The sequence below is a fragment of the Azonexus sp. genome, assembly GCF_030824335.1.
Classification (GTDB): domain Bacteria; phylum Pseudomonadota; class Gammaproteobacteria; order Burkholderiales; family Rhodocyclaceae; genus Azonexus.
On the sequence record NZ_JAVBXX010000020.1, the window covers coordinates 1 to 54680 of the forward strand.

47 protein-coding genes and 2 pseudogenes are annotated in these 54680 nt (G+C 59.4%); 28 read left to right on the top strand and 21 right to left on the bottom strand.

All coding sequences use genetic code 11. The annotated features are described in order from the left end of the window. From dmpG to RCI20_RS13345, 11 genes and pseudogenes are all read left to right on the top strand, one after another. On the top strand, positions 1-576 hold a 576-nt coding region (gene dmpG / locus RCI20_RS13295; RefSeq protein WP_306606308.1), incomplete at its 5' end, for a 4-hydroxy-2-oxovalerate aldolase. A 136-nt stretch (positions 577-712) separates the two neighbouring features. Then, positions 713-1741, top strand: a pseudogene (locus RCI20_RS13300) (branched-chain amino acid ABC transporter permease); the annotation flags it as partial. Positions 1742-1750: 9 nt separating this feature from the next. Then, complete coding sequence (locus RCI20_RS13305) at positions 1751-3568, top strand: branched-chain amino acid ABC transporter ATP-binding protein/permease (RefSeq protein ID WP_306606391.1); 1818 nt, start codon at positions 1751-1753, stop codon at positions 3566-3568. 1 nt (position 3569) lies between these two features. Further along, the gene (locus RCI20_RS13310; RefSeq protein WP_306606310.1) at positions 3570-4319 is read left to right on the top strand and encodes an ABC transporter ATP-binding protein; all 750 of its coding nucleotides are present in this window, start codon (positions 3570-3572) and stop codon (positions 4317-4319) included. A gap of 94 nt (positions 4320-4413) precedes the next feature. Then, positions 4414-4998, top strand: a complete 585-nt coding sequence (locus tag RCI20_RS13315) for a hemerythrin domain-containing protein (protein ID WP_306606312.1) — start codon at positions 4414-4416, stop codon at positions 4996-4998. A gap of 18 nt (positions 4999-5016) precedes the next feature. Beyond that, positions 5017-6207 (top strand): Bcr/CflA family multidrug efflux MFS transporter, encoded by a 1191-nt coding sequence (locus tag RCI20_RS13320; protein ID WP_306606392.1) that lies wholly within the window; start codon positions 5017-5019, stop codon positions 6205-6207. A 41-nt stretch (positions 6208-6248) separates the two neighbouring features. Further along, entirely contained in the window at positions 6249-7118 is an 870-nt protein-coding gene (locus RCI20_RS13325; RefSeq protein ID WP_306606314.1) for an alpha/beta fold hydrolase, read from the top strand. 273 nt (positions 7119-7391) lie between these two features. Continuing rightward, positions 7392-8456 carry a porin gene (locus RCI20_RS13330; protein ID WP_306606316.1) on the top strand — a complete coding sequence of 355 codons (1065 nt, stop codon included), beginning with the start codon at positions 7392-7394 and terminating at the stop codon, positions 8454-8456. A 215-nt stretch (positions 8457-8671) separates the two neighbouring features. After that, a complete protein-coding gene (gene gloA / locus RCI20_RS13335) occupies positions 8672-9055 on the top strand; it encodes a lactoylglutathione lyase (RefSeq protein WP_306606318.1) in 384 nt (127 codons plus the stop codon). 54 nt (positions 9056-9109) lie between these two features. Continuing rightward, on the top strand, positions 9110-9907 hold the full coding sequence (locus RCI20_RS13340) for an ABC transporter substrate-binding protein (RefSeq protein ID WP_306606320.1): 798 nt from the start codon (positions 9110-9112) through the stop codon (positions 9905-9907). Continuing rightward, positions 9891-12947, top strand: coding sequence for an ATP-binding protein (locus RCI20_RS13345; protein WP_306606322.1), 3057 nt, complete (start codon positions 9891-9893; stop codon positions 12945-12947). Before RCI20_RS13340 ends, RCI20_RS13345 begins: the two co-directional genes overlap by 17 nt. On the opposite strand, the gene RCI20_RS13350 is transcribed toward RCI20_RS13345, so the two are convergent. The 10 genes from RCI20_RS13350 to RCI20_RS13395 form a co-directional block, all read right to left on the bottom strand. Then, a complete protein-coding gene (locus RCI20_RS13350; protein ID WP_306606324.1) occupies positions 12895-14154 on the bottom strand; it encodes a glycosyltransferase in 1260 nt (419 codons plus the stop codon). The two genes, RCI20_RS13345 and RCI20_RS13350, sit on opposite strands and share 53 nt — an antisense overlap. A gap of 1 nt (position 14155) precedes the next feature. Next, positions 14156-14965, bottom strand: coding sequence for a UDP-2,3-diacylglucosamine diphosphatase (locus RCI20_RS13355; protein ID WP_306606326.1), 810 nt, complete (start codon positions 14963-14965; stop codon positions 14156-14158). 190 nt (positions 14966-15155) lie between these two features. Beyond that, positions 15156-16709, bottom strand: coding sequence for a TerC family protein (locus RCI20_RS13360; protein ID WP_306606328.1), 1554 nt, complete (start codon positions 16707-16709; stop codon positions 15156-15158). A 298-nt stretch (positions 16710-17007) separates the two neighbouring features. After that, positions 17008-18288, bottom strand: coding sequence for a phosphate regulon sensor histidine kinase PhoR (gene phoR / locus RCI20_RS13365; protein WP_306606330.1), 1281 nt, complete (start codon positions 18286-18288; stop codon positions 17008-17010). A 5-nt stretch (positions 18289-18293) separates the two neighbouring features. Next, entirely contained in the window at positions 18294-18980 is a 687-nt protein-coding gene (gene phoB, locus RCI20_RS13370; RefSeq protein WP_306606332.1) for a phosphate regulon transcriptional regulator PhoB, read from the bottom strand. Next, positions 18977-19666, bottom strand: a complete 690-nt coding sequence (phoU, locus tag RCI20_RS13375; RefSeq protein ID WP_306606334.1) for a phosphate signaling complex protein PhoU — start codon at positions 19664-19666, stop codon at positions 18977-18979. Before phoU ends, phoB begins: the two co-directional genes overlap by 4 nt. Before the next feature lie 10 nt (positions 19667-19676). Further along, on the bottom strand, positions 19677-20456 hold the full coding sequence (gene pstB / locus RCI20_RS13380) for a phosphate ABC transporter ATP-binding protein PstB (protein WP_306606337.1): 780 nt from the start codon (positions 20454-20456) through the stop codon (positions 19677-19679). 98 nt (positions 20457-20554) lie between these two features. Further along, positions 20555-21481 carry a phosphate ABC transporter permease PstA gene (gene pstA / locus RCI20_RS13385; protein WP_306606339.1) on the bottom strand — a complete coding sequence of 309 codons (927 nt, stop codon included), beginning with the start codon at positions 21479-21481 and terminating at the stop codon, positions 20555-20557. A 13-nt stretch (positions 21482-21494) separates the two neighbouring features. Further along, positions 21495-22430, bottom strand: coding sequence for a phosphate ABC transporter permease subunit PstC (gene pstC / locus RCI20_RS13390; protein WP_306606341.1), 936 nt, complete (start codon positions 22428-22430; stop codon positions 21495-21497). Between the two features lie 96 nt (positions 22431-22526). Further along, positions 22527-23528 carry a PstS family phosphate ABC transporter substrate-binding protein gene (locus RCI20_RS13395; protein ID WP_306606343.1) on the bottom strand — a complete coding sequence of 334 codons (1002 nt, stop codon included), beginning with the start codon at positions 23526-23528 and terminating at the stop codon, positions 22527-22529. A 195-nt stretch (positions 23529-23723) separates the two neighbouring features. Here RCI20_RS13395 and RCI20_RS13400 point away from each other — a divergent pair, with 195 nt between their 5' ends. From RCI20_RS13400 to RCI20_RS13470, 15 genes are all read left to right on the top strand, one after another. Then, entirely contained in the window at positions 23724-25388 is a 1665-nt protein-coding gene (locus RCI20_RS13400) for a methyl-accepting chemotaxis protein (protein WP_306606345.1), read from the top strand. A gap of 183 nt (positions 25389-25571) precedes the next feature. Then, the gene (locus tag RCI20_RS13405; RefSeq protein ID WP_306606347.1) at positions 25572-27047 is read left to right on the top strand and encodes an ATP-binding protein; all 1476 of its coding nucleotides are present in this window, start codon (positions 25572-25574) and stop codon (positions 27045-27047) included. 157 nt (positions 27048-27204) lie between these two features. Next, a complete protein-coding gene (locus RCI20_RS13410) occupies positions 27205-29574 on the top strand; it encodes a bifunctional diguanylate cyclase/phosphodiesterase (RefSeq protein ID WP_306606348.1) in 2370 nt (789 codons plus the stop codon). Beyond that, complete coding sequence (locus tag RCI20_RS13415) at positions 29571-30449, top strand: phosphate/phosphite/phosphonate ABC transporter substrate-binding protein (protein ID WP_306606349.1); 879 nt, start codon at positions 29571-29573, stop codon at positions 30447-30449. Before RCI20_RS13410 ends, RCI20_RS13415 begins: the two co-directional genes overlap by 4 nt. Before the next feature lie 537 nt (positions 30450-30986). After that, positions 30987-32264: a DNA (cytosine-5-)-methyltransferase gene (gene dcm, locus RCI20_RS13420; RefSeq protein ID WP_306606351.1), complete on the top strand. Its 1278-nt coding sequence runs from the start codon at positions 30987-30989 to the stop codon at positions 32262-32264. A 27-nt stretch (positions 32265-32291) separates the two neighbouring features. After that, on the top strand, positions 32292-32771 hold the full coding sequence (locus RCI20_RS13425) for a very short patch repair endonuclease (protein WP_306606353.1): 480 nt from the start codon (positions 32292-32294) through the stop codon (positions 32769-32771). Beyond that, positions 32749-34077, top strand: a complete 1329-nt coding sequence (locus RCI20_RS13430; RefSeq protein ID WP_306606355.1) for an MvaI/BcnI family restriction endonuclease — start codon at positions 32749-32751, stop codon at positions 34075-34077. Before RCI20_RS13425 ends, RCI20_RS13430 begins: the two co-directional genes overlap by 23 nt. A gap of 641 nt (positions 34078-34718) precedes the next feature. Beyond that, positions 34719-35054, top strand: coding sequence for a helix-turn-helix transcriptional regulator (locus RCI20_RS13435; protein WP_306606357.1), 336 nt, complete (start codon positions 34719-34721; stop codon positions 35052-35054). Next, positions 35051-35563, top strand: a complete 513-nt coding sequence (locus RCI20_RS13440) for an arsenate reductase ArsC (protein WP_306606359.1) — start codon at positions 35051-35053, stop codon at positions 35561-35563. Before RCI20_RS13435 ends, RCI20_RS13440 begins: the two co-directional genes overlap by 4 nt. After that, positions 35560-36630 carry an ACR3 family arsenite efflux transporter gene (arsB, locus tag RCI20_RS13445; protein WP_306606360.1) on the top strand — a complete coding sequence of 357 codons (1071 nt, stop codon included), beginning with the start codon at positions 35560-35562 and terminating at the stop codon, positions 36628-36630. Before RCI20_RS13440 ends, arsB begins: the two co-directional genes overlap by 4 nt. Positions 36631-36672: 42 nt before the next feature. Then, a complete protein-coding gene (arsD, locus tag RCI20_RS13450; protein WP_306606362.1) occupies positions 36673-37035 on the top strand; it encodes an arsenite efflux transporter metallochaperone ArsD in 363 nt (120 codons plus the stop codon). Positions 37036-37045: 10 nt separating this feature from the next. After that, the gene (gene arsA / locus RCI20_RS13455; RefSeq protein WP_306606364.1) at positions 37046-38803 is read left to right on the top strand and encodes an arsenical pump-driving ATPase; all 1758 of its coding nucleotides are present in this window, start codon (positions 37046-37048) and stop codon (positions 38801-38803) included. After that, the gene (locus tag RCI20_RS13460; protein ID WP_306606366.1) at positions 38800-40113 is read left to right on the top strand and encodes a thioredoxin family protein; all 1314 of its coding nucleotides are present in this window, start codon (positions 38800-38802) and stop codon (positions 40111-40113) included. The genes arsA and RCI20_RS13460 overlap by 4 nt, the downstream gene beginning before the upstream one ends. 2 nt (positions 40114-40115) lie before the next feature. After that, the gene (locus RCI20_RS13465) at positions 40116-41558 is read left to right on the top strand and encodes a permease (RefSeq protein WP_306606368.1); all 1443 of its coding nucleotides are present in this window, start codon (positions 40116-40118) and stop codon (positions 41556-41558) included. Positions 41559-41581: 23 nt separating this feature from the next. Continuing rightward, the gene (locus tag RCI20_RS13470; RefSeq protein WP_306606369.1) at positions 41582-41815 is read left to right on the top strand and encodes a thioredoxin family protein; all 234 of its coding nucleotides are present in this window, start codon (positions 41582-41584) and stop codon (positions 41813-41815) included. A gap of 55 nt (positions 41816-41870) precedes the next feature. Here RCI20_RS13470 and RCI20_RS13475 read toward each other — a convergent pair whose 3' ends face one another. After that, positions 41871-42497 (bottom strand): hypothetical protein, encoded by a 627-nt coding sequence (locus RCI20_RS13475; RefSeq protein WP_306606371.1) that lies wholly within the window; start codon positions 42495-42497, stop codon positions 41871-41873. 111 nt (positions 42498-42608) lie between these two features. Between RCI20_RS13475 and rpiA the strand changes: the two genes are divergently transcribed. Further along, positions 42609-43277 (top strand): ribose-5-phosphate isomerase RpiA, encoded by a 669-nt coding sequence (rpiA, locus tag RCI20_RS13480; protein ID WP_306606373.1) that lies wholly within the window; start codon positions 42609-42611, stop codon positions 43275-43277. A gap of 98 nt (positions 43278-43375) precedes the next feature. Here rpiA and RCI20_RS13485 read toward each other — a convergent pair whose 3' ends face one another. Then, positions 43376-45208: a GGDEF domain-containing protein gene (locus tag RCI20_RS13485; protein WP_306606375.1), complete on the bottom strand. Its 1833-nt coding sequence runs from the start codon at positions 45206-45208 to the stop codon at positions 43376-43378. Between the two features lie 182 nt (positions 45209-45390). Here RCI20_RS13485 and RCI20_RS13490 point away from each other — a divergent pair, with 182 nt between their 5' ends. Further along, complete coding sequence (locus RCI20_RS13490) at positions 45391-45738, top strand: hypothetical protein (RefSeq protein WP_306606377.1); 348 nt, start codon at positions 45391-45393, stop codon at positions 45736-45738. Between the two features lie 72 nt (positions 45739-45810). Here the strand turns inward: RCI20_RS13490 and RCI20_RS13495 are convergent, their stop codons facing one another. The 9 genes and pseudogenes from RCI20_RS13495 to RCI20_RS13535 all read right to left on the bottom strand — a co-directional run. Then, on the bottom strand, positions 45811-46083 hold the full coding sequence (locus RCI20_RS13495; RefSeq protein ID WP_306606379.1) for an oxidative damage protection protein: 273 nt from the start codon (positions 46081-46083) through the stop codon (positions 45811-45813). A 137-nt stretch (positions 46084-46220) separates the two neighbouring features. Then, a complete protein-coding gene (locus tag RCI20_RS13500) occupies positions 46221-46457 on the bottom strand; it encodes a hypothetical protein (RefSeq protein WP_306606381.1) in 237 nt (78 codons plus the stop codon). 163 nt (positions 46458-46620) lie between these two features. Further along, complete coding sequence (locus RCI20_RS13505; RefSeq protein ID WP_306606383.1) at positions 46621-47934, bottom strand: DUF1329 domain-containing protein; 1314 nt, start codon at positions 47932-47934, stop codon at positions 46621-46623. Between the two features lie 18 nt (positions 47935-47952). Further along, the gene (locus RCI20_RS13510; RefSeq protein ID WP_306606385.1) at positions 47953-49941 is read right to left on the bottom strand and encodes a DUF1302 family protein; all 1989 of its coding nucleotides are present in this window, start codon (positions 49939-49941) and stop codon (positions 47953-47955) included. A 72-nt stretch (positions 49942-50013) separates the two neighbouring features. Beyond that, entirely contained in the window at positions 50014-52404 is a 2391-nt protein-coding gene (locus tag RCI20_RS13515) for an RND family transporter (RefSeq protein WP_306606387.1), read from the bottom strand. Between the two features lie 18 nt (positions 52405-52422). Next, complete coding sequence (locus RCI20_RS13520) at positions 52423-53370, bottom strand: YCF48-related protein (protein WP_306606388.1); 948 nt, start codon at positions 53368-53370, stop codon at positions 52423-52425. Positions 53371-53473: 103 nt separating this feature from the next. Continuing rightward, a complete protein-coding gene (locus RCI20_RS13525) occupies positions 53474-53665 on the bottom strand; it encodes a 2-hydroxymuconate tautomerase (RefSeq protein ID WP_306606389.1) in 192 nt (63 codons plus the stop codon). A 26-nt stretch (positions 53666-53691) separates the two neighbouring features. Continuing rightward, positions 53692-54480 (bottom strand): 2-oxo-3-hexenedioate decarboxylase, encoded by a 789-nt coding sequence (dmpH, locus tag RCI20_RS13530; RefSeq protein WP_306606390.1) that lies wholly within the window; start codon positions 54478-54480, stop codon positions 53692-53694. Continuing rightward, a pseudogene (locus RCI20_RS13535) lies at positions 54477-54680 on the bottom strand (4-hydroxy-2-oxovalerate aldolase); the annotation flags it as partial. The pseudogene RCI20_RS13535 and the gene dmpH, both read right to left, overlap by 4 nt.

The window sequence follows — 54680 nt, forward strand, 5'->3', positions numbered from 1 at the left end:
CAGGCCAAGCTGATGGAAGGCTATGGCGCCAACTGCATCTACGTCACCGACTCGGCCGGCCACCTGCTGCCGGACGGCGTCAAGGAGCGCCTGTCGGCGGTACGGGCTGCGCTGAAGCCGGAAACCGAACTCGGTTTCCACGGCCACCACAACCTGGCCATGGGTGTTGCCAACAGCATCGCCGCCATTGAAGTCGGCGCCAACCGCATCGATGCGGCTGCCGCCGGTCTCGGCGCCGGCGCCGGCAATACGCCGATGGAAGTACTGATCGCCGTGTGCAGTCTGATGGGCATCGAGACCGGGGTCGATGTCGCGAAGATCACCGACGTCGCCGAAGACCTCGTGGTGCCGATGATGGACTTCCCGATCCGCATCGACCGCGATGCGCTGACGCTGGGTTACGCCGGGGTCTATGGCTCCTTCCTGCTGTTTGCCAAGCGCGCCGCCGTCAAGTACGGCGTGCCGGCCCGCGACATCCTGGTCGAACTCGGTCGCCGCGGCATGGTCGGCGGCCAGGAAGACATGATCGAAGACACCGCCATCACCATGGCTCGCGAACGGGGACTGCTGGCTTGATGCGCCACAGTGTCATTGGCGCCTGCGCGGCAATGACACTGGACGAACAAAGCCCAACGGTTTTTGCTCTTTTTATCAGGTTGACCGCAAAAGGCCACTGCACGTGGCCCTTTGCCGCTGCATCAGGAGTCCTTTGATGGATGCCTCAATCTTCGCACTGCTGGCCCAGGACGGAATCACCAATGGCGCGATTTACGCGCTGCTGGCACTGGCCCTGGTGCTGGTGTTTGCCGTCACTCGCATCATTTTCATTCCCCAAGGCGAATTCCTCGCCTGGGGGGCGCTGACCATGGCCGCGCTGGAAACCGGCAACAAGCCGGGGACGATCTGGCTGCTGCTCGGTGCCGGCGTGCTGACTTTTATCGCCGACATCGTCACGGCACGACCGGGGCGTCGGCCCTTCCTGCATTCCGGCATATGGAATCTGGCTTACCCGGCAGCGCTGACGGTACTGCTCTGGTTGCTGCCGCTGAACGAGACACCGACGGCAATTAAAGCTTTGCTGACGCTGGCCATCGTCGTACCGCTGGGGCCGATGCTCTATCGCATTGCTTTCCAGCCGATTGCCGAAGCCTCAGTGCTGGTTTTGCTGATCGTCTCGGTGGCGCTGCATCTGCTGATGGTCGGTCTGGGCCTGCTGATCTTCGGCCCGGAAGGTTCTCGCACGGCACCGTTCAGCGATGCCCAACTGGAAGTTGGCGCGCTGATGATCGGCGGTCACACCATCGTCGTACTGCTGGCGGCCATCGGGCTGATTGTCGGGCTTTATCTTTATTTCAATCGCACGCTGGCCGGCAAAGCCTTGCTGGCAACTGCGATCAATCGCAACGGCGCGCGCCTGATGGGTATTTCGCCGGCGCTGGCCGGGCGGCAGACCTTCTTCGTCGCGGCCCTGATCGGCACCCTGTCCGGCTTGCTCGTCGCGCCGCTGACGACGATTTACTACGACTCCGGCTTCCTGATTGGCCTCAAGGGCTTCGTTGCAGCAATCATTGGCGGCCTCGCCAGCTATCCGCTGGCCGCTGCCGGCGCCATCGTCGTTGGCCTGCTCGAATCTTTCTCGTCCTTCTGGGCCAGCGCCTACAAGGATGTGCTGGTATTCACGCTGATCATCCCGGTACTGATCTGGCTGTCCTGGTCCACGCACCACATCGAGGAAGAAGATACCGGCCACCTGGCCAATGCACCGCACCGCGACAAGGGCCTCGATGCCCGTCTGGTACTCGGCGTGTTCCTCGCCGCGCTGGCGGCAGCACCGCTGCTCCTGCCCGAGTTCTACGTCACCATGCTCAATTACGTCGGCCTGTCGGCGCTGGTCGCGCTCGGCCTGGTACTGCTGACCGGGATCGGCGGCCTGACCTCCTTCGGTCAGGCGGCGTTTGTCGGCCTCGGCGCCTACACCACGGCCTGGCTGACGACGACCACGGAATTGCCAGCCTGGCTGGCGTTTACCGCAGGATCGCCGTGGGCGGCATTGGTACTCGGGCTCGTGCTGACGGCAACGGTGGCGATCATCCTCGGCTCGCTGTCGCTCAAGCTGTCCGGGCATTACCTGCCGCTCGGGACAATGGCCTGGGGCATCAGCCTGTTCTTCCTGTTCGGCAACATGGAGTTCCTCGGCGGTCATGCCGGCTTGTCCAGCGTGCCGGCGATCAGCATTTTTGGCTTCGAACTCGACGATAACCGCCATTACTACTACCTGGTCTGGGCTTTCGTCCTCTCGGCACTCTTTACCACCAAGAACCTGCTCGACTCACGCGAAGGCCGTGCCATTCGCTCCTTGAAGGGCGGCATCGTGATGGCCGAGGCGATGGGCGTCGACACCTCGCGCGCCCGCATGGTGATTTTCGTCATCGCCGCCTTGCACGCCTGTGCCGCCGGTTGGCTCTATGCCCACCTGCAGCGTTTCGTCAATCCGACGCCTTTCGGCCTGCACATCGGCATCGAATACCTGTTCATGGCCGTCGTCGGCGGCGCCGGGCAGGTTTGGGGCGCGCTGGTCGGCGCCGGGGTGATCACCGTGTTGAAGCAGTGGCTGCAGGATGTGCTGCCCAAGCTGTTTGGCTCAGCCGGCCATTACGAGGTGATTGTTTTCGGCCTGATGATGATCGTGCTGCTGCACCGCGCCCGCTCCGGGCTGTGGCCGCTGCTCGCCCGCCTGGTGCCGGTAAAGAGCGATATCAAGGTGGTTGATCAAAATGCCGAGCCCTTGCCGAAAAAGCCGCAGCCGCCGCACGGCGAGGTGATTCTCGAAGCGCAGAACGTGACGCGCAAGTTCGGCGGTCTGGTCGCCAACAACAATATGAGCCTGCAGGTCAAAGCGGGGGAAATCCTGGCGCTGATCGGTCCCAACGGCGCTGGCAAGAGCACGATGTTCAACCAGTTGTCCGGCGTCGATACGCCGACTTCGGGCGAAGTGCTGTTCCGTGGCAAGTCGGTCGCCGGCCACGATTCGCGCGAAATTGCTGCGCTAGGCATGAGCCGCACCTTCCAGCATGTGCGCCTGCTGCCGAATATGAGCGTGCTGGAAAACGTCGCTATCGGCGCCCACCGCCGCGGTGGCAAGGGCGTGCTATCAGCCGCCTGGCGGCTGGATCGTGTCGAGGAAGCACGGCTGTTGCGCGAAGCAGCGATGCAGGTCGAGCGCGTTGGCCTGGGCGAATTCATGCATGTCGAAGCCGGCAGCCTGGCGCTCGGCCAGCAGCGCATCCTCGAAATCGCCCGCGCGCTGTGTTCCGATCCCTGTTTGCTGCTCCTCGACGAGCCGGCTGCCGGCCTGCGCCTGAAGGAAAAACAGGCGCTGACCGAACTGCTCAAGCGCCTGCGTGGCGAGGGCATGGCGGTGCTGATCGTCGAACACGACATGGATTTCGTGATGAATCTCGTCGACCGCTTGGTGGTCATGGAATTCGGCGAAAAGATTGCCGAAGGCTTGCCGGAAGAGGTCCAGCAGGACCCGGCGGTGCTCGAAGCCTACTTGGGAGGGGTGTGAGATGGCCAAAAACGTTCTGGAAATCCGCGATCTCTCGGTCGCCTACGGCAAGGTCGAGGCGGTCAGCAAGCTCAGCCTGTCGGTCGGCGAGGGCAAGATCGTCACCGTGATCGGCCCCAACGGCGCCGGCAAGACGACAACGCTGGCGGCGATCATGGGTCTGCTGCCGTCAAAAGGTCAGGTCGAGTTCGATGGTTCGGTGGAAGTCGAGCCGGAAGTCGAACGCATGGTCGTGCGCGGCATGAATCTGGTGCCGGAAAAGCGCGAGCTGTTCGGCACCATGAGCATCGAGGACAACCTGTTGCTCGGCGCCTTCCAGCGCAACCGCCAAGGGCATCGCGACCACCTGCAGACGATGGACGAGGTCTATACGCTGTTCCCGCGCCTCAAGGAGCGGCGGCACCAGCAGGCCGGCACGATGTCGGGCGGCGAACGCCAGATGCTGGCGGTCGGCCGGGCGCTGATGGCCAAGCCCAAGCTGCTGATGCTCGACGAGCCCAGCCTCGGCCTGGCACCACTGATCGTGCGCGAGATTTTCCGCATCATCAGCGAACTGCGCCGGCGCGGCGTCTCGATCCTGCTGGTCGAGCAGAACGCCCGCGCCGCCTTGCAGGTCGCCGACTACGCCTACGTGCTGGAAAACGGCAGCGTGAAGATGGAGGGCGAAGCCGAGTTGCTGAAGAACGATCCGCGCGTGATCGAGAGCTATCTCGGCCTGGCCAGCAAACACCAGGAAATGCTTTCAAGCTGAGGGCACGCAATGACCCTCGCCATGCCCGCCACTGCGGGTGTGACGAGGGGTTTTCCCGTTATTCGAATTTGAAAAGAGCGAAAAGAGAACAGCCATGGAAGCCCTGCACATCATCGGCGAGGAACACCAGTCGCTGGCGGCAATCCTGCACGCCATCCGCTTCATGTTGAAGGAAATCGGCGCTGGCCGCCTGGCGCCCGACCTCAAGCTTTTCCAGGCGATGGTGCATTATCTCGACGCCTACGCCGAGCAACGCCACCACCCCAAGGAAGACCTGCTGTTCAAATACCTGGAACAGCGCAGCAGCGAGGGCGCTGAAGCGCTGGCCGAACTGGCCGTCCAGCACGCTGCCGCGCCGCAGCGCATCGCGGTACTGCAACAGGCGGTTGCTGCCTATGCGGTCGACCCGACGCGTTTTGCCGACTTCGCTCGGGCCTTCGAAGCCTATGCCGACTTTTATCGCGGCCACATGCTGCTTGAAGAAGAGATTGTCCTGCCGCTGATACGCCGTTACCTGAGCGAAGAGGACTGGATTGCGGTCGACGCCGAATTCCGGGCAGAAATGGACGCCAATTCGCTTGATGCCGACAGCAAGGAAGATTTCAAGGCGATATTCTCGAAACTTGTCGCCTGTGCGCCAGCGCCAATCGGCTTCGGCCCGCGCCCGTACCTCGACTGAACGACCATTACCTTGCCCATGCACCAAGCGCATCGACCAGACCGGCTGGTCATCCTGCTCGGCATGCTGGTCGCCTTCGGGCCGCTGGCCATCGATCTCTACCTGCCTGCCTTGCCGGCCATCGCTCTCGGCTTGGCCGCACCGGCCGCCCAGGTGCAATTGTCGATCACCGTCTTCCTCGCCGGTTTTGCCTTGGGCATGCTGTGCTATGGACCAATCTCGGACCGCTACGGACGACGGCCGTTGCTGCTGGCAGGCATTGCGCTCTTCGTCTGCGCCAGTCTGGCCTGCCTGCTGGCGGCCGGGATCGAGCAACTAATCGTCGCCCGTTTTTTCCAGGCATTGGGTGGCGGGGCTGCTTCGGTACTGGCCAGAACGGTCGTGCGCGATGTGTTTCGACCGGCCGAAGCGCTTCGCACGCTCTCGCTGATGGCCATGGTGACCGCCATCGCACCGCTTGTTGCACCGCTGATCGGCGGTGTGCTGCTGGCCAGCTTCGGCTGGCGCGGCACCTTTGCCTCACTGTTTTGCTGGGGCCTGATCAGCCTGGCGGTCGTCTGGAAGCTGCTCCCGGAAAGTCTATCTGCTGAAAATCGCGGTCAACTGCCGCTCGGGGCCGCTTTTGCCGCCTACTTCCGCCTGCTCGCCGACCCCGTCGCCCTCGGCCTCTTGCTGGCCGGAGGCATGTCTTTTGCGGGAATGTTTGCCTACATAACAGCAAGCCCCTTCTACTTCATTGAACTTGGCGGCCTCTCACCGCTGACTTATAGCTGGATTTTCGCCGCCAATGCCCTGGGCATTTTTGCCGCCAATTACCTCAACAGCCGCCTCGTGCACTCACGAGGCGCAGCAGCAATGGCCGGCATCGGCTGCGCCCTCGCCTTCCTCGGCGCCCTGATTCTGCCGCTGGCCATCCGCCTGCCGGAAGCCATGGCACTGACCATTGCGGCAATGTTCGTCATCGTCAGCATGACCGGGCTGCTGGGGGCCAACTGTGTCGGCTTGCTCATGGCGCGCTACCCAAACAATGCCGGCGCTGCAGCCGCGCTTTTCGGCGCCGCGCAATTCGGTTTCGGCATGCTTGCCAGCGCCAGCGTCAGCATCTACCACGATGGCAGCGGCCAGCCCATGGCCTGGACCATCCTCATTACCAGCACTGTCTCGTTTGCCGGCTATCTGCTTTTTCGCAGCGCCGGCAGACAAGCCTGAAACCAATGCCACTCATACCGCCCCCACAGAAAGGATCGCATATGACCACACTGACTGAAGCTGCCAGCAGCCGTTTTGTCCACATCAAGGAGGGTGACCTCGACCTGCAACTGCATTACAACGATCTCGGCAACTGCAGCAACGCCGGTGCTGAAACCGTTGTCATGCTGCACGGCTCCGGCCCCGGCGCCAGCGGCTGGGCCAATTTCAACCGCAACATCGAACCGCTGGTCAATGCCGGCTACCGCGTCATCCTGATGGACTGTCCGGGCTGGAACAAGAGCGATCCCATCGTCTGCAGCGGCTCACGCTCTGAACTCAACGCCCGCGCCCTCAAGGGTCTGCTCGACGCCATCGGCCTGGCCAAGGTGCACATCATCGGCAACTCGATGGGCGGCCACTCCGCCGTCGCCTTCGCCCTGGCCAACCCGGCACGGGTCGGCAAGCTGGTACTGATGGGTGGCGGCACCGGCGGCCCCAGCCAGTTCGTGCCGATGCCGACGGAAGGCATCAAGCTGCTGCAAGGCCTCTACCGCGAACCGAGCATCGAGAACCTGAAGAAGATGATGGCCGTCTTTGTTTTCGACAGCAGCAGCCTGACCGACGAGCTCTACCAGGCTCGCCTCGACAACATGATGGCGCGCCAGGATCACCTGGAAAACTTCGTCAAGAGCCTGGCCGTCAACCCGAAGCAATTCACCGACTACGGCCCGCGCCTCGGCGAAATCAGCGCGCCAGCCCTGGTCATCTGGGGGCGCGACGACCGCTTCGTGCCGATGGACGTCGGCCTGCGCCTGATCTGGGGCATGCCGAATGCCGAACTGCACATCTTCAACCGCTGCGGTCATTGGGCGCAGTGGGAACACGCCGACAAGTTCAACCGCATGGTGGTCGATTTCCTCCAGCACTGAGCAACGCGGATCGGCAGCAAATCAGGAAAGCCCGAGCCTGTCGGGTTTTCCACCAGGAGTTTGTCTGGCAGGGCGGCGCAAAACTTCGCTTCCGCCAGGCAGATGCTTCCGTCAGGCAAGTTGGACAAGAACCTGCGGAGCAACGGCGTAAAGCGTATCGGTCATCAAGTCGACCGTACGCGATGCGTGCTTCATGGCGTTCTCTGCGCACTTTTCCCGAAAGGGCTGGCGTCAGGAATGTCATTTTCAATTCAATACAAAAGAGGAAAAGACATGAAGAAGACAATCATTGCGTTGGGGGTGACCACGTTGATCTCCGGCGCAAGCATGGCACAGAGCAACGTGCAGGTTTATGGCGTGGTTGATATGGGCTACGTTCATTTCAGCGCAGACCGCGTCAAGAGCATGAACACCATCGACAACGGCATGAATGCACCATCGCGCATCGGCTTCAAGGGCACCGAGGATCTCGGCAACGGCCTGAAGGCGCTGTTCACGCTGGAATACAACATTGCGCCGGACCAGAATTCGGGCGTTGGCGACCCGGCATCGAGAACCCGCTTCACCGGCACGCAAGCACGCCAGCAATATGTGGGGCTGAGCGGCAATTTCGGTACCGTGGTTGCCGGCCGTCTGCAAACGACAGGCTTCGATTTTGCCTGCAGCTACAACCCGGTAGCCGGCGGCGCCTTCAACGTCACGGATCGCATGAAAGCGACGACCGTGCTGAACTGCGGCACCGGAGGACGCCGGGATAACGCAGTGGCCTATATCTCGCCGAGCTTTGGCGGCCTGTCGTTTGCCTACAACCACGCCCGGGTAACCGAGAGCGCGGCAACCCAGCCGACGGAAAAAGATGCATCCGCCAACCTGTTGTCGCTCACCTACGCCAACGGCCCGCTGAAACTGGGTACCGTGTATTCGAAAATCGATGCCCGCAATACGGTTGCAGCGGACGACACACGCGAATATGGCCTGGGCGGCAGCTACGATTTTGGTCTGCTGAAAGCTTTTGCCATGTATCAGAATCAAAAGCAGGATGGTCTGTCGAGCGACAGCAAATGGGCGCTTGGCGTTGCCGTACCGGTTTCCACCAAGGGTACGGTCAAGGCAGCCTATGGTCAGAATCGCATCGAGAGCGGCGCAGCGAGCAATGCCGATACAAAAGCCTACTCGCTGGTCTACAACCATGACCTGTCGAAACGCACACAACTGTACGCCGGCTGGACCCGTGTCAGTAACGAGCGCAATGCCACCACGGCGCTCGCCGCCGATTTCGTCGTAGGCAACAGTGCCAACGGCAATCTTTTTGCGACCGGCGTATCGCACAAGTTCTGATCGGGCGTCTTATTCCCCATCGAAAAAGCCGCCAAGGCAAACAAGTAATACGTAAAAAATAGGGCATTTACCCGTTCGGGGCGCGGCGACAATTTTGCGTCGCGTCCCGAACGCCGTCCTTACCGGACAAGGCGCATTTTCCCCCGCCCCACCGCGTACCTGATGAACTGCCGGTAAAATCACGAACTACTTCCGCAATTCTGAAAGGAAACCCCATGCGCATCCTGCACACCATGCTCCGCGTCGTCGACCTCGACCGTTCCATTGCTTTCTATACCGAGATTCTCGGCATGCAGTTGCTGCGCCGCCAGGACTACCCGGAAGGTCGTTTTACGCTGGCTTTTGTCGGCTACGGCAGCGAAGACCAGGAAGCCGTCCTCGAATTGACGCACAACTGGGACACCAGCAGTTACGAACTGGGTAACGCCTACGGCCACATCGCGCTGGCCGTCCCCGACGCGGCAGCCGCCTGCGCCGAAATCAAGGCACGCGGCGGCAAGGTCGTGCGCGAAGCCGGGCCGATGAAGCACGGCAGCACGATCATCGCCTTCGTCGACGACCCGGATGGCTACAAAGTGGAATTGATCCAGCGCAAATAGACAGAACGTTCTTTTGCTACACTGCGCCGAGCCTCTATCACGAAAGCAATACTCATGCTAAGCCCCCTGCGCTTCCTGCTGCTGACTACCGCCCTGATCGGCAGCAGCAACACGGCCTTCGCCCAGTCCAGCACCCTGGATCGGGTGACGACGAACCAGACCGTGCGGGTTTGTTTTTGGCCGGATTATTTCGGGATCAGTTACCGTGACCCGAAAACCCGTCAGCTTTCCGGCATCGACGTCGACATGGCAAAAGCACTCGGCCGTGATCTGGGGGTCAATGTCGAATTCGTCGATAGCTCATTCGCCCGACTGATCGACGATGTGACCCAGGATCGCTGCGATATCGCCATGTTCGCCATCGGCATCACGCCGCAACGCCAGGAAAAATTGCGTTTCACCCGGCCGCACATGGCCAGCGACATCTACGCCATCACGACCAAAAGCAATCGCCGGATTCGCCAATGGAAGGACATCGACCAGCCGGGTTCCGTGGTTGCCGTCGCCAAGGGCACCCTGCATGAGCCGGTGATGAAGGAGAAGTTGCGCTCGGCCACCCTGAAAGTGCTGGACACGCCGCATGCGCGCGAACAGGAAGTGGAATCCGGTCGGGCCGATGTGTTCATGACGGATTTTCCCTTCAGCCAGCGCATGTTGCGCACCACCGACTGGGCTCGCCTGGTCAAACCGGACAGCGTCTATCACCTGACCCCTTACGCCTGGGCAATGCGTCCAGGAGATGACCGCTGGCATGCACGAGTCGAGCAGTTCCTCGTCAAGGCCAAGCGCAGCGGCGAATTGAAAGCCTCGGCCGAACGCCACGGACTGCTGCCGATTGCTGTCCTCGATTAAAACGCCGGCCGCACCGGGCAACCGGACGGGCGCCCTGACCCGTCTGTTGATCGGCATGCAGATCATTCTGCTGGTAACAGTCGTTGCCGGAACGCTGTCGCACGTCTTCCAGTTGCGCGAAGAAGCCTTGCTGCGCCATCTCGACGATGCCAAGGGGCAAGCCCGGGTCTTCGAGGAACAACTCACCCAGACGCTGAACCTGAGCGACCTGACACTGCAGGGGCTGCCCGATGTCCTCGAGATGCCGTTACGCAACACCGAGAAAGCCTCACGTCAGCTGGAGCAGATGCTGGTTCGCCTGCTCTTCCTGCGTTCGCTGTCGGTAGCCGACGAACACGGCCTGATCATCGCCAGCTCGAACCGGGAAAACATCGGCCACCAGATCGATGCAAAAAACTTTCATCCTTTGCATGAAGGACCGGAGGTCGCCAATTTCATGCGCATCGGCACCCCTTGGCGCGGTCGGGACATTGCCGATGGCAGCCCGACCAATACCGAAAACCCGGCACCGGCGGACAGCCTGAGCTTCATTCCGGTCGTCCGCGAAGTCATCGTCGAAGGACAGCGCTTGCGCTTCATTGCCGCGCTCAACCCGGACTACTTCATCAACCAGTTCCTGCACCACGTCGCGCCGGAACTGACCGAAGTGGAGATCATCGACTACCAGGGCATTGCCACACTCTCGACCCGGCAGGATCTGGCGCCAGGCAGCCGCCATCTGGCCGACGCCATGCTGGACAGCATGCGCGAACATGAAATCGGCAGCCTGGGGGAATACGGCGCTTACCGGCAGGAAATGTTGACTGCCTATCGTGCCTCGCGCAACTATCCCCTGTTCGTGCTGATTCACGTTGACCGCGAACGTGCACTGGCCAATTGGCAGACTGAAACCCGCGACACGCTGATCCTGATCGGACTGGCGCTGAGTGTCACGCTGTTGCTCAGCAGCCTGCTGATCCAGCGCGTCCGGCGCGGCTTGCTCGACGAAGCCCGCTTGCATCACGAACGACAACTTGCCGCGCAGGTGTTCGAGAACAGCACCAGCGGCATCATGGTGACCGATGCCGAACGCCGGATTCTTGCGGTCAACCCGGAATTGATCGAGGTTTCCGGCTTCAGCAGGGCTGAACTGCTCGGGCAGACACCGCGCCTGCTCAATTCCGGGCGACACCCCCCGGCGTTCTACCAGAACATGTGGGCCCGGATCGCAAGCGACGACATCTGGCGCGGCGAGATCACCAACCGGCGCAAGGATGGCCGCCTGATCGAAGAATGGCTGACCATCTCCGCCGTGCGCGACAAACAGAACCAGGTGGTCAATTATCTCGGTGTTTTCGAGGACATCACCGAACAACGCTTGCAAGCACTGCGCCTGAAACGCCAGTTGGCTGCGCTGCGTGCACTGAACGAAATTGCTACGGTCAACGGCCTTGATCCCAGGGAAACGCTGCGTCAGGCACTGCTGCTCGCCAGCCGGCACCTGCATCTCGAATACGGCATCATCAGCTACATCGATCAGAGTAGTTCGACCTACCGTATCGAAGTCCAGGTTTCACCCGACAACACCCTGCATGACCGGCAGGAGTTTCCGCTCGGCAGCACCTTTTGCAGCACCATCGTCGAGCGCGACAGCCTGTTCATGCTGGTCAATGCGGCCGACTCGGAATACCGCGACCATCCATGCTTCAAGGAATTCCAGCTGGCCAGCTATCTCGGTGCCCCTATCCGCATCGACGGCAGCTTGTACGGCACCATCAACTTCTCGTCACACACCGGGCGCGACCACGACTTCGATCCGTCGGACATCGAGTTCATCCAGTTGCTGGCACGCTGGGCCGGTGGCTTCCTCGAACGCATGCGCGCGCTTGAACAACTGGACAAAGCCCGGCAGGCGGCAGAAGCGGCCAGTGTGGCCAAGGGCAGCTTCCTGGCCAACATGAGCCATGAAATCCGTACCCCGATGAACGGCGTGATCGGCATGGCCGAATTGCTGCTCACCACGCCGTTGACCGCAGAACAGCGGGATTTTGCCGAAACCATCAGGCACAGCGCCGACAGTCTGCTCAGCCTGATCAACGACGTCCTGGATTTCTCCAAGGTCGAAGCCGGCAAGCTGCACCTGGAATGCATCAGCTTTTCACCGGCCGACGTGTTGCACGACACCATCGCCCTGCTGCGTCATGCAGCCAGCCTGAAGCCGCTCACGCTGAATGGCGAGATTGCCCCCGATGTACCGCAACAAGTCATTGGCGACCCCAGCCGTCTGCGCCAGGTCTTGATCAATCTGGTCGGTAACGCAGTCAAATTCACCGAAGCGGGTAGCGTGTGCATCGAATTCAGCAGCCAGCCCATCGCTGGCTCGGATCGCTCGACCTGGCTGTGCATTCGCGTTAGCGACACCGGCATCGGCATGGCACCGGACGTGCTGGCCGGGCTGTTTTCCCCCTTCTTCCAGGGAGATGCCTCGACCACCCGGCAGTTTGGCGGCACCGGCCTTGGCCTGTCGATCTGCAAGCGGCTGACCGAACTGATGGGCGGCAAAATCAGCGTCGAATCCACGCCTGGCTGCGGCAGCGTCTTCCAGATCGAGTTACCGGTCGGCATCGACAACTGCGCCAGCGCTGAAACATCCATCAATGAATCAGCCCTGACCTTGCCTGAGGGCACGCAGGTGCTGCTGGTTGAGGACAATCTGGTCAATCAGAAAGTCGCGGCAGCCCTGCTCAACAAACTGGGCTGCGTGCATGTCATTGCCGACAATGGCGCAGAGGCGCTACGTCTGCTGGGCGAACAACAGTTCGACGTCGTGCTGATGGACTGCCAGATGCCGGTGATGGATGGATTCGAGGCCACCCGCCGACTGCGCGCCGGCCAGGCTGGCGATGCCATGCGTACAGTCCCGGTCATCGCCATGACGGCCAACGCCATGCAGGGGGATCGCGAAGAATGCCTGGCCTGCGGCATGGACGACTACCTGGCCAAACCGGTCAACAACGCCACGCTGAAAGCGGCCCTGGCCCGCTGGACGCATCGCCGCTGACGCCAGCACCCGGAACAACCGTCTCGCCGACCAGTTCGACCAACGGCCGATCAGCAACCGCGCCAAGTTGGCGCAAATTGCCGTACAGCTTGGCCAGACGCGCGGCCATCGCACTGTCCGACCAAGCGCTGGCACCTGCCAGTGCCTCACTCGGCAAATGCGTCCAGGCGTAGGGGCGAGCCAGGATGCGCCCGAACAACTCGCCAAAGGCTTGTGGATCATCAGGCGGCGTCAGGCAGCCGCGCCCGCCGGCAAGAATATCGGTCGTACCCATGGCCGATAGCGCAACCACCGGCAGACCGGCGGCCAACGCTTCAAGCAGCACCAGCCCCTGGGTTTCGGTGCGTGAGGCAAAAACAAAAAGGTTGGCCGCCGCATAGCAATCGGGCAGATCGCGCTGACGATCCATGTAACCGAGAAAACGCACCGCATCACCCAGACCGAGTGCCGCCACCTGACGCTTCAACTCGCCGCTGGCCGGCCCTTCTCCCGCCACGATCAGCAGGATGTCCGGTTGCTGCCGGCGGGCATGGATCAAGGCTTCGAACAGGAAGCCGATGTTCTTTTCATGCGCCACGCGACCGACAAACAAGGCGACCGGACGGGTCGGCGAAATATTGTGGCGCTGACGGAATGCCACGCCATCGCCCCCGGCGAATTGGGCCAGCGGAATACCGGTCGGCAGCACATGCAGCGGCGTACTCACCCCGTATTGCTCAAGGCGCTGACGCATGGCCGAAGAGGGAACAACCACCGCATCGAGCGCATTACACTGGCGGCGCGACAAGGCGCGGGCTTGGCGGCGCAGCCAGACAGCGGGCAAAAAGGGCGCGTAATGCGCCACATACTCTTCAAACAGCGTGTGGTAGGTCGCGATCACCGGCAAACCCAGCCGACGTGCGGCCTTCAGACCTGCGTAATGCGCGATGAACGGTGTCTGGATATGCACGATATCGCAATCGCGCGCCGCTTCCAGGACGGCGCGATGCATCGCCCGCCAGCCGACCAGCCGGTCTTCCCTGTCGCCCGGCACTGGCCGTCCGGCCACCCGGATGATCCCAGCCTCTTCCGGCTCATCGCCATAACGCGGCACCACCAGACGCACCTCGACGTCCTGCTCGGCCAAGGTTCGACGGAAGGTTTCAATCGATGTTGATACCCCGTTCACGCGGGGAAAATATACATCCGACACCATCAATACGCGCATTTCAAGCCTCCACCGTTTCCTTGACCGCTTCTGTTGCATGCGAAAAAACTTCGGCCGGTGCGCGCGGCATCACATCGCCCGCCCCCCAGGCCACCAGTTCGAGACGACCATCCATGTGTTCGACGATCGCGGTGCAGGAGTCGACCCAGTCACCGCAATTGATGTAGTGCAGACCATCGATCTCACGCATCGCCGCCCAATGGATATGGCCGCAGATCACCCCATCCAGCCCGCGTTCGCGGGCGTGATGCACGGCCGATTCTTCGAAATCGAAAATGAAATTCAGCGCCTTCTTGACCTTGCGCTTGGCGAACCCGGCGAGCGACCAGTAGCCCGCTCGCCCCAGCTTGCGCCGCACCCAGGACAACCAATGATTGATCCGGACCAGCAGGTCGTAAGCCTTGTCGCCAAGCACGGCAACCCAGCGATGATGGCGGGTGACCTGGTCGAACTGGTCGCCGTGGATCAGCAGGTAACGCTTGCCGTCGGCCGTTTGATGCACGACCTCATCGGCCACCTCGATGTCGCCGAACACGGTGCCGCAGTATTCGCGCAGCACTTCGTCGTGATTGCCGGGAATGAAGACCACGCGCTCGCCATGCCGGGCCCGGCGCAACAGTTTCTGCACCACGGTATTCTGGGCCGGCGTCCAGCAGATGCTGCGACTCATCGCCCAGAAATCGACGATGTCGCCGATCAGGAAGGTCTGCTCGGCCGGGTATTCGCGCAAAAAATCGAGGAGTCTGTCCGCCTGGCACGCCCGCGTGCCAAGGTGGATATCCGATAAAAACAGGCTTCTGACGTTGGGCATGCACGCACGATAGCCAGCCCGCGTGAACAGAGCATGACCCCGGTGTGACAGGACCATGACAGCCCAACGCAGCACTTTTGCGGTCAACGACCGAAAATGCTGCTTTTCCGGATGAAGCGCAGCCAACCGGAAGGACAAGAATACCGACAGAACCCCGAGTAACAGGCGTTACCCGAGGTGAGTCCGGGTCTTACTCCGCCACGAACTCGGGGGCCAGGTGCGACACCCGCACCAGTTCAATCCGCCGATCCGATATCTGGACCACCTCGAAACGGAAATCGCCAAACTGGAAAAGTGCGCCGACTGCCGGCATCTGTTCATGCTGCGCCAGCAGCAAGCCGGCCAGGGTCACGTAATCATCGTCCGCACCGACCAGTTCGACCTCGCCGAGCGATTGCTCCAACTGGTGCAGATCGGCCGTCCCCTTGACCAGCCATTCATCGCCTTCACGCACGATATCCGGCGTCTCGTCGGCATCGGGAAACTCGCCGGCAATGGCCTCCAGGATGTCGAGCGGCGTCACCAGCCCCTGGATCGTGCCAAATTCATCGACCACGATGACCAAGCTGCCCTTCGCCCTGCGCAACACGCCGAGGATCTTGATCACATCCATCTGATCGGGAATCAGGATGGGCGGATATTGCGCCGCACACGAGGCCAGATCCTGAGCATTGTCCAACGCGGTAAACAGTTCCTTGGCGCGAACAACGCCGATTACCTGATCGAGCGAACCACGACAGACCGGGAACAAACTGTGCGGCGTTGCCAGCAATTGCGCCCTGACCTCGGCCGCATCGCTGGCGCAATCGACCCACGAAATATCGCCACGCGGCGTCATGATCGTGCGAATGGAGCGTTCGGCCAGCGTCAGCACGCCGGAAATCATGAAGCGCTCCTCTTCGCCGAAAGCGGCCTGCGGTGCGCCCTCCTCGACATCGGCCGCCTTCTCGGCTGCGCTGGCTACCTTGCGCCCGCCCATCAGACTGAGAATGGCGTCTGCCGTCCGGTCACGCAGCGGCAAACGCGCCTCGTTTTTCGACAGGTTGCGCCAGGCCAGTTGATTGAATGTCTCGATCAGGACCGAGAAACCAATGGCCGCGTAGAGATAACCCTTCGGAATATGGAACCCGAACCCCTCGGCCAGCAGACTGAAGCCGATCATCAACAGGAAACTCAGGCAGAGCACGACCACGGTGGGATGGGCATTGACGAAGCGGGTCAGCGGTTTGGACGCCAGGATCATGATGCCCATGGCAATGACCACGGCAGCCATCATGACACCAAGCTGGTCGACCATACCGACGGCGGTAATCACCGCATCGAGCGAAAACACCGCGTCGAGCACGATGATCTGCGCCACGACCATCCAGAAGCTGGCATAAGCCGACTTCGGCCCGGCCTGGTGCAGATTGCCCTCAAGCCGCTCATGCAACTCCATCGTCGCCTTGAATACCAGGAACAGACCGCCGATCAACAGGATCAGGTCACGCCCGGAAAAGCTGAACTGGCCGATCATGAACAAAGGCTCGGTCAGGGTGACCATCCATGAAATTGCGAATAGCAGCCCCAGGCGCATGACCAAAGCGAGCGAAAGGCCGATCTGCCGCGCCTTGTCACGTTGGCTGGGCGGCAACTTGTCGGCCAGGATGGCGATGAATACGAGGTTGTCGATGCCGAGTACGATTTCGAGCACGACCAGCGTCAGCAAACCGACCCAGATCGACGGGTCCATCAGAAACTCCATGACAAGCTCCGGAAAGGAATGCTGCGTGTCGCCGCAAAGCGCCGGGCGCGGCAAGCACGCTGGCGGAAGGCATCGATCAACGACGCGGGGGGCGACAAGCGAATACGACGGGAGGGGACAGACAGATTACAGCGGGTACATGCCCTGACGGCGAACAGGACCAGGCAACATCGATAACATTCCATGGAGGAGGAAACACGGCCTTTCTTTATATGGGAGGCTCAGTCTAATGGATGCGCCGGGGCAGAACAACAGGCAAGCCCCCGGCGGAATCCGGGCAAGTCTCTGCCGCTACAGTTCAGACGTCGCTGACACGAGCGGACGGAAACCTGACGATAAAACAACTGCCCTTGCCTGGCGTGCTGGTGATATCCAGCGTTGCCTGGTGGCGGTTCAGCGAGTGCTTGACGATGGCCAGACCAAGACCGGTACCGCCGACATCGCGCGAACGACCACGATCAACGCGATAGAAGCGCTCGGTCAAGCGGGGAATATGCTGTGGCTCGATCCCGATCCCCGTATCCTGCACGGCAAATTCCGCACCTTGCGACGAGACTTTCCAGATCAGCGTGATACAGCCCCCGCTCGGCGTATAGCGCACGGCATTCGAGACCAGATTGGCCAGCGCACTGACCAGTTCGGACTCCGAACCGTGCAGATCGCCCTGCCCTTCGATTTGCAGCACGATCTGATGCCGGCCGGCCGACAAGGCTTCGGCATCACGCCGCAGCTTATCCACCAGCGAAGCCATATCGACCACCTCATCCTCCGGTGGCGGCGCCGATTCGATGGACGACAAGGTCAGCAAATCCTGCACGATGGACTGCATGCGCTTCGACTGTTCGCCCATCAATTGCAGGTAATGCTGGCGCGACTCGCGGTCGACATCGATTTCCAGCAAGGTTTCGACAAAACCGGACAACACGGTCAACGGCGTGCGCAGTTCATGCGACACATTGGCCACGAAATCCCGCCGCATGCTGTCCAGACGATCCGTTTGCGTAATATCCCGGACCTGCAACAACCAGTTGTCGTCGGCGTAAGTAATGACGCTCAACGACAGCACACGCTCAAAATAACGCTCCAGACGCAGGACCAGCGAGCGGGAAAAATCGCCCCTGGCCAGATAGTCGACGAACTCCGGCTGCCGGACGATATTGGTAATCGCCGCACCGCGATCAGTGGCTGACGAAATGCCCAACTGGCGCTCTGCCGTCTTGTTGCAAAACTGGATCTGATACAGCCCGTCGAGCAGCACAACCCCGTCGTTCATCGCATGCACTGCCGCGATCAAGCGGGCGATATCGCGCTCACGCAGCTCGATTTTCTCCAGTAATTCCTTTTCGTGACGGTACAGGCGACGAAATACCCGGTCCCATTCGCCATCGCCCTCCAGGCTGGCATCAAGCACCGGCTTGCGTGACCAGCGCTCAAGACGAGAAAAATTCCGGTAGTGCATCGCCAGATGCAGGCTGAGTCCCAGATAAAACAGCACCCAGCCCATCCACGGCTCGACAAAATAACCCAGCAAGAAAGAAACGGCGGCCGTTAACAGGCCATAGATCAGCGCTCGTTGCACGTTAGTCAGGCACCCCGGAAACGGTAACCGGTACCGCGCACCGTTTCGACCCGCTCATGATGACCGGACGACTCAAGCGCCGCGCGCAGGCGGCGAATGTGCACATCCACCGTGCGCTCTTCGATGAAGACATGGTCACCCCAGACTTCATCGAGCAACTGGGCACGCGTATAAACCCGTTCAGCATGCGTCATGAAGAAAAACAGCAGACGGAACTCGGTCGGCCCGAGTTCGATCGGTTGACCGGCAGCCAGCACCCGATGGGTCGCCGGATTAAGCGCAAGATCGCCCACTTCAACCGCTTCGCCGGCCAGATGCGGCGCGCGGCGGCGCAATACGGCACGCACTCGGGCAACCAGTTCCTTCGGTGAGAACGGCTTGGTGACGTAGTCGTCGGCCCCGGCATCCAGCCCCTGAACCTTGTCTTCTTCATGCACACGGGCCGTCAACATGATGATGGGCAGTTCACGCGTCCGCTCGTCGGCCCGGATTTTCTTGGCCAACGCCACACCGGACTGACCGGGCAGCATCCAGTCCAGCACCACGAGATCCGGCAGCGCCGTGCGGATGGCCGAGTCAGCCTCTTCCGCACTACCGGCCCGTACCACCAGGAAACCGGCATGTTTGAGGTTGATGACGACCAGTTCCTGAATCGATGGCTCGTCTTCGACGACCAGAATGGTCGGTGTCACTTGATGGCCTCCTTGTTGTGCCGAATGTCACGCCCCTCGACGACGAAAATGACCTGCTCGGAAATATTCTTCGCATGATCGCCGATCCGCTCAATGGCTCGGGCAATCGAGATGATATCCATGGAAACCGTAATCGTGCGCGGATCTTCCATCATGTGGGTGATCAATTGGCGGATGATCGACTTGAATTCGACATCCACCGCATCGTCAGCCCGAATCACATTGAGCGACAAACCCGCGTCAAGCCGAGCAAAGGCATCAAGCGACTGGCGCACCATGTTCAGGGCAGCATCGGCCAGATGGCGAACGCCGACGCCATATTGCGAAGGCGTATGGCCGGCTTCATAAATGCGGCGTACGCCCTTGGCGATTTTCTTGGCCTCATCGCCGGTGCGTTCAAGGTCGGTGACGATCTTGCTGATGCCAAAGACCAGGCGCAAATCGGAAGCCGCCGGCTGGCGCATGGCGATGATGTGGGCGCAGTCGTTGTCGATGGCCTTTTCCAGCTCATTGACCTTGCGGTCGGTCTCGACGATGGTCTTGACGTTGGTGACTTCGCCCGTGGTGTAGGCATCGATTGCCGAAGAAACCTGGGTTTCGACCAGGCCGCCCATCTGCAGCACATGCGTGCGCAGACGACTCAGATCTTCGTCGAACTGGCTGGAGACGTGTAGGGATTCGTTCATTTTTTTCTCCTCAGCCCATGCGGCCGGTAATGTAGTCTTCTGTCCGCTTTTCTTTCGGCTTGATGAAAATCTCATCGGTCTTGCCGAATTCGATCATTTCGCCCAGGTACATGTAGGCGGTGTAATCGGAAACCCGCGCTGCCTGCTGCATATTGTGCGTGACGATCAAGATGGTCACGCGTTTCTTCAGCTCATGCACCAGTTCCTCAATGGCACCGGTGGCAATCGGGTCGAGCGCAGAGGTCGGCTCGTCGAACAGCAACAGTTCAGGGTCAGTCGCCAGCGCACGGGCAATGCACAGACGCTGCTGCTGCCCACCGGAAAGATTCGGCGCCAGATCCTGCAGTCTGTCCTTCACTTCGTCCCAGATCGCCGCGCCGCGCAGGGCGTGCTCGACCTTGTCGTCAAGCATGCGCTTGTTGTTTTCACCACGCACCCGCAGGCCGTAGGCGACGTTTTCGAAAATGGTTTTCGGAAACGGATTCGGCTTCTGGAACACCATGCCGACGCGCATGCGCACTTCGATCGGATCGACTTCCGGCGACAGCAGGTTGGTGTTGTCCGGGAAGAAACGGATTTCGCCTTCGTAGCGATTGCCCGGATAGAGGTCGTGCATGCGGTTGAAACTGCGCAGGTAGGTCGATTTACCGCAACCGGAAGGCCCGATCAGCGCGGTGACCTTCTTGTCGTAAATCGGCATGTTGATGTTTTTCAGGGCCTGGGCTTCGCCGTAGAAAAAATTGAAGTTTCTGGCTTCGGCTTTCAAGGTCGGTTGATCATGCGTCTGCATTTTCGATTCCATTCAAAATGTCGGTTTTTGGGCTTTTTTCTGCGGTCGACCGTAAGGTCAGCCTTTGACTCTGTGGTCGCAGAAAAGCACTAAATTCATTACCACTTGATGTTCTTGCGCATCTTGTAGCGCAGGTAGATGGCGACGGCGTTCATCGACAGCACCATCGCCATCAGCACGAAGCCGGCGGCGGCGGCGTTGATTTCGAAAGCCGGGTCGGGGCGCGAGGTCCAGTTGAAGATCTGGATCGGCATCACCGTGAAAGGCGACATCACCCAGTCGAACAGACCAGCCGAGATGCCATCGGCGCCGGTCACGGTAAAGGGCGCCGGCGGCAGGAAGGCGATGAAGGTCAGCGCACCGATGGTGATGATCGGTGCGGTTTCGCCGATGGCGCGCGCCAGACCGATGATCACACCGGTCAGGATGCCGGGCATGGCATACGGAATGATGTGGTAACGGCAGGTCTGCCAACGGGTGGCACCGACGGCCATCGAACCTTCGCGGATCATCGCCGGAATGGCGCGGATGGCTTCCCGGGTCGACACGATGACGATGGGCAAAATCAGCAGTGCCAGCGTCAAACCCGCCGACAGGATGCTCTGGCCGAAGCCGAAGGTATAGACAAAGATACCGAGGGCCAGCAGGCCGTACACAATCGACGGTACAGCAGCGAGATTGGTAATGTTGATTTCGATGATCTCGGTGATCCAGTTGCGCTTGGCATACTCTTCCAGGTAAATCCCGGCGGCGACGCCGAGCGGCACAGCGGCCAGCGCGGTCACGAACATCACCAGGATGGTGCCGACCCAGGCCGACAGGATGCCGGACTGCGCCGCCCGGCGCGAAGCGAAGTTGGTGAAGAAGTCGAGATTCAGGCGCTCCAGACCACGGATCAGCATGTCGCCGACCAGCAGGGTAATGACCAGCAAACCGAGCGCCAGACAGACAATGCCCAAGGCCTGGAAAATCCTGTCTTTCAATTTACCGCGAGCGATCAGCGCACGGATTTGTTCTGTCGTCATTGATTTCTGCATTTTAATAAGCCTCCCGGAAGCGACGGCGCATCCACTGGCCGGCAATATTGAACGCCAGCGTAATCAACAACAGCGTCAGGCCGGCGGCGAAAATGGTCTGGTAACCAATCGAGCCGTGCGGCAAGTCACCCAGTGCAACTTGCACGATATACGAGGTAATTGTTGCCGCCGGCTCCATCGGGTTCCAGGTCAGGTTCGGCTGCATGCCGGCCGCCACGGCAAGAATCATCGTCTCGCCGACGGCGCGGGAAATCCCCAGAATGTACGACGCAGCCAGACCGGACACGGCAGCCGGCACGACCACATGAATGGCGGTATGCAACTTGGTCGCCCCCATCGCATACGACCCTTCGCGCATGCTCATCGGCACGGCGCGCATGGCGTCCTCTGATAGCGAGGCAATGTAGGGCACGATCATGATGCCCATGACCAGACCGGCGGAAAGCAAGGAAAAGCCCGGCAGTTCCGGGAAAATCGTCTGCAGCAGCGGCGTCACGATCAGCAGGGCGAAGTAGCCAAAAACGATGGTCGGGATGCCACCGAGCAGTTCAAGCACCGGCTTGGCAACTTCACGCACTTTCGGATTGGCAAACTCGGACAGATAGATGGCGATGATGGTCCCCATCGGAATGGCCACCAGCAGCGCAACACCTGATGACACCAAGGTGCCGGAAATGAGGACCATGATGCCGTAATGGGCATCATCAAATAGCGGGGTCCATTGGGTATCGGTCAGAAAGTCAGAAATCGGGACATTCTGGAAAAAATGGATGGACTCGGTGACGAGCACATAAACGATGCCGACGGTCGTCAGCACGGAGACCGCAGCGGCGGCAAAGAGCACGAACTCGATCAGGCGCTCGCTGACGTGACGCATGGCGTTTTTGGCCAGACGGTCACTGACCTGGGGCAGGCCGGAGATATTGTTTTGAGACATGGCGTAATCCACTGGAAGAACCCTCTTTGACATAAGGCCGACCCTGGTGGGCCGGCCTTTTGTTGACGAATCGTGAGCGATTCGCCGGGGCGCGATTTACATCTTGGCTTCGCGCTTCATGATTTCTTCGACGGTGATGCCGACTTCATTCTTGCCACCGAAGACGGTGCCAATCTTGCCGTCCTTGGCATGCTTGATGTTGCCTTCGTAGGCAGCCTTCGGCAGCGGCACGTACTTGACTTCACGGATCAGCTTGTCGGCGTTCTTCATGTAGAACTCGACGAACTCGCGAATTTCCGGCTTCTGCAGGGACTTGGCCTTGACATAAACGAAGATCGGACGCGACAGCGGTACATACGTACCGTTCTCGACGTTGGCACCGGACGGCTCGACAGCCTTGCCGGTCTTCGGATTGACGATCGGCAGCCCCTTCAGGCGAGCCATGTTTTCAGCGTAGTAGGCGTAGCCGAAGTAACCGATGGCATTGACGTCACGCGACACACCCTGAACCAGCACATTGTCGTCTTCCGACGCAGTGTAGTCACCACGCGAGGACTTGGCCTTGCCGACGATGGCTTCGGTGAAATATTCGAAAGTACCGGAGTCGGCGCCAGCGCCGAACAGCTTCACCGGTGCATCAGGCCAAGCCGGATTGACCTGGCTCCACTTCATCACAGTGCCCTGGGCAGCCGGTTCCCACAGCTTCTTCAGCTCTTCGACGGTGGCCTGCTTGAGGAAAGTGTTTTTCGGGTTGATCACGACGGTCAATGCATCGTAGGCCACCGGCATTTCGACGTAATCGACGCCGGCCGCCTTGCAATCAGCCATTTCCTTGGCGGTGATCGGACGCGAGGCATTCTGCAGATCGGTTTCGTCGCGGCAGAACTTCTTGAAACCGCCACCCGTGCCGGAAATACCGACAGTGACCTTGATGCTGTTCTTCTTGGCCTTCTGGAATTCTTCTGCGACCGCTTCGGTAATCGGATAAACCGTGGAAGAACCGTCAATCTTGACGATCTGGGCGTAAGCAGCCTGCGCACCGAACAGGGTGACACCAGCGACTGCCAGGGCGGAAACGATCTTGGATTGCTTGAACATTAGCTAACTCCTGTTGGGAAAAATGAAAGGACAGGAGACAGCTTAGTCAGCCATTGTTACAAAGCTGTGACAGACTGAAATATTGCCCGCAAGACAACAGACCCAAGGACCCGAAGCTTACTTTTCACGGTAAATCGGCTGAAATATTGGGTCACTACAGTGCCACTGGTTTTGACCCTACAGGCACTTCACATCATGCAATTCCTCAATTCTCTGTCGATTCGTGGCGCCTTGTTTTCCATGGTGGGGGTCGGCAGTTGCTTCGGCATTTTCCTGCTGCTGACCGCCCTGCTCTCGCTACAGGCCTTTCGTGATGACGTGCGCGAAGTCTCCAGCGACGTCGCCCGGACCAGCCAGGCGCTTGGCCGGCTCAGCGAAGTGCAGAGCGCCTTTCAGACCCAGCAACGCGGCCTGAACGGGATGTTGCTGCGCAATCACATGCCTTCCGAATTCGACAAGGGGCTTGCCGAGTTCCAGACTGGCCGCGCTGCATTCTGGAAACACCTGGCGGCACTGGAATTGATGCAACAAGACGGCGACATTCCCAAGGCAATCCGCCTGGCCGAACTGCGCCAGCAGGCCAAGGAGTTGAATCAGCTTTACGACGACGTACTGGCCGAAAGCGAACCCGGCACGCCGAAATACACCTTGATGGTCGATGCAGCAATCCGCGATGCCGACGCCCCCTTGGTCAAAGCCTTGGGCGAAACGTTTGGCGCCATCAGTCTGAACAGCCGGCAAGGCGTTGAACAGGCATCGCTCACGGCGAACCGGCGTTTCGAGGAAAACGCCTTGCAGGTACTGGCCGTCGGCTGCATCGGCTCCTTCATTTTCCTCGCCCTCGCTGCATTTCTCGGGCGCCGCATCCTGCGCCGCCTCGGCGGTGAGCTGGAACCCGTTGTCGCAGCGACCCGACGGGTTGCCGCCGGCGACCTGACCCAGCCGATGGATACCGGCAAAGCCGCAGCCAATTCGCTGGTCGTTTCCATCGAGGACATGCAGACCCGCTTACGCAGCCTGATCGGCAGCGTCAAACAGGATGCCGAACTGACCTCCAGCAACGCGCTGGCACTGCGCCAGTCAGCCCACGAGGTCGCCGAAGCCAACTGCCTGCAGAGCGATTCCGCATCCATGATCACGGCTGCCATCGAAGAGTTGACCACCGCCATTGCCGTGATGGCGGAAAGCGCCGGCTGCGCTGCCGACGCAACGCAAGACACGCGCGAAACTGCCGAAGCAAGTGGGCGCATCATTCATCAGGCAATCAGCGAGATCGGCAACATTTCGGCCCAGGCACTGGCGTCGACCGCAGCAATGCAGGCATTGAAAGCGCATACCCAGCAAATTTTCGCTTTCGCCCGGGAAATCAAGGAAATTTCAGAGCAGACCAACCTGCTCTCGCTCAATGCCGCCATTGAAGCAGCCCGTGCCGGCGACGCCGGGCGCGGCTTCGCCGTTGTCGCCGACGAAGTACGCAAACTGGCCAGCCATACGGCTGACACCACGCGCAAGATCGAGGGCCTGGTCACACAATTGAGCACGGCCGCCGAACACAGCAGCGAAGCCGTCTCGGCAACGGCTGAACGGGCTCAGCGCGGCACGCAACTGGCCACGGAAGCCGAAGCCGCCATCGGCCAGATCGAATCCTTCTGCGAACGCTCGGCCATCGCCGCCCGGGAAATTGTCGACGTTCTGGGCGAACAGCGCCTGGCGGCCGAACAAATTGCCCAGAACACGGAACGCATGGCGCAAATGATCGAAAGAGGGGCAAAAGCAGCAGCGGATTCCTCCTCCTCGGCCAACGAAGTTGCCTCGCTGGCCGACCGGCTTCACGAATCGACGCTGCAATTCAGCCTCTGAGGGCGTGCTACCGACGGGCCTGAAACAAAAGGACGACATCAAACAAGATCGACAGAAAACACGGACCGCCATGCGCGCTTATTGGTAATATGACAAAACTGTCAATCATCGCCTTCATCCATCGATGCCTCTTCCGCGCCCTGCCGCCCCCTTGCCCACCTGCCAAAGCGCTTCCTGATCACGATGGGCATCCATATTCCAACCTTGATGCTCAGCATCATCACGATTGGTCTGACCGCGGCAATTGCCATCGCCACGGTCGGCTTTCGCCGCAATCGCAACCTGATGTTCTGGGCCAGCGGCCTGCTCTTGCTGGCCACGGCCTATACGCTGTTCGTACTGCGCGGCCAGATAAGCGACGGGCTGAGCGTCGTCGGCGGGAATGTTGCGTTGTCCTCGGTCTTTGCGCTGTTCAGCCTGGGGATTTTTCATTTTCAGGGGCGTCGACCGCAACATTGGCTGATCTGGACACCGGTCGTAGTCACCGCACTACTGTTCCCGCTGATAATCAACGATTCAACATTGCGTATTGCCACCAACGGCGCCATTGGTACCCTGCAAACCCTCTACTGCAGCTTCATCGTGTGGCAGCACCGGCGACAAACCGCCGGACGCGGTCAATATCTGCTGCTGGCCGGCTTCCTGCTGATCGCCATGATTTACATCGGTCGTCTGCTGGCGACGCTCAATGGCACAGCAGCAACGCAATCCGTCCTCGATGGCAGCTGGCTGAATATCGTCTCTTTCGTGACCTCGCTGGTCAGCCAGGTACTGATGGCCGTCGGCTTGATCCTGATGACGCAAGAGCGGGCGGAACAGCAATTGCAGAACCACCGCGACCACCTGGAGGAAATGGTCGCCAGCCGCACGCATGAACTGGAAATCACCCGCGACCTGGCCGTCACCGCCAATCGCGCCAAGAGCACTTTCCTCGCCAACATGAGCCACGAATTGCGCACGCCGATGAATGGCGTGCTCGGCATGGTCTCGCTGGCGCACAAACGCAGTGACGACCCGAAAATCTGCGAACAACTGGCAATCGCCCAGCGCTCTGCCGAGCATCTGATGCGCCTGCTCAACGACATTCTCGACTTCTCGAAGATCGAAGCCGAGCGCCTGACACTGGAAAACCAGCCCTTCCAGCCCGGCGAAATCCTCGCCCGACTGGACAAATTGCTGCGCCCGGCTGCCGAACACAAAGGCTTGCAGTTCCGGATCGACTCGCCGCCAGAACTCGCCGTGCTGACCTTGCTCGGCGATGCGCGCCGCCTCGGCCAGATCCTGATGTACCTGACCGACAACTCAGTCAAATTCACCCGTGTCGGCAGCATCCATGTCACGACAAGCATTCAGGAAGAAAGCGCCGACAGCGCACGCTTGCGCTTCGAGGTCCGCGATACCGGCATCGGCATTGCAGCCGACGCCCTGCCCCGCCTGTTCAGTGCTTTCGAACAGGGCGACAACTCGACCACCCGCCGCTACGGCGGCTCCGGCCTCGGCCTGGTGATCAGTAAACGGTTGGCCGACCTGATGGGTGGCCAGATCGGCGTCACCAGCACACCCGGCGAAGGCAGCCTGTTCTGGTTTACTGTCGTGCTGCAAAAAAAGCCTCAGCTCCCCGAAACCGATCAGGCTCCTCAGGCTCAGCCCGGACGATAACGCGCCAGCCAATGCGCATAAGGCGCCGGCAGCAAGGTGCTCATCGCCCTCCCTGGGGCGGTTGGCACTGGCTTTGCAACCGGCATGTCTCGTTCATCTAGCGGTAATACTCGAACAATATAATCGGTCGCTTAAATAGCGGAATCCCCATGTGGCCATGCTTTTCACAAAATGCTACACACGCTGGATCAAGCGACTGAGCGGCAACGAATGGCATGTACTGCTGCTGGGTAGTATCGGCCTGACGGTCACCTTGATTGCACTCGCCTGGTGGGGCACCTTGCAGCGGATTGCAACGGAAAAAACGCTCGTCACCAACAGTGCGCAAACGCAGCAAGAAAACCTGGCCGCGATTATTGCCGAGAATCTGGCACAGGTTCTTGATCGTGGACGCCTGATGTCCATCGTGGCCAACGAATGGTTTGATGGTAATCGGGAAAACTCCTTGCATCGCTGGTCTGCCATGCGAGCGGCGGACAAGGCGTTTTTACGCATTGCGCTGTACGACCGCAATCTTCAGCAAGTCTATGCCTCCTCACCGGCGGCCAGTTCAGCGGCAAACGGGGCCAGGCGAAGAGATGCGATACGCCAGATGCTCGAAAAGACCTCGAACGACAAGCCAGACCGGCTGCAATTTGCCCCCGGCTCGGAACGCCACGATCAGGCATGGCAGGTACCGCTGTTGTTTCCCGTATCAGGCAATGACGGAAAAACTCGCGGGGTGCTGCTCGTCACCCTTGATCTGGGCTATTTTCTGGGCCTGTACCGGGACATTGATTTTGGCCCTTCGGGTGCCATTCATATCCTGAAGGACACTGGCGAGCAAATTGTCGAAGCCAGCCAGGCCGGACTGACCATCAACGAACTCGGCACCCGCGCACTTCCTGCGTTTATCCGCGCCCATGCCGGGCCGACAGGAATCATCGCCCAGACGCGAGACAATCCGAATTACCTGACGAGTTTCCGGCAAGTCGATCAGCATCCTTTCATCGTCGTACTCAGCCGTGAAGTCAGGGAGGCACTAGCCGATCACCTGGCTACACGCGCTCGTCTGATCAATGACCTGGTGCTACTCACCGCGATTTTCATATTGATCACCGGCTGGATGACCAACAACATTCGTCGCCAAGGCAAGCTGTTCTCCGCCCTCGAAGCAGCAGATCAGGAAAAACGCGAGCTGATTATCCAGTTGGAAGAAGAAAAACTGCGCGCCATGCGCCTGGCGGCCCACGACCATCTGACCGGGCTACCCAACCGGCGCATGTTCAACGAACTGGCAAGCAGCCACCTGGCCGGTGCGGGCCGTTCGCGCAATGTTTACGCCCTGCTCTTCCTCGATCTTGATCGTTTCAAACAGGTCAATGACTCGCTGGGACATCATGTCGGCGATCTGCTGTTAAAAACCATTGCCGAACGTCTCAGTTCAACTTTGCGAGAATCCGACCTGGTAGCGCGGCTTGGCGGTGATGAATTCGCAGTGCTGCTAACCGGCCTGGAAAATATTGACGACGCCTCTCGCATCGCAGCGAAACTGGTCGAAGAAATCAGTCGCCCCTGTACAAATCTGGAAGGTCACGATGTTGAGGTCGGCACCAGTATCGGGATTGCAATTTTCCCACGCGACGGCCACGACTTCCCGACGCTTTGCCAAAATGCCGATAGCGCGATGTACCAGGCCAAACGCGGTGGACGAGGCCGTTATATTTTTTTCGACCATGATCTCAACCGCTCAGCAGACCAGCTAAATTGTCTCGAACAGAGTTTTTCCGGGGCCATTTCGAACCATCAACTGGTCCTTCACTTCCAGCCCAAAGTTCGCTTTTCCGATTTTCGGATTATCGGGTTTGAAGCGCTGGTTCGTTGGCAACACCCGGAATTCGGCTTGATCCTGCCCAACGAATTCATTGCTCGCGCCCAACACGCAAGTTGGATTGGTGCTTTGGGCAACTGGGTATTTGACGCCTGCTGTCAGGAATTATCGGCGTGGCAAAGAGATGGCAGTGACATGGTATCAATCGCCCACAATGTCTCAGCGATGGAATTGATGGATCCGGATTTACCGAACCGGATGGCCGCCACCTTGGCACGACACGGCCTTGACGGTCGGCATTTCGAAGTCGAAATCACCGAAAACAGCCTGCTCGAGTCGCTTGAACTGTCTGGCGAAATACTGGAAAAACTCGAGACGCTGGGCCTGTCCATCGCGCTCGACAATTTCGGCAATGGATTTTCCAGCCTGTCCTACATCCGCAACCTGCCCATCCGCTCCCTGAAAATTGATCGTGGATTCGTCTCGGACATTCATAACAGCCCGGATGATGCGCTGACCATCTCATCCATCATCACCCTGGCGCATAACCTGCACATGCGGGTCGTGGCGGTCGGCGTTGAATCACTGGAACAACTCGTCCATCTCAAGACAGCAGGCTGCGACGAAGCTCAGGGATATTTCTTGAGCCGACCGGTATCGAGCAAAGAAGCCCGCAAATTACTCAAACAAGCTTTCCTTTTTCCTGTTTCCTCATGACTCAATCGATCCTCGCCATCAGCCTTATCCTCACCTTGCTGAGCCTGTCTTTATCTGCAACTGCCAGTTCTTGCGATGACCCCAGACCACTACGCCTGGCACTGTCACCGATCAAGAACCCGGAGATGCAGCGAACACAATATCAACCGCTGATCGAACGCCTGGAAAAGGTTTTGCAACGGCGAGTCGAACTCACCTCGACTCCGTCTTACGGCACTGCCATCGAGGCCTTGCTGGCTGAAAGCGTAGACCTTGCCGAACTGGGGCCAGCCTCCTACGCGATTGCTATGAGCCGTGGCGCCAGAATTACCCCCTTTGCCACCTTCTCGCAACAACGCGGTCCACACACGGAATCCAGTGCTTTTTATCGTTCCTTGCTGATCGCCCGACGTGACAAAGCAGCGACCAGTCTGGCGCAATTAAAGAACGCAACGCTGGCACTAACCGACCCAGCCAGCACCTCGGGTGCAATCTTGCCGCGCCAGGCAATCAGCAAGCTCACCGGCATGCCCCTGGAAGGGTATTTCAAGCGTGTGGTTTATGCAGGCTCCCATGACCGGGCTATTGATGCCCTGAAAAAAAGCCAGGTGGAAGCCGCCTTCGTCGCCAGCGGCCGGCTCGATGAAGCTTTGCGACTGGGCAAAATCGAGGCAGGGGATTTTGTCTTGATCTGGACATCAAACCCCATCCCGTATGACCCATTTGTAATTCGCCAAGGCCTTTGCCCGGCGCTGGCAACAAAAATAAAACAGGTCTTTCTCGGCGATACAAGTTCCCTGAAAGGCATGTTTGAGCAACTTCACATGCTTGGCTTCGTCCCGACCTCGGATGCCAACTATCGCGAGATCAAAGAACTATCCACCAACCAACCTTAGGCATGCCAACGCCAGCTCTGCTTGCCAAATAGATTGACGAAACCATGCCCCCTTGTTGCTCCAGAGGCGTGAAACTCCGGGGGAGTTTTTTCCTTTTAGCAGGGGTCGATGCGGAACCCTTCTGGATTGGGAAGGTATCCGGGCTGGTCCCGCTCCGGTGGAGGCCAGAGTGACTGATACAGATCGTAGTGACGGGGCTGTTAATCAGCCGAAGGAGATGCTGGACTTCAGTTGTTTTTGCGTCCGCTATACGTCGATTTGCAGACAATTAATTCGTAATCGGATCGGCGATGCTTTGGTGCCAGGCTCCGAAGGCAAGTAGTGCAAGGCTTCCGGGCCGCCAACCTTCTGATGGCTAACCCTTCGAGCGTTTTCTGCAAAAGCGACCCTACATTCGAAATCCCCTCTTCTGTGTAGTCTATACGCGACCGAGGCTTCTCCTCGCCAACGACTGCAGGGCAGGCAGCTGTCTTCTGCAACTTGCGCTGGGACGAAAACAGGCGTAATTTCCGCTTTTATTCCCAGAGGAGTGGCGGCATGGCTACTGTTTTTCATACCGGACCGGACAGAGACCTGGCGGCACAGTACTTTACAAAGGCTTTGAACCATCATTCCCAAGTGGATATTGCACGACACTTGGGCGTCACTCCGCGGACTATCCGCCACTGGATTGTCAATCAGTCGGTCCCCCAGAGTTATGTCTTCGGGCTACAACAGCTTCTGCCTCTGGAGCTGCCGTTTGAGGGCGACTCGCAGTTTTCCTTTATCGATCTCTTTGCCGGGATTGGTGGTATCCGGATGGCCTTCGAGGGGATTGGCGGGCGTTGTGTCTTTACCAGCGAGTGGGACAACTATGCCCAGAAAACCTATGTGGAAAATTATCCTCGTGGTCATGCCATCAATGGAGACATCACCAAGATCGCTGCGGCCGATATTCCCGATCACGATCTGCTGCTAGCCGGTTTCCCGTGCCAGCCGTTCTCGATTGCGGGCGTCTCGAAGAAGAATGCGCTAGGGCGCGCTCACGGTTTTGCCTGTGAAACACAGGGCACCTTGTTCTTTGATCTCTGCCGCATCATCGAGGCGAAGCAGCCGAAGGCTTTCCTGCTGGAGAACGTAAAAAATCTGATGTCCCACGACAAGGGGCGTACATTCGACGTCATCAAGCGTTCGCTGGATGATCTCGGTTACGACATTCATCCCCGGGTTGTCGATGGCGCGCATTTCGTGCCCCAGCATCGCGAGCGGATCCTTATCGTGGGTTTCCGCAAGGTGGACAAAGTTAACTTTGGCTGGGATGCGCTGCCTCTTCCAAAGAAAGGCGAGCGCACCATCAAGGAAATCCTGCATCGGACGGATGGCAGTGAGCCTTTGTTGCCGTGGGATGGTGACCGTTTCTTCAGTCACGCGACAAAGTCCGTGGATGCCAAATACACGCTGACAGATAAACTCTGGGCCTATTTACAAAATTATGCCGAGAAGCATCGAGCGAAGGGCAATGGCTTCGGTTTTGGTCTTGTGAGGTCAGACAGTGTGGCGCGCACGCTTTCCGCCCGTTACTACAAGGATGGCTCGGAAATTCTGGTGTATCAGGGTGAAGGTGTAAATCCGCGTCGCCTTACGCCACGCGAGTGCGCCCGGCTGATGGGGTTCCCGGATTCATTCAGGATTCCTGTTTCCGATACCCGCGCCTACAAGCAATTCGGAAATTCTGTGGTGGTCGACGTCATGGCGCACGTGGCGCGTCTGATGTACCCGGCGCTCTGTGCGGACAGTCAGGAGCCGGAGCTGCCATTCCAGTACGCCGCTGCCTGATCCTTACCTGGCAGGCAGCCTGCTGTGGTGGATGTTGTCGATAAGGTGACCCGCAGCCGGATGATGTCTGGCATCAAGGGCAAGAACACCAAGCCAGAACTGCTTGTGCGAAAAGCGCTACATGCGAGAGGATTCCGTTATCGTCTTCACGATGATGCGCTCGCAGGGAAGCCGGATCTGGTATTACCGAAATTTCATGCGGTCGTGTTTATTCACGGCTGCTACTGGCACGGCCACGACTGCCATCTCTTCAGACTTCCAGCCACCAACACGCAATTCTGGTCCGGCAAGATCGCCCGGAACAGGTTGCGTGACGAGGAAAATGTCCGATTGCTGACCGGTAGCGGCTGGCGCGTCCTGACTGTTTGGGAGTGCGCTCTTCGCGGCAAGGCGCGGGTTGATGACTTTCCAAATGTCATTGACGGAATTTGCCGTTGGCTGGTAGCTTCCGATGCTCTTTCCCTTGAGATCAGAGGACCGGCAGATGCCCAATCACCTTCAGGTTGAAACGCTCGAAAACCTTGTGCAGCTTTATGCCTCGAAAGGGGTTACGCGGCTCTACATGAAGGTGCTCGCGAAAAACAACAACAGCAAACAGCAGATCTATCTCGGGGCGAGCTTCGCAGCTTTAACGATGTTCCCGACACTCGGGATTTTCTCCGATCCGAATGACGACAATCCCATATTCAAGGCGAGGCTGGATTTTTACTGGATGATGGCTGGCGGCGCTCTCTATCAAGCGCCCGCCACCCAGATCGTTTTCTATCCCCAGTACCCGGAAGTCCGCCTGTCGGGATTCCTGGAAGGGTGTTCAAACGGACCATCCGATCTGCTGGACCAGAAGACATGTCAGCCGGGGCGGCTAATGTTCTTCGGGGTTCATCCGGACGGACGAATAATTGCCTCAATTCTTCCGCACACGCATGCGATAGCCAACGAAGTCAGGCACGCCCACGGAATCCAGAAGATCAGGGTTTTTTACGAGATTCCTGTCGGAGCAGACCCGAAGGAAGAGTTGCTTCGCAAGCTTAAAGAGATACACCTTAAAGGCTGGATGAACTCCAGAAAGCTAGATACGGATGGTAATGACCTGCCCTGCAATGATTCCCACTGTGGCGGATATACCTTTGAATCAGAGTTTGGAATCCGGCCAAACGGGGACGCGGATCCCGACTTCAAGGGGTGGGAACTGAAACAGTATGGTGTACGCAAGTTTACGCGGCTGGATAGTTCCGTCATTACCCTGATGACACCGGAGCCGACATCGGGCTACTACAAGTCAAACGGAGTGATAGATTTTGTAAGGCGTTTTGGCTACAAGGACCGGCTTGGTCGTGAAGACCGCTATAACTTTGGGGGCATCCACAAGGTTGGCGTAAAGCATCATCGCACCAAGCTCACTTTGACACTGGTTGATTTTGATGGTGCCTCCGGCCAGATCCTTTCAAAGTCAGCTGGGATTTCACTGCTGACGGATGAAGGGGAGGAGGCTGCGTCGTGGCGCTATGAGGATCTGATGAATCACTGGAACAAGAAGCACGCGCAGGCGGCATTTATTCCCTCCATGTGTGCCTTGGAGCCTTCCAGAAAGTACTGCTACGGAAACATCGTCAAATTAGGAGAGGGAGTGGACTTTCTCCTGTTTCTCGAAGCCATGTTTAACGGCCGGATCTACTACGATCCGGGCATCAAGGTCGAGAACGCTTCTGCGGCGCGGCCTACAACGAAGCGCCGCAGCCAGTTTCGGGTGAAGTCTGGTAACTTGGCAGAGTTATACCTCAAGATGTCAACGGTGGATATTCTGAAGGTTTGATCTGTCAGAAGGTTTGCCGGGTCTGATTCAGGGTGCCGGTTTGCCTCGGGTGGGCTTTTCGTTGCAGAGCGTGACGATCTCGCCGCCTATCTGGGTATAGTGAGGAGTTGTAACGTCGCCCCGCATGCTGTGGCCGAGTAGGACTTTGAGTGGATATGCAGGATAGTCCAAGCCTTCCAGCATGGTGGCAAAAGTCCGGCAAATAGCCTCCAATTCGGACGGCATCAAAAGATGCGATGCATGTCCTCTAGGACGCCTCTTCGTCCTCGCCAGGCGAGCCGTACTGCGGCCGGATGCGTCGGCCAGGACGCTGAGCCATGTCGAACCGGCCATTGAACAGACCAAGATGCGATCCGCCGGGTTGGGTCAGGACCGGCTGTAACTCGGAGTGAAAAGCAGATATTACTTTCGCCAACGACTGAACGGCATATGACTGGCGCATTGCAGCCGGACAAAACGTCAAAGAGAACGTCCACAAAGGTCAATAACCTGACTGCCATCGGCACGCAGAACTTTCACTATCTGCAGCAGTACTTTTCCACGAACCAGACCCATTTTTGACTAAGCGCGTCAACCTGCAAGGCAAATAGACAGCGGCTCAGGGCTTGTATTACGAAGCACATTTCCAATATTATAGAAACATGGAAATAGAACTCGCAATCAATGCCCTGAAAGCCCTTGCCCACGACACACGTCTTCGGGCTTTTCGTTGTCTTGTCCAGGCTGGGCCGGATGGCTTGTGCGTGGCTGAGCTGGCCAATCGGCTCGGTAGCGAGGCGAACGGCAGTTTCAGCTTTCATCTCAAGGAATTGCACCGCGCCGGGCTGATTCGCAGTCGCCAGGACGGGCGCTTCATTTATTACTCAGCCGATTACCCGGCGATGAACGATCTGCTCGGCTACCTGACCGAGCACTGCTGCGCCGGCGAACCCTGCGGCGAGCAGGCGCATCACTGTGCCAACACGGAGAACCCATGACCCCAAAATCCTTCAACATCCTGGTGCTGTGCACCGGCAACTCGGCTCGCTCGATTCTCGGCGAGGCGCTGTTCAACCACCTCGGAAACCGTGCAATACCAGGCCGCATCCGCGCTTTTTCGGCCGGCAGCCAGCCCTCCGGCAAGGTCAATCCGGTCGCATTGGAAACGCTGAAAAAACACGGCATTCCGCTACCCGAGGCACGCAGCAAGTCGTGGGACGAATTCGCGGCGCCCGGCGCCCCGGCCATCGATTTCATCTTCACCGTCTGCGCCTCGGCGGCGGGCGAGACCTGCCCGATCTGGCCGGGTCATCCGACCACGGCACACTGGGGCATTGACGATCCGGCGCATGTCGAGCCGCTGGAAGCTCGCCGCGAAGCTTTCGAGAAAGCCTACCAACTGCTGCGCCAGCGCGTCGAAGCCTTCGTCGAATTGCCGCTGGAAACGCTGTCGACCGCAGAAATTGCTGCTGCAGCGCGCCAGATTCATCAGGAATGCGAACAATGAGCGCCCAATGCAACGTGGCCGGCAAACAGATTGCGGGCGCCCCGATGGGTTTCTTCGAGCGCTATCTCAGCCTCTGGGTGCTGCTCTGCATCGTCGCCGGCATCCTGCTCGGCCAATGGTTCCCGGCGGCTTTCCAGGCCCTGGGCCGGATGGAATATGCCCAGGTCAATCTGCCTGTGGGGCTGCTGATCTGGGTAATGATCATCCCGATGTTGATGAAAATCGATTTCGCCTCGATCCATGAAGTGAAGAACCAGAAAGCCAGCATCGGCATCACGCTGTTCGTCAATTGGGCGATCAAGCCGTTCACCATGGCGGCGCTTGGCTGGCTGTTCATCCGCCACGTTTTTGCACCGTACTTGCCGGCCGATCAACTGGACAGCTACATCGCCGGCTTGATCCTGCTTGGCGCCGCGCCGTGTACCGCGATGGTTTTTGTCTGGAGCAACCTGTGTCGTGGCGACCCGATTTTCACCGTCTCGCAGGTAGCGCTGAACGATCTGGTGATGGTCGTCGCCTTCGCCCCCATCGTCGCTTTCCTGCTCGGCGTTTCAGCCATTCCGATTCCGTGGGATACGCTGCTGCTCTCGGTCGTGATGTACATCGTCATCCCGCTGAGCATCGCCCAGGGATTGCGCAAGCATTTCCTGCGTGGCGGTGAAACAGCCTTCCAGCAAGCCATCGAACGTATCGGCCCATTCACCATGCTGGCCCTGTTGGCCACGCTGGTGCTGCTCTTTGCCTTCCAGGGCGAGGCCATTGTCCGGCAACCGCTGATCATCGGCATGCTGGCCGTGCCCATTTTCCTGCAAGGTCTGCTGATTGCCGCCTTGGGCTACTGGCTGAACCGCAAATTCCGCGTCCGCCACGATGTCGCGGGGCCATCGACGCTGATTGGCGTGTCCAACTTTTTCGAATTGGCCGTCGCCGTCGCCATCGTGCTCTATGGCTTCGATTCCGGTGCCGCGCTGGCAACGGTGGTTGGCGTGCTGATTGAGGTGCCGGTCATGCTGTGGCTGGTCAAGATGGTTAACTCAAGCAAGGCCTGGTACGAAAAAGCCCTTTGATACGCGGTCTACCAAGACTCAAAATTTCATCTGGAGATGAGCATGAAAAAACTTGAAATTTACGATCCCGCCATGTGTTGTTCGACTGGCGTCTGCGGCGTTGATGTCGATCCGGTACTGGTCCAGTTTGCCGCCGACCTGGCCTGGGTTGGCGAGCAGGGGGTCAGCGTGACGCGTTACAACCTCGGCCAGGAACCGCAGGCTTTTGCGGTCAACGCTGCCGTGGTCAAGGAAATGGAAGCTGGCATGGAACGCCTGCCGATCATCGCCATCGACGGCCAGATCGTCACTACCGGCCTCTACCCGTCGCGCGCGCAACTGGCGCAGAAGCTCGGCCTGACGCTGGATGCGGGCGAAGCCGCCCCGGCCAAAAGCTGCTGTTCGCCGAAATCCGGCTGCTGCTGAGAGACACAACATGATCGACCTGCAGGACGTACCGCGTTATCTCTTCTTCACCGGCAAAGGCGGCGTTGGCAAGACCTCCTTGTCCTGCGCCACCGGTCTGGCGCTCGCCGAACGCGGCAAGCAGGTGCTGATCGTCAGTACCGACCCGGCATCGAATCTCGATGAAGTGCTGGAAACGTCGCTGTCCGGCACGTCGACCGCAATCAACGGAGTGCCCGGCCTCTTTGCGCTGAACATCGACCCGGAAGCTGCCGCCGCCGCCTACCGCGAACGGATGGTCGCGCCGTATCGCAACATCCTGCCGGCGGCGGCGATCCAGAGCATGGAAGAGCAGTTTTCCGGCGCCTGCACGGTAGAGATCGCCGCCTTCGACGAGTTCGCCAAATTGCTCGGCGATCCGGCGTCGACCGCAACATTCGATCATGTGATTTTCGATACCGCGCCAACCGGCCACACACTGCGCCTGCTGACCCTGCCCTCGGCCTGGAGCGGTTACATCGATACCAGCCAGGGCGGCGCTTCCTGCCTTGGCCCGCTGGCCGGGCTGGAAAAACAGAAGACCCTGTATGCCGCGACGGTCAGCCGGCTGTCCGACCCGGCGGCCACCCGCGTCATGCTGGTCGCCCGAGCCGATCCGGCGGCCTTACGCGAAGCCGAACGTACCCGGCACGAACTGGCCGAACTCGGCATCAGCAACATCCGGCTGGCCATCAACGGCCTGTTCACGGCGGCCTCAGACGATCCGGTCGCACTGGCCATGAGCAAGCGCAGCGTCGATGCGCTGCTCGCCATGCCGCCCGGACTCGGCACCCTGCCCCGGCATGTCGTCCCTTTCCTGCCGCGCGGCACGGTGGGCCTGGCGGCGCTGCGCGCCGTCGTCCATCCGGAAAATGCCAACCTGTCGGTCAGCCCAGCCGAAACCTCCACAGCGATGCCCGACGGCCTGGGCAAATTGATCGACGAACTCGCCGCAGCCGGCCACGGCGTCGTGATGACCATGGGTAAAGGCGGCGTCGGCAAGACCACCGTTGCCGCAGCCATCGCCGTCGCTCTGGCCCGGCGCGGCCACCGGGTACACTTGTCCACCACCGATCCGGCCGCCCACATCGCTGCTGCGGTCGACGGTGAAATTTCCGGCATTTCGGTCAGCAAGATCGACCCTACAGCGGAAGTGGCTGCTTACACCGAGGAGGTATTGGCCAAAGCCGGCAGCGCCCTCGACCCGAGCGCCCTGGCCCTGCTCGAAGAAGACCTGCGCTCGCCGTGCACCGAGGAAATCGCGGTTTTCCGCGCCTTCGCCCGCGAAGTCGACCGGGGCAGCGACGGCTTCGTCGTGCTCGATACCGCACCGACCGGCCACACCATCCTGCTGCTCGACGCCGCCGAGGCCTATCACCGCGAAGTCCTGCGTACGCGCGGCGAGATGCCGGCAGCGGTGACGCAACTGCTGCCGCGTCTGCGCGATCCGGCCTTCACCCATGTGCTGATCGTCACGCTGCCGGAAGCCACGCCGGTACACGAAGCCGAGCGCTTGCAGGCCGATCTCGCCCGCGCCGGCATCAAGCCGTGGGCCTGGGTGATCGAGCAATGCCTGCTCGCCAGCGGCACCCATGACCCGCTGCTGGCGCTGCGGGGCGCCTACGAAATTCCCTACATCCGCCGTGTCGCCGACACCCTGGCCCCGCGCTGCGCGCTGGTGCCCTGGCTGGCGGTCGCGCCGGTCGGCGTAGGCGGACTCACCCAGCTCGACCAATCAAGCACCGCATGACTCACCCTTGCCGTCACCCAGGCCAACTGCTGGCTATCCTCATCCTGTGGCTGATGAGTGGATTGACGGCATCGATTGCGCTGGCAGCCCCCGCAGACCACGTCGAAGCACAGGCAGAGGCCCCGGTTGATCTGTATTTTTTCTGGACCGAAACCTGCCCGCACTGCCTGGCGGCACGGCCTTTCGTCGAAGCCTTGCCAAACCGCCATGCGTGGCTGCGGCTGCATAGCTACAACCTGAGCAAGGAGGCAGAAGCAGCACAGCGCTACATCGACATGGCTGCCGAGGTGGGGGAAAGTGCCCGCAGCGTCCCGGCTTTCGTCTTCTGCGGCCGCCTCGAAGTCGGCTTTGATACGGCGGAAATCAGCGGCAAGGCGCTGGAAACCGCGTTGATCGACTGCCACCGGCAAAAACAGCCGCCAACTGCGGTCGACCGCAATAAATCGCAAAAAACACCGCCAGAGCCGGGATTTTCACTTCCCGGACTGGGCAATACCGACATCTCCGGCTGGTCCTTGCCCGCCTTGACCTTGGTCATCGCCGGATTGGACGCCTTCAACCCTTGCGCCTTCTTTGTCCTGCTATTTTTGCTGTCGCTGCTGGTGCACGCCGGCAGCCGGCTGCGCATGCTATATATCGGCGGACTGTTCCTGAGCATTTCCGGACTGATCTATTTCCTGTTCATGGCCGCCTGGCTCAACATGTTCCGCTGGCTGGGCGAACTGGCCATCGTCACCACGCTGGCCGGCGGCGTGGCGCTACTCATCGCACTGCTCAACATCAAGGATTACTTCTGGTTCAAGCAGGGTGTCTCATTGAGCATCCCGGACACGGCCAAGCCGGGGCTGTTCCGGCGCATGCGGCAATTGTTGCAGGCCGACAATCTGTTCGCCATGACCCTGGGCACGATCACGCTGGCCATCGTGGCCAATAGCTACGAATTGCTGTGCACCGCCGGTTTTCCGATGGTCTATACGCGATTGCTGACACTGGCCGAACTGGCACCCTGGCAGCACTACCTGTGGCTGGGCATCTACAACCTGATTTACGTCACGCCGCTGCTGATCATCACCATCGCCTTCACCTTCACGCTCGGTTCACGCAAGCTCAGCGAAAGAGAAGGGCGCATACTGAAGTTGCTATCCGGGCTGATGATGCTGGCACTGGGTCTATTGCTGGTGTTTTTCCCGGCCGCCCTGAACGATCTGCGCGTCGCACTGGGCTTGCTCGCGGCAAGCTTGCTGGCAACGCTGCTGCTTCACCGGATATACGGCACCAAACCGGTGCCGCCAGACAAGACGAGGATCTGATCATGGATATCCTGCTCACCGCCCTGCAGGGCGGCATGGCTAGCCTGGCCTCCTACCTGGCGGCGCATGTGCTGCTCTGCCTGGTACCGGCTTTTTTCATTGCCGGCGCCTTGTCGGCCCTGGTGCCACAGCAATCGATCATCCGTTTTCTTGGCCCGGACGCGCCGAAATGGATTTCTTATCCGGCCGCAGCCGGGGCAGGCAGCCTGCTCGCCGTTTGCTCGTGCACCGTTCAGCCACTCTTTGCCGGCATCTACAAAAAGGGGGCCGGGCTGGGGCCTGCCATTACTTTCCTGTTCTTTGCGCCGGCCGGCAACATCCTGGCGCTGTCTTATACCGGTGTTGCCCTGGGGGCCGATTTCGCCATCGCCCGCATTGTGCTCGCCCTGTCCTTCGGGATCGGCATCGGACTGATCATGGCGAGCATTTTTCGCGCCGACGATGTCGCCCGTAGCGCAGACACGCAAGCCTTTGCGGCTGGCGAAGGCATTAGCGGCAATACCTGGCGCTTTCTCGGCACGCTGGTTGCCCTGCTGCTGGCCGGCACCTTGAAACTCGACTTTCTGCAGACCAGCTTGCTGCAAATCAACCTGCCCTGGCTGGGCGCCCCCATCATGCAGGCCACACTCGACCGTTGGGTACCGGTCGATGCAGCGACTGGCGCCGAAGGGCTGAGCCTGCAAGGCGTGCTACTGATTACGTTGCTTGGCGGCATCGGTGCCGTCGCCTGGCAAGGCCTGGGCAAGATCGAAAACGGCTACAACCGCATGACCTCGCTCAGCCTGCTGCTGATCGCCGCCACCCTGCTCTTTGCCGCGCTAGGCATCCAGGTGCAGGAAAGCGGCCTGCGCCTGAATATCAGCGGCCGAACCCTGGCCGTCGCCCTGCTCTGCGCCGCGCTTTACCCATTGGCCAGGCGATTTGAAGCCTGGGATGTACAGCAGTGGCTGTGGGAGACCTGGCGTTTCGTCAAACAGATTTTTCCTTTGCTGATCGTCGGCGTCTTCCTGGTTGGGGTGATTCGCGTCTTCATCCAGCCAGCGTGGATACAGGCCATTGCCGGCAGCAATACCGTGCTGGCCAACCTGGCCGGTGTGGTGTTCGGTGTCTTCATGTACTTCCCGACGCTGGTCGAAGTACCGATCGCCAAGATGTTCCTGTCGCTCGGCATGCACCCCGGCCCGCTGATCGCTTACCTGATGGCCGATCCGGAACTGTCGCTACAGAGCATCCTGATCACCACGGCGATCATCGGCAAACTGCGCGCCTGGACTTATGTCGGCCTCGTTGCCCTGTTCTCGACACTGGCCGGGCTGACTTACGGCGCCTGGGTCGATGGGACCTCGATACTCGTTCTGGCGGCTTACCTCGCCGGTTTCATCGGCTTGATCATCGGCTTGATCATCGGCTCGACCCACTGGCTGAGCCGCCCCCGCCCTCACTGACCCGATCTCAAAAGGAGTTCATCATGCTGATCAAAATTCTCGGCACCGGCTGTGCCAAGTGCAACCGGCTGGAGCAACTGACGCGCGAAGCCGTGGCCGAACTGGGTATCGAAGCCAGCTTCGAGCATGTTCGCGACATGGACCAGATCATGGCCTACCCGATCATGACCACGCCAGCCTTGGTCGTCGACGAGGCCGTCAAGGTATCCGGGCGCATGCCGAGCAAGGACGAATTGATCGCTTGGTTGAAGGGCTGAAAAACCCTTATCGGCAACAAAACGGGCTGACGAAAATACCGCCAGCCCGCTGGATTTACTTCTTGCTCGGACGACCGGTCTTGATACGCTCAACCCGGCCGACAACTGCCTGCAACTCGGCATCGTTGAGCGCGGCCAGCACGGCAATGCCGCAACGTAGCAGCTCACTCTTCTTGACCTCGTTGCCCAGGCCGCTCAAGCGCTTCTTGAGCCCGGCAATCTGCGCATACTCGTGCTCCGGCATCGCGTAGCTGTCGCGAACCAGTTTGGTTTTCTTCTGCTTGACCGGTTTTTCAGTCTTGGCCGGCTTTTCCACTTTCGCCGACTTGGCGGCTTTTACCGCTTTCGGTGCCTGCTGCGGGTCGTAACTGATGGCTTCGGCTTTTTCCAGGGCTTCGGCCAGTGCCTTTTGATGCTTGGCTACCGTCTGATCCACGGCAGAAGGCTTGCGGGCCTTGGCACCAGCGGATGAACTCGCCGGCTTGGCTGCTGCCTGCTCGGCCGACGGGCTATCCGGCTGCGTCACGGCGTCAAGCACCGGTGCGACATCCGCCGTTGGCTCCGCTGGCGCAGCAGACGGCAGCGGCTGGGTGGCAGCGGCCTGTGGGGCGCCAACGCGCGGCTTGAGTTTGGCCGGCGATTTCAGTGCGGCGGGTTTGCTTGCCTGCTTGCTATCGGTCATGACTTTTCTCCCTGAAAAAACAGTATGTGTAGTTTATCGATATTGGCGGCGGCGAAAGTTAAAGTTTTTTGACAGGTACAATGCTTGCCGACACTTTTTCGGAGCATCGCCATGACCCAGGACGAACTCAAACAGGCCGTTGCCCAGGCCGCCGCCGACTACGTAGCCCAACACGCCCCGGAGGGCGCCATTATTGGCGTCGGCACCGGGTCGACCGCAAATTTCTTCATCGATGCACTGGCCCCGCTCAAGGCACGCTACCGGGGTGCCGTGGCCAGTTCGGAAGCGACGCGCAAGCGCCTTGAAGGACATGGCATTGCCGTGCTCGACCTTAACGACGTCGACAATATTCCGGTCTACGTCGATGGGGCGGATGAAATCGATGCCGGGCTGAACATGATCAAGGGCGGCGGCGGCGCGCTGACCCGGGAAAAAATCGTCGCTGCCGTAGCAACGACTTTCGTCTGCATCGCCGACGGCTCCAAGCTGGTCGAAACGATGGGCAAGTTCCCGCTACCGGTTGAAGTCATTCCGATGTCCAGCGCTCACGTCGCACGCGAACTGGTAAAACTCGGCGGAACGCCGGTATTGCGCGAAGGCTTCGTGACCGATAACGGCAACCTGATTCTCGACGTCAAAGGCTTGTCGATTACCGATCCGAAGGGGCTGGAAGCACAGATCAACCAGATTGTCGGCGTCGTCACCAACGGTCTGTTTGCCATGCGTCCGGCCAATATATTGCTGCTCGGCACGGCGGAAGGGGTAAAGAAGATCAGCTGAAAATGCCCCTGAATCCTGCGGCCATGAAAGCAACGGCTGGCCCCAGGACCATAAAAACAACGGCTGGCCCTAGGGTCGACCGCAGGATTCGGGAAATTTCAGTTCAGCAGGCGCAGCACCGGGCTATGCGCATCCCCATGGCCTAGCCGGCGTCGTTCGATGAAGACACTGCCGGAGAATCTGCCACTCGATTCCTTGCTGCGTTTCTTCGCCTGCTTTTTCGCCACACTCGCTGCCGCAGCCACCTCGCGGTGCGACTCGCACTGACCGGGCATGACGCGTACCGCACCGACCGACAGGGTTGGCAGGCGTTGAAAACCGAACTCACCCCGCCGGTTGTCAGCCATGTAACCACCGTGTGCCGACTCTTCCGGGCTGGTCATCGCTTCAACCCGCTCGGCAAAGCTGCTGACCAGTTGCCAGCAACGATTTTCCCAGTCCGCACTCTGGAAAATCACGAAAAAATCGTCGCCGCCAATGTGCCCGACAAAGTCGCTGCGCTGATCGACCGACTCACGTACCAGCTGACTCAGTAGCAAAATCACGTCGTCACCCCGGCGATAACCGAAGGTGTCGTTATACGGCTTGAAATTGTCGATATCGATATAAGCCGCCACAAACTCGGTGCCGGTTGTCAGCATGCGGTCGATGTGTTCGTTGATTGGCACATTACCCGGCAACTGCGTCAGTGGATTGGCGTAGCGGGCGGCGCTGATCTGCATCTCGGTGATCGTCGCCATCAGATCATGAGCGCTGCCCATCCCGACATAGCTACCCCCCGAAGTGATGATGAAGCCATCCAGCATGTAGTGTTTCGGCGCCAGCGCCAGCATCATCGCCAGCTCCTGAATCCCCGCATGTTCGTCAACCACCAGCGGCACCTGGTCCATGAACTGGTCACAGCACTTCTTGCCAAACAACTCACGGCGGAACGGTCGGGCAAAACGGTCGATCATGCTGTGCCGGTTGATCACCCCGACCGGCTGCATGCCCTTGACCACCGGCAGTACACCGAGTTCGGGATTCTGTTCGAACCGGGTAATCGCCATTTCGTTATTGGCGTCATGCGGCAGGGGTTCGACCTTGCGTAGCAGACTGCCAGCCGTGGGTGGTGCCGTGGTGCCGCTGCTCAACGGAGAAAATGACAATGGCGACTGAGCTAACGCACTCATGACGTGCGCTGGCAACTGGCGAGCCGGCTCAATGGCCGGCCGGGCGATGAACCACCCCTGACCGCAGGCAATGCCCATGTCACGAATACAGAGAAAGTCGCTTGCCCGCTCGATACCTTCGGCGATCAGCGAGGATTTACAGGTCTCAGCCAGATCCTGCATGGCGCGAACAAAATGAAACTTCATCCGGTCATCGGCGATTCCATTGACAAAATGCTTGTCAATCTTGACGTATTCCGGACGCACTTCCGACCACATGCGCAGGTTGGAAAAACCTTCGCCCAGATCATCGATGGCGAACTTGAAGCCCCGACTGCGGTAGTGCAGCAAGGCTTCCTGCATGCCCGGCACATCGGCAATGCTCTGATTCTCGGTGAGTTCGATGACGATCCGGTTCGGCGCCAATCCCACTTCAGCAAGCAATTCCCGTGCATCCCCATCCATCATCTGCAAATCCAGCAGGCAACCGGGCGTTACATTGAGAAACAGGCGACCAGGCAGACCGAGCTTGGCAAAGGCCCGCAGACTGGTTTGCCGACAAGCATGCTCAAGCGCCAAACCAAGTCCATGACGCCGGGCCACCGCAAAAAGCTGGACCGGCCGATGCAAGGCGCCATCCTGCGGCCCCCGGATCAAGGCCTCGTAACCCAGCGTGGCGCGGGCACGAAAATCAATAATCGGCTGGAACACAGGGCTGAGTTGGCCGCCGGCAATAATCCGGTGCAACTCGGCCACTTCATCATCCAACTCAAGCATCATGGAACTCACTTTGTATAAAGACACGACGGGCAAGTCTAGTGAGCGGGTATTGCAGTTAAGTGACAATTATCGGGAAACCCCTGGAGGGCCGCGATTTGCGCCACCTTAAATGTTTTCGTCATTTTGGTGCAATCAAGGCCGAGCATGATCAAGGCTCATCTTTCGAAATACAGGAGCCAGACATGACTTCCCACAAGCAATATGATCGCCCCGGCACCCAGCGCACCGAGCATTCGAGCCACGGTACGACCCTGGCTCAGCGCCAGCGCCTGGCTGGCAAGCGGGACGAGCAGGCAAGCCATCATGCGGCAACCACCCGCTGCAGCCCCTCCCCATGGCCAAACGCCCCTGTCGGAAGTGATGCGGAAGAGAGCAATACACTAAGCTGGCAGATGTGGCGCATGCACGACGAAATCGAAGCCAGCGCCGTCAGCCTGGACAACGCCCTGCGGCAAACCTTGCTCTGTCTCGGCGGTATTCTCCTGCCGCTGGCCGGCATCACGATTTATGCCTTGGCCCATGTCAGATGAGGCAGCAAGCGGAAAATCCGGCAACAAAAAACCCCGCGCGAAGCGGGGTTTTTTGTTCGAAAAAAAGAAAACTCAGGCCGGTGGCGGCACGTAACCCTGAATCTGATCGGCGCCATCGCCGAAGAAATGCTTCTCGACCTGCTCCGACAGATACTTGCGATGCTTGGCATCAACCAGATTCAGGCGATTTTCGTTGATCAACATGGTTTGCAGCTTGATCCACTGTTGCCAGGCTTCCTTCGAAACGTGCTCGAAAATGCGCTTGCCCAGTTCGCCCGGATAAGGCGGCATGTCCAGACCTTCGGCTTCACGACCGAGTTTGATGCAATTGACCATTCTTGCCATTGGGGTTCTCCGTGTTTTGGGATTGATCGCCGAATTATAAGGTCTAGTCCAGGGATTGGTGCCGCTCTAGCGCTTCAACCACCACGCCATCCAGCGCGTCAACCTGGGCATCACGAGATAACGAAAAACTGGTTTAGTCATCCCCTTCCTCTTTCCCGGGATATTTCCTGTTCCATCTCCTGACAACTCGCCAGACTTTGCTGGATCGCCGCAATACGACGAACCGACGAAGCCTCTTCATCCAGTGCGCAGGTCAACTCGGCGCTCAGTGCGGCCAACGCATCCAGGTGGTGGCGCAGTAATTCGGCCAACTGACTCAATCTGCCGGACGCCGCGCCTGGGCCGACCGGCTCGGCAATACTTTCCAGTGCCATACGCTGTCTTCCTTGTACTTCCCGCCCTACAGTTTTTATTGTTTTCACGGGAATGATTTGTGGTCAAAAAAAGGGGAAGGCTGCTGCCCTCCCCCGGAATTGAGGAGAGGTCTGTCGGAGACCTCTCACCCGCAGAGACTGTCGTATTTCTGCCGGGCCGGGATCAATCCCCGCCGCGCAGGTTCTGCACCTGGAACAGGGCTGGCGGATTGCGTTTTGGATCAACCTGCCCCTTGAATTGCCCGGTAGTGCAATGCTTGGACTGCAGATCGACCATCGAGAAAGCATCGTCGATCCCGATGCCAGCCCCCTTGTTGACCGGCAAATGATTGTCGGCCTGCGACTTGCCGACCATGAAGACCTTCCACAACTCACCCTTGCGGTCGTAGATTTCATTCGCGCCGTTCAGGTTGCCAAGTTGGGCATCCATGTAAAACACTCGCTTGCTGACGGGATGATTCGGGTTGACCGGAGCGGCCTCAAGCACATAGACCTTGCGCAACTGCCAGGTGCCTTCGTGGAAACACTTGCCCTGACCGCCGAAATCGACATATTTGAAACCATCTGCTTCGGCCGGCATATCGCTCGCCAGCTTCAGTTCATTGTGGTTCCACAACGGCAACATGACGTTCCTGGTGCCCTTGAAAGTCCACTTCATGTCGGAAACCCGGCCGTTGTAGCCTTCGAAGTCTTCGATCATCAGATCGGAACCGAGGAAGGAGTCGGTTACCTGGCCTTGCGCCAGACGACGGACCCTGCGCTGGAAGCCCAGATACAGGTAGGCGTCGTCGAGCTTGTTGTCGTCTTCGAAACGCTGGATCAGCAACTGGGTGTTCTTCAAATCCTGCGGCTCGTGCGCTTTCACGTAGATGGCGCGGAAGATGCCGGACGGATTCGGCTTGATTTCCGGAATCGGCGCATCCTTGGTGCGATGCATGAAATTCAGGAAGTGGAAGTCGTACTTGATGGTCTTTTCCACCTGACCGCTCTGCATGTTGCGGTACTTCCAGTAGAACGGCGAAATGATCGCGCCGTCACCCCAGTTGACACCGTACTTGTAGTTCCAGGCCAGTTTCTCGCCGGCACGCGGATCCTTGACATCCGGCTCCTCCGGGAACGGACGACCGGCGACGTAGCCGTTCAGCTCACCCGGCTTGTCGCCCAGCTTGGTCTTGTTCAGGTTGGCCTTGGTGGCATCGACATAGGCCTTGTTGATGGCGAACTGGGTCGTCGCGCCAACTTTCATTTCAAACAGGCCATCCTTGATCAGACGGTAGACGCCAGCCCCCAGCACTTCCTTGAACTGCTCGACATTACCCTTGTTGATCACGGATCCTGCGGTCAACCCGGCAAAACCCGGCATTCCTGCCTTGTACGGATTGAAGGAGTTTTCGACATCGGCCTCGGTCGCCGCCTGGGCGGCACCGACGAAACCGGCAGCCAGGAAAGGCAGCAGATAAATTGCAGACTTGTTCATGTATGTCTCCTGAAAAAGTTAGAACTTGTAGTTAAGCTTGATGAACACATCGTTTTCCTTGAACGCAGCCCCGATCGGCCCGGCGCGGAAACGGCCCAGCGGTTCCATACCGGCCAGCCCGCGGGAATAACTGCTGAGCGGATCGGCATCGCCATCGGGTGCCGTAAAGGGCGCAAACGGATTACAGGCGCGGCAATCGTCGAAATTCCAGCGATCACGGCCATTGGCCAGTTTGTAATTGGCACCGAAGGTCAGTTTCAGGTCATTGCCGATGTTCCACTCAACTTGCGGTGCAACCGTCGTTGCCCGAGCCTTGAAATCGTGGGCAAAAATGACTTGCGGACTGACCTGGCCGTTTTTCAGGAAACCCTTGATGAGCAGCGTGCCGATGTAGCTGTCTTTCCAGTCAGGCATACCGACCGGACCCAGCGCACCTCTTTCCCATTCGTGATCGAAAATGTGCTGGTAAAACAACTGACCGGAAATCAGGGTGGCCGAGGTTTCGCTGATGAACGGGATGAAAGTCGGACGGTCGACACCAATCACCGAACGGAAAACCCGATTCTTCGAATACAACTCGGGCTTCGCGGTATTGGCAAACTCTTCGCCGTCGGTAAATGCCCCTTCAAGACGCACAGCCGCTCCCACGCCCGGCAACTGGAAATCCATCGAACCACCGATCAGGTTGACCCGGGGGAAATGCATGTCGAATGAAATCAGGTAGGGCCAGGCACCGCGGGACTCACCGGTAAACGAGTTGGTTGCCCGCTGGCCACCGTGCAACGAAGGCAATTGCGAACGATAGGTCAAGGCATTGAGCGAGAACGACAAGCCATCCTGCGTCACACCTTCATACTTCATGCCGAGCTGGGTATTGGCAAAACTCCATTCCGGCAGATGGACCTTGTTCAGGCCAATTTGTCCCGGTCCGAAATTGGTCGCCAGCAAGGTGCCGGGCGCCACATTGGCGAAATTGGCCACCGTCCCGCCGTTGTCCCAGAGATTGGCCATGCCGCGGAAGAAGCAGCCGGCATCGAGAATCGAATTTGGCGAACCGCATTGCCCCAGATTGTTGGCGCGGAACTTGTCGAAATTCCACACGATCTGGAAGTTCCGATCCTGCATCGTCTCGCTGGCACCCATCCGGTATTCGGCCTGGGCGATCCACATCGGAATGCGGATATCCGAGAGTTCGTCGTAAATATTGTTGCGCGAGTAATCGACCGGATTGATCACATCAAGCACGCGGAACAGGTCGGTACGCCCCCAGACTACCTGCTGCTTGCCGACCTTGATGAAAAGGTCCTTGCCGCTGGCCAGGTTGAAGGTCTTCTTGGCATACAGTTCGCGGATGAAATCCAGGCGGTCGTTAAATTCGGGGCTCTCCAGTTCGGACAAACGCTGATCGCCGTAGCCACCGAAATCGCGACAGCCACGCCGGTCGACATCACATGGCCGGACCGGCACGCCAAATCCCACACCGCCATCAATCTTGTGCCAGCGATCACCGAGAACGCGCATGCCGCTATTCGGGCTGTTCGGGTAAGCGTCGACAAAAGTATTGTTGGCCGCCACCGCTGCGGGCATACCCTTGGCCTGCAAGGCACCGGAAATGGCCGTATGGCCCAGGCCGCTGCCGTAAGGCACGGCCATCAATCCAGCCGGTGTAGTGCTCTGCAGATCAATCGCTCCGCCAGCTTTCTTGCCGTATTCACTGCTATTCATGCGGTAGACACCGTCCCAACTGCCACGCAGGATGCCGTGCACGCCCCAGCCATCGCCCCCCTTCTTGTCGAACTCGGCCTGCAAGGTGTTGCGGAACTTGGCCAACCCCGCGCTTTCCCGCCGCGCCGTATGGTTTTCATAAGTTACGTCGACGTTCCAGGGGGAGGCATCCTCTCCCATTGCTGGTAGCTCCGACGCCCCGGCCATTGAGCCCACCGCCATTCCGACGGCAAACGTGATCGTCTTCAGCGTTGGCATGAAGTGCATTTTTGTCTCTCGCATGGATTTCCCCCAGTGCTTTGATGTCGTTGATAAAAACTGCATTGCTGTTACCCCGGTGGTCCGGCGTTGTTATTAGTCGTTTTCCAGCACACCGTCTTCGTCGTAGTGAATGGCGGTCACGAATTTCGGCTTGAAGACCACACACCAGGACGGCACGATCAGCACGGCAGCGATCGCATTGACGATGAGCATGAAAGAAAGCAGGATCGCGGCGTCCGACTGGAAGCGCAGGTCGGACATGAAAATCCACATCACCACCCCGGCGATCAGCGTGGCCGCGGTAAAGCTGACGGCAGAGCCGGTCGTTGCCACGGCGTGGATGACCGCCTGTTTCATGTCGCGCAGACGGGCGAATTCCTCGCGGATGCGGTCCATGAAGTACACCGCGTAGTCGATCCCGACGCCGACGCCGACTGCAATGACCGGCACCGTATTGACGTTGATGCCGATATTCAGCGCTCCCATGTAGGCATAGGTCATCAGCGTGGCGAACAGCATCGGCAGCACCATCAGCCAGCCGGCGTGCAGCGAGCTGTAATAAACCATCACGATGACGAAGGCCAGGAGCATCACGGCCGGGATGATGATCATGTGATCGGTATGCAGCGCCTGGTTGCCGGCCGCCGTCACGCCGATGATGCCGCCGCCCAGTTCGATGTGCAGGCCGGGCACTTCGGCTTCGATCTTCTTGATGCCAGCCTCGGCCAGCGCGACCACCCGATTGATCGTCTCGGCCTGGTGGTCCTTGTAGTAAAAGACCATGTTGGCTTCATTTTCGTCGGCATTGACGAATTCTTTCAGCGCGCCGGGAATCGGGCTGGACGCCATGTAGGTGAACATCAGGCCGCCGATTTCATCCTTGCTATCGGGCAATTGCATCCAGCGCGGATCGTCGTTGTGGATCAGCTTGTTGACCACGCGCATCACGCCGGGAATGGCTTTGGTTCCACCCAAGGTCGGATCGGACAACATGTGCGCCTGGAAGCGCTCGATGGCGGCCATCACCTCCGGGCGCTTGATGCCGCCCTTTTCGTCGGTGCGGGCCAGGACATGCAATTCCTCCGAACCGGGGAAACGCGTGTTGATCGCCTTGGTCGAGACGTTGAAATCATGATCCAGGTGTAGCAGTGGCGATCCCGGTTCGGATTCCCCCAGTTGCACCTTGCTGACAAAGTAAGTCGCGCCGATGGCGCCGATCAGTGCCAGCACCAGAATCGAACGTGCACCGCCGTCCGTGCCGCCGGTCAGGGACATGGCGCGCCCCATCAGATTGCGCATCCCCTGGTTGCCGTTTTCATGCTTTTTCGGCGCCGGTAGTACGGTCAACGCCAGTGGCACCATGAAATGCACCGTGAAGATCACCGAGAAACCCCAGAACCCCGCCGCCAGACCCAGTTTGTGATTGAACGGCGCAGCACCGAGCATCAGCACGGCAATCCCCACCGCATCGACGATGATGGCCAGCGAACCGGGACGGAACAAGGCTTCCAGCGCGTTGCGTGCGGCCTGTTTGCCGTTGTGCACCTTGGCCAGCTCCTCGTAATAGCGCTCGACCAGTTGCACGCCGTGCGACGTGGCACGCGCCGCGATCAGGAAGGGAATCGGCAACGACAAAGGTTCGAGATTGATCCCCATCATGGCCATGAAGCCCAAGCCCCAGATGCTGGACAGCGCAATGCCGAGCAGCGGCAGGGCAATGCCGTAAAAGCGCTGGAAATAGATGATCAGCAGCGTGGCCAGCAAGGCCAGCGTGTAGGCCAGGATTTCGACGATCTGGTCGAGGTAGGTGTACACCCAGCCAGTCAGCACCGGGTTGCCGGTGACAAAAATCTGATGCCCCGGGGTTGCCAGTGTTTCCCGGACTTCCTGCAACGCGGCAAAGGTTTTCGGATAGTCGATATCGCCTTCATTGAGCTGCGCCTTGATCAGTGCGGCCTTCATGTCGGGTGAAACGAGCAGGCCGTAGATCGTCGGATTGGCGATCACGTCGTTTTTCATCTGCTCCAGTTCGGCGACGGTATAGCCGGGACGCTGCGGATCGTAATAAGACTCCGAGGCAAAACCGCCGAGATCGTCGAGAAAAACCTTGCGCGCCGTCCGATGCGTCAGGCTGTTGACCAGGTTGTGATTCACCCCGGGCAGATTGTCGACACCCTGCGTGGCGGCGTGAATCAGCTTCAGCGTTTCTTCGTTGAAGATCGTGCCCTTCTCGACCTCGACGGCCATCACGATCATGTTGGCGCCGCCGAAATTTTCCTTCAGGCGGTTGTAGACCTGGATATAGCTATGGTTCTGCGGCAGCAGGTCGGAAAAGTCGGTGTAAATGCGCAACTTCGGCAAGGCCATGCCGAACAGCAGCGTGATACCCAGAATCAGCGACAGCACGATTTTCGGATTGGCAAAAATCCATGCTTCGCCGCGATGCAGGTTGTGCGTCAAGGAATGACGGAATTTACTGACCATGGTGTTATCCCCGCGTTCTTATTGTTTTGTGCCGGTGGCAACCGTGCGCAACAGGCCGCCCGGACCACCGATGACCAGCGCCGACTGACCGGGCAATGCCGCGCCGGCCCCAAGGAACACCGGGACGGCATCGGTATAGGGCTGATTGCGCCAAGTCGTACCGTCCAGCTTGGCAATGACGCCGCCCGCACCGACACCGAATGGCACGCCGTCGTGCATGAACAGCCGATGCAGCGATGCCTGCGTGGCATTGACCTGCTTGTGCCAGGTTTTTCCACCATCGCGGGTCGCCAGGATCTGGCCGGCAATGCCGCTGACCCAGCCTTCGCCGGCGTTGGCGAAGAGCGCGGCATAAGGATAGAAATCGCCTTCCAGCTTCGGCCCCTTGGTCCAACTGGCGCCAGCATCGTCGCTGAACAGCGTCAGGCCGAATTCACCAAAGGCCACGGCCCGTTGCGTATCAATAAACTGCAAGGCGGTAATCTGGGTGTCTTCGCCCAGATCGGTGATCTGCCAGGTCTTGCCCTGATCCTTGCTACCGGCAATCACCGAGTGCGTACCGGCGACCCACCAGCCGCCCTGTTGGTCGCAGGCCACGGCAATCGGCGTTTGCGGCTTCTCGAGCCCGACGGACTGCCAGTTTTCACCGGCCGCATCGGCGAACCACACTTTGCGGTAATGATCGATGGCGAGAAAGCCGGCACTGCCACAAACCGTGATGTCGACCAGCGAAGTGTTACCCAAGGCCTGCCGCTTCCAGTTTTTCCCCTGGTCGGCGGAAATCAGCGCAACGCCACTCTGCGTGCCGGCAACGACCACTTTGTCGTTGGCGGCAATCGCCTGGACCATGTCGTAACGCCTGACCTGACGCGTCTGCTCGGCGGCAATGCCGCTCAGATCGGGCGCGGCGGAACATCCCGCCAGCACTGACAAGGCCATGACGCCCCATCCCAATGTCTTGCTCATCCTGTCTGTCCTCCTTTTCGGGCAACAAGCCGCCCGCCGTGCTCAAAGGCACGGTCTTCAAGTACGTTCGCGGACGCCTTGCGGGTCCGCTTTCAGTGATGGCTCAGCGGCCCAGGTCCTTGACGGTCTTGCCGCCGATGCCCCATTGCGTCTTCGGCACTTCGTGGATCCAGACCCGGACGTTTTCCATCGGTGCGCCAACGGCTTCGCTCAGCGCAGCGCTGACCTTTTCGATGACCGCTTTTTTTTGTTCTTCGCTACGGCCTTCGATCAGATAGATTTGTGCAAATGGCATGTTTGTCTCCTTGCTTCGGTGTTTTATTAGATGAAGCGGCAGCTGACGCCGCCCAGCGCCTGGATGCGCAAATTGACGTGATCGCCGGCGCCCACCGCCACAGCCTCGGTGACGCCGCCGGACAGGATCATCGTGCCGGCCGGAATCTCTTCTCCGCGTGCCCCGAGATGATTGGCCAGCATCGCGATGGCCGCAGCCGGATGACCGAGTACCGCAGCACCGGCGCCGATGGCCACCGCTTCGCCGTTTTTCTCCATGACCACGCCCAGCGTGCGCAGATCGAGCTGGCCGACCGGAACGGCCTGACCGCCCAGCACGAAACGCGACGACGAACAGTTGTCGGCAATCACGCTCTTCAGATCGAACTTGAAATCGCGGTAGCGGGAATCGATGATCTCGATGCCCGGCATCACGAAGTCGGTGGCGGCAAGCACTGCACCGATATGGCAACCCGGACCTTTCAGGGCGCGCTTCAGCACAAACGCGATTTCCGGCTCGACCTTCGGGTGGATCAATTCCTTGATCTTGATTTCACCGCCGTCCGGCACCGAAAAATAATCGACCAGGAAACCGAAGCAAGGCGTTTCAACGCCCATCTGCTTCATCTTGGCATGCGAAGTCAGACCGGCTTTCAGACCGACGACGCGATTGCCGCGGGCCAGCTTGCGACGCAGGATTTCGTTCTGGATCGCATACGCGTCATCCCAGTCCATTTCCGGATGTTCATCGGTGATTTTCACCACGTCATGCGCCTGCAACTCGGCGTTTTCCAGATGTTCGGCCAGTTGCTCGATGGTTTTCTGAGTCAGCTTCATACCTTCAGTCCTCTTTCGCGGGCCATGGTGATGGCGGTGTCTTCGATCATGTCTTCCTGGCCGCCGACCATGCCGCGGCGGCCGAGTTCGACCAGAATGTCGCGGGCCGGCACGCCGTACTTGACGGCAGCGCGCTTGGCAAACAGCAGGAAGGAGCCATAGACCCCGGCGTAACCCAGCGTCAGCGCATCGCGGTCGAT

Coding starts and splice junctions, on each gene's coding strand:
- RCI20_RS13310 (WP_306606310.1), top strand. CDS start 3,570: ATGGCCAAAAACGTTCTGGAAATCCGCGATCTCTCGGTCGCCTACGGC.
- RCI20_RS13315 (WP_306606312.1), top strand. CDS start 4,414: ATGGAAGCCCTGCACATCATCGGCGAGGAACACCAGTCGCTGGCGGCA.
- RCI20_RS13320 (WP_306606392.1), top strand. CDS start 5,017: ATGCACCAAGCGCATCGACCAGACCGGCTGGTCATCCTGCTCGGCATG.
- RCI20_RS13325 (WP_306606314.1), top strand. CDS start 6,249: ATGACCACACTGACTGAAGCTGCCAGCAGCCGTTTTGTCCACATCAAG.
- RCI20_RS13330 (WP_306606316.1), top strand. CDS start 7,392: ATGAAGAAGACAATCATTGCGTTGGGGGTGACCACGTTGATCTCCGGC.
- gloA (WP_306606318.1), top strand. CDS start 8,672: ATGCGCATCCTGCACACCATGCTCCGCGTCGTCGACCTCGACCGTTCC.
- RCI20_RS13340 (WP_306606320.1), top strand. CDS start 9,110: ATGCTAAGCCCCCTGCGCTTCCTGCTGCTGACTACCGCCCTGATCGGC.
- RCI20_RS13350 (WP_306606324.1), bottom strand. CDS start 14,154: ATGCGCGTATTGATGGTGTCGGATGTATATTTTCCCCGCGTGAACGGG.
- RCI20_RS13355 (WP_306606326.1), bottom strand. CDS start 14,965: ATGCCCAACGTCAGAAGCCTGTTTTTATCGGATATCCACCTTGGCACG.
- RCI20_RS13360 (WP_306606328.1), bottom strand. CDS start 16,709: ATGGAGTTTCTGATGGACCCGTCGATCTGGGTCGGTTTGCTGACGCTG.
- phoU (WP_306606334.1), bottom strand. CDS start 19,666: ATGAACGAATCCCTACACGTCTCCAGCCAGTTCGACGAAGATCTGAGT.
- pstB (WP_306606337.1), bottom strand. CDS start 20,456: ATGCAGACGCATGATCAACCGACCTTGAAAGCCGAAGCCAGAAACTTC.
- pstA (WP_306606339.1), bottom strand. CDS start 21,481: ATGACGACAGAACAAATCCGTGCGCTGATCGCTCGCGGTAAATTGAAA.
- pstC (WP_306606341.1), bottom strand. CDS start 22,430: ATGTCTCAAAACAATATCTCCGGCCTGCCCCAGGTCAGTGACCGTCTG.
- RCI20_RS13395 (WP_306606343.1), bottom strand. CDS start 23,528: ATGTTCAAGCAATCCAAGATCGTTTCCGCCCTGGCAGTCGCTGGTGTC.
- RCI20_RS13400 (WP_306606345.1), top strand. CDS start 23,724: ATGCAATTCCTCAATTCTCTGTCGATTCGTGGCGCCTTGTTTTCCATG.
- RCI20_RS13405 (WP_306606347.1), top strand. CDS start 25,572: ATGGGCATCCATATTCCAACCTTGATGCTCAGCATCATCACGATTGGT.
- RCI20_RS13410 (WP_306606348.1), top strand. CDS start 27,205: ATGCTTTTCACAAAATGCTACACACGCTGGATCAAGCGACTGAGCGGC.
- RCI20_RS13415 (WP_306606349.1), top strand. CDS start 29,571: ATGACTCAATCGATCCTCGCCATCAGCCTTATCCTCACCTTGCTGAGC.
- dcm (WP_306606351.1), top strand. CDS start 30,987: ATGGCTACTGTTTTTCATACCGGACCGGACAGAGACCTGGCGGCACAG.
- RCI20_RS13430 (WP_306606355.1), top strand. CDS start 32,749: ATGCCCAATCACCTTCAGGTTGAAACGCTCGAAAACCTTGTGCAGCTT.
- RCI20_RS13435 (WP_306606357.1), top strand. CDS start 34,719: ATGGAAATAGAACTCGCAATCAATGCCCTGAAAGCCCTTGCCCACGAC.
- RCI20_RS13440 (WP_306606359.1), top strand. CDS start 35,051: ATGACCCCAAAATCCTTCAACATCCTGGTGCTGTGCACCGGCAACTCG.
- arsB (WP_306606360.1), top strand. CDS start 35,560: ATGAGCGCCCAATGCAACGTGGCCGGCAAACAGATTGCGGGCGCCCCG.
- arsD (WP_306606362.1), top strand. CDS start 36,673: ATGAAAAAACTTGAAATTTACGATCCCGCCATGTGTTGTTCGACTGGC.
- arsA (WP_306606364.1), top strand. CDS start 37,046: ATGATCGACCTGCAGGACGTACCGCGTTATCTCTTCTTCACCGGCAAA.
- RCI20_RS13460 (WP_306606366.1), top strand. CDS start 38,800: ATGACTCACCCTTGCCGTCACCCAGGCCAACTGCTGGCTATCCTCATC.
- RCI20_RS13465 (WP_306606368.1), top strand. CDS start 40,116: ATGGATATCCTGCTCACCGCCCTGCAGGGCGGCATGGCTAGCCTGGCC.
- RCI20_RS13470 (WP_306606369.1), top strand. CDS start 41,582: ATGCTGATCAAAATTCTCGGCACCGGCTGTGCCAAGTGCAACCGGCTG.
- RCI20_RS13475 (WP_306606371.1), bottom strand. CDS start 42,497: ATGACCGATAGCAAGCAGGCAAGCAAACCCGCCGCACTGAAATCGCCG.
- rpiA (WP_306606373.1), top strand. CDS start 42,609: ATGACCCAGGACGAACTCAAACAGGCCGTTGCCCAGGCCGCCGCCGAC.
- RCI20_RS13485 (WP_306606375.1), bottom strand. CDS start 45,208: ATGATGCTTGAGTTGGATGATGAAGTGGCCGAGTTGCACCGGATTATT.
- RCI20_RS13490 (WP_306606377.1), top strand. CDS start 45,391: ATGACTTCCCACAAGCAATATGATCGCCCCGGCACCCAGCGCACCGAG.
- RCI20_RS13495 (WP_306606379.1), bottom strand. CDS start 46,083: ATGGCAAGAATGGTCAATTGCATCAAACTCGGTCGTGAAGCCGAAGGT.
- RCI20_RS13500 (WP_306606381.1), bottom strand. CDS start 46,457: ATGGCACTGGAAAGTATTGCCGAGCCGGTCGGCCCAGGCGCGGCGTCC.
- RCI20_RS13505 (WP_306606383.1), bottom strand. CDS start 47,934: ATGAACAAGTCTGCAATTTATCTGCTGCCTTTCCTGGCTGCCGGTTTC.
- RCI20_RS13510 (WP_306606385.1), bottom strand. CDS start 49,941: ATGCGAGAGACAAAAATGCACTTCATGCCAACGCTGAAGACGATCACG.
- RCI20_RS13515 (WP_306606387.1), bottom strand. CDS start 52,404: ATGGTCAGTAAATTCCGTCATTCCTTGACGCACAACCTGCATCGCGGC.
- RCI20_RS13520 (WP_306606388.1), bottom strand. CDS start 53,370: ATGAGCAAGACATTGGGATGGGGCGTCATGGCCTTGTCAGTGCTGGCG.
- RCI20_RS13525 (WP_306606389.1), bottom strand. CDS start 53,665: ATGCCATTTGCACAAATCTATCTGATCGAAGGCCGTAGCGAAGAACAA.
- dmpH (WP_306606390.1), bottom strand. CDS start 54,480: ATGAAGCTGACTCAGAAAACCATCGAGCAACTGGCCGAACATCTGGAA.